This window comes from Bacillus marasmi (assembly GCF_902168435.1).
In the GTDB taxonomy this organism is placed as follows: domain Bacteria; phylum Bacillota; class Bacilli; order Bacillales; family Cytobacillaceae; genus Bacillus_BU; species Bacillus_BU marasmi.
The window spans coordinates 115,343-173,013 of record NZ_LR656172.1 but is presented as its reverse complement, the minus strand read 5'-3'; the positions used below and the strand labels follow the sequence as shown (position 1 = coordinate 173,013).

58 protein-coding genes and 1 pseudogene (2 of these 59 running past the window's edge) are annotated in these 57,671 nt (G+C 38.4%); 31 read left to right on the top strand and 28 right to left on the bottom strand.

Translation table 11 applies throughout. The features are described 5' to 3' along the window. The 3 genes from FXW34_RS13650 to FXW34_RS13640 all read left to right on the top strand — a co-directional run. Positions 1 to 73 carry the final stretch of a hypothetical protein gene (locus FXW34_RS13650; RefSeq protein ID WP_147534562.1) on the top strand. The gene continues 515 nt to the left of window position 1, outside the view, so the window shows 73 of its 588 coding nt (coding positions 516-588); its start codon lies off the left edge, out of view; the stop codon is at positions 71 to 73. Between the two features lie 245 nt (positions 74 to 318). After that, a complete protein-coding gene (locus tag FXW34_RS13645; RefSeq protein ID WP_147534561.1) occupies positions 319 to 708 on the top strand; it encodes a hypothetical protein in 390 nt (129 codons plus the stop codon). A gap of 316 nt (positions 709 to 1,024) precedes the next feature. Beyond that, complete coding sequence (locus FXW34_RS13640) at positions 1,025 to 1,489, top strand: staygreen family protein (protein ID WP_147534560.1); 465 nt, start codon at positions 1,025 to 1,027, stop codon at positions 1,487 to 1,489. 136 nt (positions 1,490 to 1,625) lie between these two features. On the opposite strand, the gene FXW34_RS13635 is transcribed toward FXW34_RS13640, so the two are convergent. The 14 genes and pseudogenes from FXW34_RS13635 to FXW34_RS13575 form a co-directional block, all read right to left on the bottom strand. After that, positions 1,626 to 2,312 carry a GGDEF domain-containing protein gene (locus tag FXW34_RS13635; RefSeq protein WP_147534559.1) on the bottom strand — a complete coding sequence of 229 codons (687 nt, stop codon included), beginning with the start codon at positions 2,310 to 2,312 and terminating at the stop codon, positions 1,626 to 1,628. Between the two features lie 148 nt (positions 2,313 to 2,460). Beyond that, positions 2,461 to 3,153, bottom strand: a complete 693-nt coding sequence (locus FXW34_RS13630; protein WP_147534558.1) for a hypothetical protein — start codon at positions 3,151 to 3,153, stop codon at positions 2,461 to 2,463. Then, entirely contained in the window at positions 3,150 to 3,899 is a 750-nt protein-coding gene (locus FXW34_RS13625) for a hypothetical protein (RefSeq protein ID WP_147534557.1), read from the bottom strand. The genes FXW34_RS13630 and FXW34_RS13625 overlap by 4 nt, the downstream gene beginning before the upstream one ends. After that, the gene (locus tag FXW34_RS13620) at positions 3,880 to 4,782 is read right to left on the bottom strand and encodes an ATP-binding cassette domain-containing protein (RefSeq protein ID WP_147534556.1); all 903 of its coding nucleotides are present in this window, start codon (positions 4,780 to 4,782) and stop codon (positions 3,880 to 3,882) included. Before FXW34_RS13620 ends, FXW34_RS13625 begins: the two co-directional genes overlap by 20 nt. Then, on the bottom strand, positions 4,779 to 5,159 hold the full coding sequence (locus FXW34_RS13615; protein WP_147534555.1) for a GntR family transcriptional regulator: 381 nt from the start codon (positions 5,157 to 5,159) through the stop codon (positions 4,779 to 4,781). Before FXW34_RS13615 ends, FXW34_RS13620 begins: the two co-directional genes overlap by 4 nt. A 1,713-nt stretch (positions 5,160 to 6,872) precedes the next feature. Then, positions 6,873 to 7,898, bottom strand: a pseudogene (locus FXW34_RS13610) (collagen-like domain-containing protein); the annotation flags it as partial. Between the two features lie 491 nt (positions 7,899 to 8,389). Next, positions 8,390 to 8,845 carry a flavodoxin gene (locus tag FXW34_RS13605; RefSeq protein WP_147534554.1) on the bottom strand — a complete coding sequence of 152 codons (456 nt, stop codon included), beginning with the start codon at positions 8,843 to 8,845 and terminating at the stop codon, positions 8,390 to 8,392. Between the two features lie 116 nt (positions 8,846 to 8,961). Beyond that, entirely contained in the window at positions 8,962 to 10,110 is a 1,149-nt protein-coding gene (locus FXW34_RS13600; protein ID WP_147534553.1) for a phosphomevalonate kinase, read from the bottom strand. Next, on the bottom strand, positions 10,107 to 11,123 hold the full coding sequence (gene mvaD / locus FXW34_RS13595) for a diphosphomevalonate decarboxylase (RefSeq protein ID WP_147534552.1): 1,017 nt from the start codon (positions 11,121 to 11,123) through the stop codon (positions 10,107 to 10,109). Before mvaD ends, FXW34_RS13600 begins: the two co-directional genes overlap by 4 nt. Next, on the bottom strand, positions 11,080 to 12,087 hold the full coding sequence (gene mvk, locus FXW34_RS13590) for a mevalonate kinase (protein ID WP_147534551.1): 1,008 nt from the start codon (positions 12,085 to 12,087) through the stop codon (positions 11,080 to 11,082). The genes mvaD and mvk overlap by 44 nt, the downstream gene beginning before the upstream one ends. A gap of 41 nt (positions 12,088 to 12,128) precedes the next feature. After that, the gene (locus tag FXW34_RS13585) at positions 12,129 to 13,484 is read right to left on the bottom strand and encodes a tripartite tricarboxylate transporter permease (protein ID WP_147534550.1); all 1,356 of its coding nucleotides are present in this window, start codon (positions 13,482 to 13,484) and stop codon (positions 12,129 to 12,131) included. A gap of 2 nt (positions 13,485 to 13,486) precedes the next feature. Next, positions 13,487 to 13,780, bottom strand: coding sequence for a hypothetical protein (locus FXW34_RS13580; RefSeq protein WP_342780724.1), 294 nt, complete (start codon positions 13,778 to 13,780; stop codon positions 13,487 to 13,489). A 218-nt stretch (positions 13,781 to 13,998) separates the two neighbouring features. Beyond that, positions 13,999 to 14,136: a hypothetical protein gene (locus FXW34_RS22955; RefSeq protein WP_187118954.1), complete on the bottom strand. Its 138-nt coding sequence runs from the start codon at positions 14,134 to 14,136 to the stop codon at positions 13,999 to 14,001. Positions 14,137 to 14,344: 208 nt separating this feature from the next. Next, positions 14,345 to 15,064 carry a Crp/Fnr family transcriptional regulator gene (locus tag FXW34_RS13575; protein ID WP_147534549.1) on the bottom strand — a complete coding sequence of 240 codons (720 nt, stop codon included), beginning with the start codon at positions 15,062 to 15,064 and terminating at the stop codon, positions 14,345 to 14,347. Positions 15,065 to 15,409: 345 nt separating this feature from the next. Here FXW34_RS13575 and FXW34_RS13570 point away from each other — a divergent pair, with 345 nt between their 5' ends. Further along, positions 15,410 to 15,901, top strand: coding sequence for a DUF2062 domain-containing protein (locus FXW34_RS13570; RefSeq protein ID WP_147534548.1), 492 nt, complete (start codon positions 15,410 to 15,412; stop codon positions 15,899 to 15,901). A 210-nt stretch (positions 15,902 to 16,111) separates the two neighbouring features. Here FXW34_RS13570 and FXW34_RS13565 read toward each other — a convergent pair whose 3' ends face one another. Beyond that, on the bottom strand, positions 16,112 to 16,651 hold the full coding sequence (locus FXW34_RS13565; protein ID WP_147534547.1) for a GNAT family N-acetyltransferase: 540 nt from the start codon (positions 16,649 to 16,651) through the stop codon (positions 16,112 to 16,114). A gap of 182 nt (positions 16,652 to 16,833) precedes the next feature. Between FXW34_RS13565 and FXW34_RS13560 the strand changes: the two genes are divergently transcribed. Beyond that, positions 16,834 to 17,661: a DUF3298 and DUF4163 domain-containing protein gene (locus tag FXW34_RS13560; RefSeq protein ID WP_147534601.1), complete on the top strand. Its 828-nt coding sequence runs from the start codon at positions 16,834 to 16,836 to the stop codon at positions 17,659 to 17,661. A gap of 692 nt (positions 17,662 to 18,353) precedes the next feature. On the opposite strand, the gene FXW34_RS13555 is transcribed toward FXW34_RS13560, so the two are convergent. The 3 genes from FXW34_RS13555 to FXW34_RS13545 form a co-directional block, all read right to left on the bottom strand. Continuing rightward, positions 18,354 to 20,093, bottom strand: coding sequence for a carboxypeptidase regulatory-like domain-containing protein (locus tag FXW34_RS13555; protein ID WP_147534546.1), 1,740 nt, complete (start codon positions 20,091 to 20,093; stop codon positions 18,354 to 18,356). A gap of 4 nt (positions 20,094 to 20,097) precedes the next feature. Next, positions 20,098 to 20,832, bottom strand: a complete 735-nt coding sequence (gene srtB, locus FXW34_RS13550) for a class B sortase (protein WP_187118953.1) — start codon at positions 20,830 to 20,832, stop codon at positions 20,098 to 20,100. A gap of 377 nt (positions 20,833 to 21,209) precedes the next feature. Beyond that, positions 21,210 to 21,986: a metal-binding protein ZinT gene (locus FXW34_RS13545; protein ID WP_147534544.1), complete on the bottom strand. Its 777-nt coding sequence runs from the start codon at positions 21,984 to 21,986 to the stop codon at positions 21,210 to 21,212. Between the two features lie 309 nt (positions 21,987 to 22,295). Between FXW34_RS13545 and FXW34_RS13540 the strand changes: the two genes are divergently transcribed. The 5 genes from FXW34_RS13540 to FXW34_RS13520 are packed head-to-tail and all read left to right on the top strand — an operon-like array spanning position 22,296 to position 25,860. Continuing rightward, entirely contained in the window at positions 22,296 to 22,934 is a 639-nt protein-coding gene (locus tag FXW34_RS13540) for a DUF134 domain-containing protein (RefSeq protein WP_147534543.1), read from the top strand. Between the two features lie 34 nt (positions 22,935 to 22,968). Then, a complete protein-coding gene (locus FXW34_RS13535) occupies positions 22,969 to 23,334 on the top strand; it encodes a NifB/NifX family molybdenum-iron cluster-binding protein (protein WP_147534542.1) in 366 nt (121 codons plus the stop codon). A 1-nt stretch (position 23,335) separates the two neighbouring features. Then, positions 23,336 to 24,199, top strand: a complete 864-nt coding sequence (locus tag FXW34_RS13530; RefSeq protein ID WP_147534541.1) for a nucleotide-binding protein — start codon at positions 23,336 to 23,338, stop codon at positions 24,197 to 24,199. Next, positions 24,177 to 25,097: an ATP-binding protein gene (locus FXW34_RS13525; protein WP_147534540.1), complete on the top strand. Its 921-nt coding sequence runs from the start codon at positions 24,177 to 24,179 to the stop codon at positions 25,095 to 25,097. Before FXW34_RS13530 ends, FXW34_RS13525 begins: the two co-directional genes overlap by 23 nt. Then, positions 25,054 to 25,860, top strand: coding sequence for an MBL fold metallo-hydrolase (locus FXW34_RS13520; RefSeq protein WP_147534539.1), 807 nt, complete (start codon positions 25,054 to 25,056; stop codon positions 25,858 to 25,860). The genes FXW34_RS13525 and FXW34_RS13520 overlap by 44 nt, the downstream gene beginning before the upstream one ends. A 247-nt stretch (positions 25,861 to 26,107) precedes the next feature. Here FXW34_RS13520 and FXW34_RS13515 read toward each other — a convergent pair whose 3' ends face one another. Next, positions 26,108 to 27,094 carry an ABC transporter substrate-binding protein gene (locus tag FXW34_RS13515; protein ID WP_147534538.1) on the bottom strand — a complete coding sequence of 329 codons (987 nt, stop codon included), beginning with the start codon at positions 27,092 to 27,094 and terminating at the stop codon, positions 26,108 to 26,110. A gap of 280 nt (positions 27,095 to 27,374) precedes the next feature. Here FXW34_RS13515 and FXW34_RS13510 point away from each other — a divergent pair, with 280 nt between their 5' ends. The 5 genes from FXW34_RS13510 (at position 27,375) to FXW34_RS13490 (ending at position 31,761) form a co-directional block, all read left to right on the top strand. Then, on the top strand, positions 27,375 to 27,794 hold the full coding sequence (locus FXW34_RS13510; protein ID WP_147534537.1) for a hypothetical protein: 420 nt from the start codon (positions 27,375 to 27,377) through the stop codon (positions 27,792 to 27,794). Between the two features lie 284 nt (positions 27,795 to 28,078). Further along, entirely contained in the window at positions 28,079 to 29,083 is a 1,005-nt protein-coding gene (locus tag FXW34_RS13505; protein ID WP_147534536.1) for a FecCD family ABC transporter permease, read from the top strand. Beyond that, entirely contained in the window at positions 29,080 to 30,135 is a 1,056-nt protein-coding gene (locus FXW34_RS13500) for a FecCD family ABC transporter permease (protein WP_147534535.1), read from the top strand. The genes FXW34_RS13505 and FXW34_RS13500 overlap by 4 nt, the downstream gene beginning before the upstream one ends. Before the next feature lie 68 nt (positions 30,136 to 30,203). Next, positions 30,204 to 31,025 carry an ABC transporter ATP-binding protein gene (locus FXW34_RS13495; RefSeq protein ID WP_147534534.1) on the top strand — a complete coding sequence of 274 codons (822 nt, stop codon included), beginning with the start codon at positions 30,204 to 30,206 and terminating at the stop codon, positions 31,023 to 31,025. After that, a complete protein-coding gene (locus tag FXW34_RS13490; protein ID WP_147534600.1) occupies positions 31,018 to 31,761 on the top strand; it encodes an IucA/IucC family C-terminal-domain containing protein in 744 nt (247 codons plus the stop codon). The genes FXW34_RS13495 and FXW34_RS13490 overlap by 8 nt, the downstream gene beginning before the upstream one ends. Before the next feature lie 191 nt (positions 31,762 to 31,952). On the opposite strand, the gene FXW34_RS13485 is transcribed toward FXW34_RS13490, so the two are convergent. Next, complete coding sequence (locus FXW34_RS13485) at positions 31,953 to 32,471, bottom strand: hypothetical protein (RefSeq protein WP_147534533.1); 519 nt, start codon at positions 32,469 to 32,471, stop codon at positions 31,953 to 31,955. Between the two features lie 357 nt (positions 32,472 to 32,828). On the opposite strand from FXW34_RS13485, the gene FXW34_RS13480 reads away from it, so the two are divergent. The 5 genes from FXW34_RS13480 (at position 32,829) to FXW34_RS13460 (ending at position 36,150) form a co-directional block, all read left to right on the top strand. Further along, on the top strand, positions 32,829 to 33,203 hold the full coding sequence (locus FXW34_RS13480; protein ID WP_147534532.1) for a GntR family transcriptional regulator: 375 nt from the start codon (positions 32,829 to 32,831) through the stop codon (positions 33,201 to 33,203). Between the two features lie 21 nt (positions 33,204 to 33,224). Beyond that, positions 33,225 to 34,082, top strand: a complete 858-nt coding sequence (locus tag FXW34_RS13475) for an ABC transporter ATP-binding protein (protein WP_222705329.1) — start codon at positions 33,225 to 33,227, stop codon at positions 34,080 to 34,082. Continuing rightward, positions 34,075 to 34,743, top strand: a complete 669-nt coding sequence (locus FXW34_RS13470) for an ABC-2 transporter permease (protein WP_147534530.1) — start codon at positions 34,075 to 34,077, stop codon at positions 34,741 to 34,743. The genes FXW34_RS13475 and FXW34_RS13470 overlap by 8 nt, the downstream gene beginning before the upstream one ends. Before the next feature lie 324 nt (positions 34,744 to 35,067). Continuing rightward, positions 35,068 to 35,694: a restriction endonuclease gene (locus tag FXW34_RS13465; RefSeq protein ID WP_147534529.1), complete on the top strand. Its 627-nt coding sequence runs from the start codon at positions 35,068 to 35,070 to the stop codon at positions 35,692 to 35,694. 114 nt (positions 35,695 to 35,808) lie between these two features. Next, positions 35,809 to 36,150: a hypothetical protein gene (locus FXW34_RS13460; RefSeq protein WP_147534528.1), complete on the top strand. Its 342-nt coding sequence runs from the start codon at positions 35,809 to 35,811 to the stop codon at positions 36,148 to 36,150. 84 nt (positions 36,151 to 36,234) lie between these two features. Here FXW34_RS13460 and FXW34_RS13455 read toward each other — a convergent pair whose 3' ends face one another. Next, positions 36,235 to 36,477, bottom strand: a complete 243-nt coding sequence (locus FXW34_RS13455; RefSeq protein ID WP_147534527.1) for a hypothetical protein — start codon at positions 36,475 to 36,477, stop codon at positions 36,235 to 36,237. A gap of 372 nt (positions 36,478 to 36,849) precedes the next feature. Here FXW34_RS13455 and FXW34_RS13450 point away from each other — a divergent pair, with 372 nt between their 5' ends. From FXW34_RS13450 to def, 4 genes are all read left to right on the top strand, one after another. Next, entirely contained in the window at positions 36,850 to 37,491 is a 642-nt protein-coding gene (locus FXW34_RS13450) for a CPBP family intramembrane glutamic endopeptidase (RefSeq protein WP_187118952.1), read from the top strand. A 151-nt stretch (positions 37,492 to 37,642) separates the two neighbouring features. After that, positions 37,643 to 40,180 carry a tetratricopeptide repeat protein gene (locus FXW34_RS13445; RefSeq protein WP_147534525.1) on the top strand — a complete coding sequence of 846 codons (2,538 nt, stop codon included), beginning with the start codon at positions 37,643 to 37,645 and terminating at the stop codon, positions 40,178 to 40,180. A gap of 840 nt (positions 40,181 to 41,020) precedes the next feature. Next, positions 41,021 to 41,212, top strand: coding sequence for a helix-turn-helix transcriptional regulator (locus FXW34_RS13440; RefSeq protein WP_147534524.1), 192 nt, complete (start codon positions 41,021 to 41,023; stop codon positions 41,210 to 41,212). Further along, positions 41,205 to 41,783 (top strand): peptide deformylase, encoded by a 579-nt coding sequence (def, locus tag FXW34_RS13435; protein ID WP_147534523.1) that lies wholly within the window; start codon positions 41,205 to 41,207, stop codon positions 41,781 to 41,783. The genes FXW34_RS13440 and def overlap by 8 nt, the downstream gene beginning before the upstream one ends. 133 nt (positions 41,784 to 41,916) lie before the next feature. Here def and FXW34_RS13430 read toward each other — a convergent pair whose 3' ends face one another. Next, positions 41,917 to 42,048 carry an anti-repressor SinI family protein gene (locus tag FXW34_RS13430; protein WP_147534522.1) on the bottom strand — a complete coding sequence of 44 codons (132 nt, stop codon included), beginning with the start codon at positions 42,046 to 42,048 and terminating at the stop codon, positions 41,917 to 41,919. A gap of 292 nt (positions 42,049 to 42,340) precedes the next feature. On the opposite strand from FXW34_RS13430, the gene FXW34_RS13425 reads away from it, so the two are divergent. The 3 genes from FXW34_RS13425 (at position 42,341) to FXW34_RS13415 (ending at position 49,062) form a co-directional block, all read left to right on the top strand. Continuing rightward, complete coding sequence (locus FXW34_RS13425) at positions 42,341 to 44,404, top strand: LPXTG cell wall anchor domain-containing protein (RefSeq protein WP_147534521.1); 2,064 nt, start codon at positions 42,341 to 42,343, stop codon at positions 44,402 to 44,404. 428 nt (positions 44,405 to 44,832) lie between these two features. Further along, positions 44,833 to 45,660, top strand: a complete 828-nt coding sequence (locus tag FXW34_RS13420; protein WP_147534520.1) for a hypothetical protein — start codon at positions 44,833 to 44,835, stop codon at positions 45,658 to 45,660. A 333-nt stretch (positions 45,661 to 45,993) separates the two neighbouring features. Continuing rightward, positions 45,994 to 49,062: an FAD-binding and (Fe-S)-binding domain-containing protein gene (locus FXW34_RS13415; RefSeq protein ID WP_147534519.1), complete on the top strand. Its 3,069-nt coding sequence runs from the start codon at positions 45,994 to 45,996 to the stop codon at positions 49,060 to 49,062. A gap of 40 nt (positions 49,063 to 49,102) precedes the next feature. Here FXW34_RS13415 and FXW34_RS13410 read toward each other — a convergent pair whose 3' ends face one another. Continuing rightward, entirely contained in the window at positions 49,103 to 49,699 is a 597-nt protein-coding gene (locus FXW34_RS13410; protein WP_187118951.1) for a Crp/Fnr family transcriptional regulator, read from the bottom strand. A gap of 526 nt (positions 49,700 to 50,225) precedes the next feature. Further along, positions 50,226 to 51,467 carry a Fic family protein gene (locus tag FXW34_RS13405; protein ID WP_147534517.1) on the bottom strand — a complete coding sequence of 414 codons (1,242 nt, stop codon included), beginning with the start codon at positions 51,465 to 51,467 and terminating at the stop codon, positions 50,226 to 50,228. 676 nt (positions 51,468 to 52,143) lie between these two features. Here FXW34_RS13405 and FXW34_RS13400 point away from each other — a divergent pair. Both FXW34_RS13400 and FXW34_RS13395 read left to right on the top strand, forming a co-directional pair. Further along, entirely contained in the window at positions 52,144 to 52,638 is a 495-nt protein-coding gene (locus FXW34_RS13400) for a sigma-70 family RNA polymerase sigma factor (protein ID WP_147534516.1), read from the top strand. Positions 52,639 to 52,724: 86 nt separating this feature from the next. Continuing rightward, positions 52,725 to 53,171: a hypothetical protein gene (locus FXW34_RS13395; protein WP_147534515.1), complete on the top strand. Its 447-nt coding sequence runs from the start codon at positions 52,725 to 52,727 to the stop codon at positions 53,169 to 53,171. A 257-nt stretch (positions 53,172 to 53,428) separates the two neighbouring features. On the opposite strand, the gene FXW34_RS13390 is transcribed toward FXW34_RS13395, so the two are convergent. Further along, complete coding sequence (locus tag FXW34_RS13390; RefSeq protein WP_147534514.1) at positions 53,429 to 53,971, bottom strand: restriction endonuclease; 543 nt, start codon at positions 53,969 to 53,971, stop codon at positions 53,429 to 53,431. 659 nt (positions 53,972 to 54,630) lie between these two features. Then, on the bottom strand, positions 54,631 to 55,170 hold the full coding sequence (locus tag FXW34_RS13385; protein WP_147534513.1) for a GNAT family N-acetyltransferase: 540 nt from the start codon (positions 55,168 to 55,170) through the stop codon (positions 54,631 to 54,633). 450 nt (positions 55,171 to 55,620) lie between these two features. Between FXW34_RS13385 and FXW34_RS13380 the strand changes: the two genes are divergently transcribed. Both FXW34_RS13380 and FXW34_RS13375 read left to right on the top strand, forming a co-directional pair. Next, positions 55,621 to 56,382 (top strand): hypothetical protein, encoded by a 762-nt coding sequence (locus FXW34_RS13380; RefSeq protein WP_147534512.1) that lies wholly within the window; start codon positions 55,621 to 55,623, stop codon positions 56,380 to 56,382. A 28-nt stretch (positions 56,383 to 56,410) separates the two neighbouring features. Then, a complete protein-coding gene (locus FXW34_RS13375) occupies positions 56,411 to 56,824 on the top strand; it encodes a toxin-antitoxin system TumE family protein (protein WP_147534511.1) in 414 nt (137 codons plus the stop codon). Between the two features lie 30 nt (positions 56,825 to 56,854). On the opposite strand, the gene FXW34_RS13370 is transcribed toward FXW34_RS13375, so the two are convergent. After that, positions 56,855 to 57,082: a nucleotidyl transferase AbiEii/AbiGii toxin family protein gene (locus tag FXW34_RS13370; protein WP_147534510.1), complete on the bottom strand. Its 228-nt coding sequence runs from the start codon at positions 57,080 to 57,082 to the stop codon at positions 56,855 to 56,857. Further along, positions 57,082 to 57,671 carry the 3' portion of a type IV toxin-antitoxin system AbiEi family antitoxin domain-containing protein gene (locus tag FXW34_RS13365; RefSeq protein ID WP_147534509.1) on the bottom strand. The gene runs 7 nt beyond the window's last position, so 590 of the gene's 597 nt are visible here — the last part of the coding sequence; the start codon falls outside the window, past its right edge; it ends in the stop codon at positions 57,082 to 57,084. Before FXW34_RS13365 ends, FXW34_RS13370 begins: the two co-directional genes overlap by 1 nt.

Below are 57,671 nucleotides of genomic sequence, written 5' to 3'. Positions count from 1 at the left end.
AGGGATATTTCTCGAAGTAAAAGATGTCTTGGCCGGTTTATATGAATTACCTTTCATAAAAAATCAGCATTGAACCGTTCGGAAAGTAAGGGGGAGAACTTTTGCTTTGTCTGTCTGTCTGTCTGGAGCATTTACTTGGGCTTTGAATGACACACAAAACACGCCTGTGAAACATCCGTGAAACAAGATTTTTCGGGCGGTGACAGGCACCCCGTCACACAAACGACTATTTCACCCTGTCCTTTTTGCTCTTTGCTCCCTATATAGAGGGTGAAAGCAAGCGAGTTTGATACACATTGAAAGGACGGTCGAAAATTTATGATTACAGAGCAACTTATTAATCAATTCTCGAAGAATGAAATTTTGGAGGATTTATCCCAGTTTGGGACAAAGGATGAGTTTCATCGGCATATCGCAATGTGGATTGATGAATATGAAGCTGATTTTACAAGATGTGAATTGCTGTCGTTGCAGTGGATTATTGTCTTAGCTGAAAAGGAAGATCATCTCGGAGTTTGCAATGAAACAACAACTAACATTCTTGAGACCGTATGTAATGCTAGTTTTGGTTGCTGCTTTTCCGGACATGCCTTCCCAAGCGCAATCCGCAAGGCCCTCGGCATGGAATTGATTTCAATTTACCGAAATGGTATTGATGAAAACGGGTTACAGAGCTTTATTTATGTGTTTAACAGATTTGAAGCTTAACTGGAAAAATAAAGATAACTAAGACTCACCCGCAAATCATCGACTGGCTCATGCAAATTTGAAGTACCTCCATCTCCATTTTCACATAAGATAAAATAAATGCCCAATTAGCCTCCACCAGCTAATTGGGCATTTATTATTATTCGATAAGCAAGCAACCTTCTCCTCACCGCTCGCTGGGAGTAAAAAGATTTTTTAATAAATATGGAACTGCGCCATTAGGGTATAATTACCATTTTTTCTAATTCGTTGGTTTTTACGAATTAACATTTAATAATCAGCATAATGATAAAAAAAACGTCAAGGGGATGATGACTTGAGCAAATTCAATCCATATAAACTATCCGTGGAATACATGGATGGTGTTACTGCAACAGGACCTGTTATCCCAAGACGACACACATTAACTCATTCCGATTTAACGGGAAATCTATTTTTAACAATTGGAACTCATTATGCCTGGAATAAAATAAACCCTAATAGAGATGAAGTTTTAGGTGAATGGAACCTAAGCGGCAATTCCTTTTCCTATCATGTTTATTTATATATTGATCAAGGCGAGTATACCGCGGGTGAATCTTCAAAACGTAATGAAATATTTAAGTGCGAATTACCACTTGCATTAACAGCTATCCGGTACGGTGATCGGTTTTTATTCGACGCCTACCCTAATCTAGATCAAGCTCCAATTATAGTGAACTTTATGTCTACTTACCCTCAGATTGCTAGGAGAGAAGTTTGGGGTACATTCCAAAACTTTTCCGAATCAAAACTATATTGAACCTTTCCACGAAATAATGATTTGTGAAACACTCCGTGAAACAAGATTTTTCGGGCGGTGACAGGCACCTTTATGCCCAATTTCTACAACAAAAGAGCATTACCCCAAAAGGGCAATGCTCAATTATTACATATGATTAATATTTAGCTACATTGGGGAATTTTCGGGAAAACTTGGATCCATCCTCATGTTTCTCTTTTTTTGCTGCTTTATATAAATACATATTTCTGTCAGCCTTTTTGACTAATTCACTAAAACTGATACCATCATCGGGAAAAATCGCTGTGCCAATCGATACGGAAACGTTTATTCTGTTGCGCTGCGAAACTTCGGTTAATTTTTCCTGAATACGTTGATTCAAATCTTTGGGCTTTTTAGCTGTTAACAAAGGTGAAATGATTAGAATTTCATCGCCTCCCCAACGGGCAACAATATCATTCTCTCTTGTCACCTTTGTAATGACTGAGGCAATATCATGGAGTATTTTATCCCCAACTTCATGACCGTAATTGTCATTAATTGGTTTGAAATTATCAACGTCTACAAACGAGATGCATAATTTTTTACTTTTTCGAAGAGCTAATGCCAATAACTTAGGAGCAATGATCTGGACGAATCTTCGATTGTATAAATTAGTTAGTTGGTCTTTTTCGGAGTGGAATTTTACCTTGTCATACTGGTTCCCCATCCACCAACCGATTAAGCAAAAGAAAATCAAGGTTATTAAATGAAAATAATTGAATGTCAGACTACCACTAGACCACATCACTACATAAATCATCATTACAAATATGGTGGAAAACGCCCTGCCCCTGTACTCCATATAGCATCCATCCCAACCCTCATTATACCGTTAAGTGTATCATACAAATTATGCCGAAATAACGAAATATTGTTAACATTTGTAAACGTTTTTCTAAACTAATGACAATTGAGTTTTTTCGACAAAATTCGGGCGGTGACAGGCACCGCTATTTGTATTGGATGTAGAGTTGGGTTAGGTTGGTGATTTTTGTGCTTTTTGGTATTTTTAGGTAGAGCAAGTCTTGGTTGGAGAAGAAGTTGCCTCCTTGCATAATCGAGCGCTCTTTAGTAAATTGCGCTACTGGAAATGCATTTCTAAAGTCTGAGAATTCTAGTTGAACATGTTCAGGATTTCCTAGCATCAATGTGTTACCGTCTAATATTAATCGAGCCGGTTTTGTAGCCGCTGTTACGTCCCAATTATTCATGTATGTTTTTCCCTTATAGAAAATAGCGTTTATTTTCCCATCAGCCGCATCTGTTTTTTCCACAACAATGCTAGTAAAAAATTGCCCCTCGACTTCCGCTTTAAGTTCGAGCGCATCGCCCTTGAAATCGAAGCTCCATTCCTTCTGTTTCAACGCATATTTCTCGTCGTCAAGCTTTCCTTGCAACGCCACTTCATATAAATCTACATATTCCATTTCAGGGCGCTCAGACTGAACAATTTTTCCAGAAATATTAGACTCCATCGGCAAAGTAAACACTAGGACTGTTCCTACTAGTAAAATTGCTAAGTATCCCGCTAACATGATTCGAAACCACTGTTTAAAAAAGGAATTTCGAGAAAACAGCTTCATAATCGCCATCGGAACGCCAACAAGGAATAAAATAATCAAAATCGGTAAGATAAAGGTCATGGTCTTACCTCCATTCGATTTGACAAGGCAAACGAGCCGGCCAATAGAATAAATACTGTAACAACCACTTTAATAATAAATAATAGGAGCGAAGTCTCTCTCGTAAAAAAGAAAAATATAGAAATGATCACACCATTCTCACCAAGTCCGGCGCCGACAATAAACGTTGCGAAGGCCACCGCTGGCAGGAGCAAAATAAAAATCCGAGAAATCCCGATGATCGTCCCGCAAATATACCCCAACACACCAATTAAAAACACGTACAAACTGGCTGCAGTCATCCCGGTCAGCAGCTCCAACGGATGATTCATCACATTAAAGCTATGCAGAAGAACCTTATTTGAAAAATAATATACAAAAACCATTAACAAATTTGAGGCTAATAATGCTGTGATGCCGCCAATGACGCTTGCCGCAAATAAGAATGCCGCATTGGACAAATTGCTGCTGAATCGATTTGTCACAAAGGTAAAGTCATCGTTGCGGTTCGCTTTTGTCGTTAAATTAAAGCCAATCACGAATGCCCAAAGCATTGTAAACGTCACGACAAAGTCCCCAGAATAAAAGTGGACGGTCATATCGAGGGTGTCACTGCCGGACCCTGACATCCCTGTTCCATTAAAGGAAAGTGCGATGGCGATAACCTGTAATACCACCATCGTCAGAAACGCCGGCAAATAGGCCTTCATTTTATAAAGAAACTGTTTTCTTACGATTTCGGTCAAGCTAGGCTTGATTAAAGACATCGTCAATTCCCCCCTTTGTGCTACCGGTCAAGTAAATACATAAATCATTCAATGGTACGGGTGATATGCTGAGGCCTTCAGTCGCCAAGCGTTCGAATTGTGCCTCGGTAAAATCGTTTTTAACCACGGTATAGGCAGAGTCGAATCCAAGCGTTTTCGTGTATAAGACCTCTTTCGCTTCTGTCCACTTCCCGACAAGTGCCGCCGGTCCTTGCAAACCAATCGCATATTCCTTTAATTCCGCCGCTGGCATGTGAAGTAGCTCGCGGCCATTGTTGATTAGGAGAATATCCTCCAGCAAATCTTCCATCTCATTTAAATGATGGGTCGAAACGATGATGGTACGCGGAAAGGCAAGATAGTCTTTTAGGAGCGCTCTGTAAAAATCTTGACGGGCTGTCGCATCCATCCCTGTTGTTGGCTCATCAAAAATCGTGAGCTGGCAATGCGCGGCTAAGCCTAAAATAGCGTTAAATGTGCTTTTTCGCCCTTTCGATAATGAGGTATATGAGTCATTCGGTTTAAACGAGAAATATTGAAACAAGCCTTGGGCAAGCTTTGCGTCCCAGTTTTGGTAAAATCCACCAGCAACCTGCAGGATTTCCGTTAGTGACAGTGAAGCTGGGAGGCTCATTTGGTCATGAATAAAAATCGTGTTTGCCGACACGAATAGATTATTGAACGGAGTCTCTGAAAATACTTTTACATCACCAGCTGAGGGCGTTAATAACCCGGCGATGATGCTTAGGAGTGTTGTTTTCCCTGCACCATTTCGCCCGATGAGACCCGTGATTTTATTATCTTCAATGGTAAAAGAAATCCCATTTAGCGCCCGATTGTTTTGATAGACTTTGATCAGTCCGTTGCATTCTATCACGCTCATTTTCCACCCTCCCCTGGTTCGGTATTGTTAATCATTTTGATTAGTTCTTCCTTCGTCACGTTTAACCGTTGTGCTTCTTGAACGACTTCTATGATTAACTGCTTTAGCGTTTGGTTTTTGCGCTTATTTGTGATCATTTCTTTGGCGTTTGCTGTTACGTACATCCCCAATCCCCGCCTTTTATATAAGATTTGTTCGTCGGCTAATAAATTTAAACCCTTTGCTGCCGTTGCCGGGTTAATGTTAAACATTTCCGCAAGCTGATATTGTGAGTAGATTTTTTCGTCACTTTGAAAATGGTCGTTTAAAATTTCCGTCTCTAACCATTCTGAGATTTGTAGATAGATGGGCTTCGCTCCATTAAAATTTGGAATCAACCGCTTTACCTCCTCTCTAAGTTAGTGCATTACTGATGTAATGTACTATACACCACTTCCCCCAAAACCTCAATCCTCCTGGGGAAATCAACATAGTAATCTTTTCGACAAAATTCGGGTGGTGACAGGCACCTTATGCGTTCGACAAATTTCGGGTGGTGACAGGCACCTTATGCGTTCGACAAATTTCGGGTGGTGACAGGCACCTTTGCTAATAGGAAAAGCAGCATCACAATAACGGATGCTGCTTTTCTAGATGATGAGTTGGTTTCCTTGTAAGTCGAATGCGCTTAGGGTCATCCCCAATCCACCAGCCGTGTTGTTATATCCTACCGGGAAATTTGGGTCTGCTGTATCGCCAGGACGCTGACCATACCCATTTGGAAAAAACGCATCATTAGAATACACCTGAATTTGATTGTTCGATGGTATACTGGTGCCTCCTCCTCCACTAGCAAAATAAACGGCTAGGCGTTCATTGTCGTTATTTTCAAAATAGTTATTTTGGATTAAGAGGTCATTCATTAAACTATAGTCTATACGTGTGGTTAAAATGATACTACTTCCAGAATTGCTTCCATGGTTAATGTTGTTGCCCTCAATATATAAACTAGTTGGACCTTCAAGGATTCCGAAGAAATTTACGAATTGATTAAAGCTACTCATCGTATTTCCATTTATATGAATGGTTCCAGACATCGTATACGATACAAGGTTAGGTTCGAATATAACAGCTCCAACACTGGTGCTATTACCATTAAATGTATTATTTAATATATTAGTAGTGCCTCTAACCATTTGAAACCGTAGGCTTTGTGAATTTGTCGCATTATGATTAAAGATATTATCCTCAATTGTTAAATCTTCCGCCCAGAAGTACCCGCTACGAACTGTGCCTTCAATGATATTCGAACTGATATTGATATTATGATAAAGGTTTGCGAGTGTTCTTAATTCCACTTTAACAACTGCGTTTGAACCTGTCAGAGTTCTGTTGCTTATTAGGTGTAAATTGCTAATTGTCACATCGTCAGACTCAATGACTAAACCATCTAAATTCACTATCGGATCAAATATGAGTTGTGGCATCGATATTGCTTGCGAACCATCAAGTATCATCGATTTTGTAATGTTAAGCTGTGAAGCGATGTTGTAAATTCCTTCTAAAATATGAACAGTACCACCATCCGCAACTGCGTTCATCCCCTCTTCAATTGTTCCAAACGGATGATTCAGTGTGCCATTTCCTCCTACTGCCCCAGACTGAACGAAAATGTTGAATGGATCAGAACTGATCTGAGCGACTGAATTTAATGAACGATTAATAATATCTAAGGTTAGTATATTTATGGCTGTTAATGCAGTAATTTCTATTTTATAAAAATGAGTCCCTGATGGAGGCTTATCTATCCAGGTAAGTGACGGGGTATAGGTATCACTCGTTATAGTAGATGTGCTAAATTGTCTGCTACGATTAATTTGTGCTGAGGTTAGCGTTGTCGGTGCGTCACCCAATCTTTGTAATACAATAGATATTTCCAAGGAGTGATTAGTAGAATCTGTGGTTTCGAAAAAGATTCTTGCAAAGGCATCAAGTTTAATGCTTTCTCCGTCAAGTGTTGATATTGGTGGAAGTTCAAGTGTTATTGTTGTATTAGCCGGAAGCAGCGATTCGCTATCATTTGATTGGTCTGAAAATAAGCTTACCCCTCCTCCTTGGGGACCTTGCTCGCCTGTTGCTCCTGTTGGGCCTGTTGGACCTTGTATTCCTTGGGGACCTTGCTCGCCTGTCGCTCCTGTTGGGCCTTGTATTCCTTGGGGACCTTGTTCGCCTGTCGCTCCTGTTGGGCCTGTTGGACCTTGTATTCCTTGGGGACCTTGTTCGCCTGTTGCTCCTGTTGGACCTTGTATTCCTTGGGGACCTTGCTCGCCTGTCGCTCCTGTTGGGCCTTGTATTCCTTGGGGACCTTGTTCGCCTGTCGCTCCTGTTGGGCCTTGTATTCCTTGGGGACCTTGTTCGCCTGTTGCTCCTGTTGGGCCTTGTATTCCTTGGGGACCTTGCTCGCCTGTCGCTCCTGTTGGGCCTTGTATTCCTTGGGGACCTTGTTCGCCTGTCGCTCCTGTTGGGCCTTGTATTCCTTGGGGACCTTGCTCGCCTGTCGCTCCTGTTGGGCCTTGTATTCCTTGGGGACCTTGTTCGCCTGTCGCTCCTGTTGGGCCTTGTATTCCTTGGGGACCTTGTTCGCCTGTTGGGCCTGTTGGACCTTGTATTCCTTGGGGACCTTGCTCGCCTGTTGCTCCTGTTGGGCCTTGTATTCCTTGGGGACCTTGTTCGCCTGTCGCTCCTGTTGGGCCTTGTATTCCTTGGGGACCTTGTTCGCCTGTTGCTCCTGTTGGACCTTGTATTCCTTGGGGACCTTGTTCGCCTGTCGCTCCTGTTGGGCCTTGTATTCCTTGGGGACCTTGCTCGCCTGTTACTCCTGTTGGGCCTTGTATTCCTTGGGGACCTTGCTCGCCTGTTGCTCCTGTTGGGCCTGTTGGACCTTGTATTCCTTGGGGACCTTGCTCGCCTGTCGCTCCTGTTGGGCCTGTTGGACCTTGTATTCCTTGGGGACCTTGCTCGCCTGTCGCTCCTGTTGGGCCTTGTATTCCTTGGGGACCTTGTTCGCCTGTTGCTCCTGTTGGGCCTTGTATTCCTTGGGGACCTTGCTCGCCTGTTGCTCCTGTTATGCAAGCTGGTTTAATTAGTTTTTTTTTGAGTTTCTTTGCTTTAGAATCCTGTTGATCCTTTCCTTTAAGGTTATGATTTTCCCTGTTCATAAACTCACCCCAAAACATATTTGACCTTACATAATATGGAATATCAAGATAAATGATTGGACAATTTTTGCCTTCGAAGTTGGGTAAGCATTCTAGATTCCTTAGCATGGGGAAACAAGAAGGGAGATTCTCTCGACACCTCAATAATTCCATCCACACATACTCCTGGCTTTCGATAAACCTTGTACAACTTGAAAGCAGCACCTTCATATTGAGGATGCTGCTCTCCCTTTATATAAATTATTCTTAATAAACTTTCAATGATTATAGTAATAAACCAAATTCACAATATACAATGGATAATATTGGACAGGCAGTGATACCGCTCCTCTCTTTCTGCACAATTTTCAATTCACTTAACCCATAAAATTTGGTAACATTTTGGAAAAATCACGAATCATCCAGCGTTTTCAATGTATCCACGCAAGCTCCAGCGCCTCGATTAGTTTTTTACTATACAGGCGACAACTGCTTGTGAGAATGTCTTCTGATTCCCGATCCGTTTTTAAACCGTCGATGAGGATTCGACCGCCTTGTCCTTTTGCCGTTTCCTCCAGAATATCAACTGCCGTGGCAAAGTGAGGATAGGTTGAGTCGCCAGCACCAAATATCGCAACAATTTTTCCAGTTAAATCTGTACTACGCAATTCATCATAAAAATCGACCAACTCGTCAGGTAACTCTCCATCTCCCCACGTATAACTGCCGATTAGGATCATGTCGTAAGAAATCAATTCCGCCGCTTGGGCTTCGATTGAATCTTTTATAACCACGTTCTTGCCAGCCTTCATGAATTCCGCGGCAATGGTATTGGCCATTTGTTCCGTAGTACCGGTCATACTGGTATAAATAATGATGATATTCATTCATTTTCTCACTCCCTACAAATCTTTTATTTTCGACAAAATTCGGGCGGTGACAGGCACCGAGTTTGATTCGACAAAATTCGGGTGGTGACAGGCACCGTTTTGGTGGCGCCGTTTTAGGAGCTTAGGTATTGTTTGAGTGAGGCTTCGCAGTTGTATTCGGTTGCTGTTGCTCCTTCTGGTGATACTGTTATTTTCAAGGGTACGATTCCGGCAGTTTTCCATAAGCGGTGGAGCTCGTCAACTTGGTCTTCTTCACCCAGCACAAATGCTATGCCGCAATCACCAGCGCCAGCACCAGACGATTTCCCGCTGCCAGTCACCTCAGCCATCTGGCATAAAGCTTTTAGTTTTGGCGTTTCAATTGATATTCCGGCTTCCTCGCTAACAATCGACAACGCTTTACGATTTTGCGTTAAGCTTGAAATTGCTCCAAGACCATCTCCTTCTTTGAAACTATGAATCAAGCGGGTCACGGCCTGCGTGCTTTCTGCTAGAAAGCGAGCATATGCAGCTTTATTCCAAACTTGAAACTTTTTAAACTCGTTTATTAACGGAGCAGTAGACGCCGCTTCTGCTGTCCAACCAACGCATAGGCTTAATTGGGCTGGTGGCTGTAACGGGTTAATTGATAAACCAGGCCAAGTTTTATTAATTAAATCACTTAGTTTATCGACTTCTAGCGCTTGTGCTAAAACCCATTTAGGTTGATAAGCGGTGTAACAAATCCAACCGCCGTATGTTGAGGCAGCAATATCTACTCCCGAGCCATTTTTTTGCGTCCGTAAATGGGCAAGAGCTGCTAGCTTAAAGATTTGTTCGAGTGTCGGTTGTGAGTTTCTAGGACAATATAAAACGAGCATCGCTGAAATAACTGCTACTGTCACCGCCGCGCTCGAGCCTAATCCGTATTTCTTCCCGGTAGTTGGGTCATTCAGGTCACTTTTAATCGTTAAATGAAACGGCCGAACTGAAATTCCAAGTTCCTTTAAGTATTGATGAGCCACCTCGATGGCGTTTTGAATATATTTCAAACGGGCGTCCCCTCGGTTAAACTGAACAACCCGATTCTTGATTTTCCAAGAAACAGAATGAAGTCCCAACTGCGGCAGCGAAACCTGATTCTGCTTACTTGGCTCGATATAAGCGGAGAGATAGCGATTGACAGCAGCGACAATTGCCTGTTGCTTAGGTTCAAGGACAGAGTATTCACCAGCAATTAATAGTTTACCTGGAACTTTTACCCGATAACTTGAATATGTCATTGCGTTTCACCCCTACAAGTTTTTGAATGTTTTACATTAGATAAGTACTCGACCCCTTGGCCAGGATGGCATATATGAACCTCATGAACAATTGGTACTTTGATCAGGGCGTCAAACACAGCCTGCTCATCCTTTGGCTGGCAAAGAATCTTCACATTCGGTCCAGCATCAATCGTAAAGTAGGCTTGAATCCCCATAGACCGCAGCGTATACACTTCTTGAATGACTTCAAATGTCGCGCTAGTCCAATATGAAAACGGCGGGTTGGCAGCTAGTGTCGTCGCATGCATTTTCAGGGCGTTGGCCTCGGCGACCGTGCCAAGCTTTTCGAAATCTCGGTCCTTAATCGCTTCCTTGGCTGTTTGAAAATCTTGTTCAACGGTCGTCAGCCACCCCGAATAAAACGAGGAGGTCATGACGGTCCGCTTCATTCCGTCTCGACTGGTGATCGCTTTTGGTTTGGATGTAAGTTGCACGGATAGAATGCTCAAATCCCAATCCTTTTCACTAATAATCGGCTTCGCAAATGAATCTGTTCCATCTGGCTTTTCGCCTTTTTGCCATTCTACGAATCCACCATGGATGGAGCGACAAGCAGAACCAGAACCTTGGCGGGCCAATTTTGACAAGTTTTCACCTTCTAAGTTAAGTCCAAGCGCCTTTGAAGCCGCCGCTGTTAACGCCGCAAAGCCAGATGCCGAAGAAGCAAAGCCGGCCGCTGTTGGCACATTGTTGGTCGAATTCACGACGGCACGATATCCTTTTCCTGACAGTTGTCTAATTCGGTCCAGAAACCGGGTAATTTTAGCTAAATCATGTTCGCTTGCAAGTTGATTATTTAAGACAAACACGTCCACGGAGAGACATGAACAGAATTCAACAGTCGTCGTTGTATAGAACTTATCAAGCGTAATCGAAAGGCTGCTGTTCATTGGTAAAAATAAAGATTCATCCCGCTTCCCCCAATACTTAATGAGTGCAATATTTGTATAAGCTCGTGCGGTTGCCTTCATCAATGATCTCACCTTCATTTCCTGCATCTAATTTAAAATACCAAGTATTACTCGCCCCGGCAGTCAGCAACCTATTTGCCAGCGCCTTTGCGTGCGTTGAGCTCTCGGCAAGCGCCAGCACACAACCACCGAGACCTCCTCCAGTAAGCTTTGCGCCAAGTGCACCAGCATTTCGAGCCGCGTCAATCAGATGATTAATGCCAGCATCACTTACACCGATTGCCGTCAGCTCCGCTTGAGCAAAATCTAATAATCTTCCTAAGCGCTTTCGCTCACCCTGTGCCAAGGCAAACCTCACCTCATGCGTAAGCATTTCCAACTGCGCCAAGGATTCTTTTGTTTTTTTCGGATGGTTTATTAAAGCCTTCTTAACATTTGATACGGCCAAATGGGTATCTCCAAACCTTCCAGTGTCGGCAACTACTATATAGAGTGGACGAGCTATATGCAGCGCCTCCATCGGCTTTCCTTTTTGAAACCAAAGAGGTTTAGCACTTGAAGCTGTATACATATCGATGCCACTAGGGTTCCCATGCGCGTATGTTTCAGCGATATGGACAAGCGACATGAGCGTATGATGATCAAGATTTATTTTATAAAAAGCAAATAAGCTTTTGACAATCGCCAGCGCAATCGCAGCACTTGAACCCAGGCCTCGCCCAATTGGAATTGAGGAATGAATCGTAATCAATAAACCAGATTGTTGTTGGTTAAGCATGGTTAACGCTTCAGTGATGCAAGTTGCGATGCCACGCATTTTCATCGAGACATCGGCTAGCGGTCCCTGAAAATAATCACAACTAAACGTTAATGGGCCTCGTATCACCTCTACCGTTGCCCACACTTTAAGCGATGTGAACGGAATAGCAATCGCCGGCATACCATAGACAACTGAATGCTCCCCCAACAAAATCAACTTCCCGTGCGCGCTGCCCATTGAGCATGTTTGAGCTAACTGGATCATTACCTTACATCTCCTACTTAAACGGAATGATTTGTCCCACATTAACCGACTAATTTTTCAATAATCCAAGGTGCAGAATAAAGAACCATGAATTGAACGCCGTAATTTACCCCCAAACGATGAAGCACGCCAGCGACAAGTCCAATTAACAGAACCCCGCCAACATTAATCCAGCCGGCATCCATATAAGAAAGCAATAGCACTAAACTAAAGAACAAGCCTAGGATTGCCTCATGGGGAATTCGTCTAAATACAAATGCACATATTTGCTGGGAGTACTTGATTGTTACAAAATACGTCATTGTTAAGGCAATCACGGCGCCGATGAGCGTAGCCCAAACAAAGCCTGCGTTTGTGAGAATATGATGCATATTATGCTCCAAAGTAAAGACCGGCGGAGCATTAAAGAGGGCATTCGCTGGACCTATCGCCATTGGTGACAGCGGGATTCCTAAAGCAATTAACGGGATTAACGTTCCAGCGATATACGTCGCATTCGCTAATGCCTCCATACAAGCGATGGACAAGCTTGCTTTCTTGACCGGATCTTTGACTTTGCTCGAAAAAACCTCCCCTAAGAAAATCGTCATCCCCACCGGACTCATAATAAAGGTCACAGAGCCAATGAGTGAAGCAAGTGCACTCATCCCCAGCTCCTGTTTGGTTAAAATATTGAACGGATTCGGGATTCCATTTGTGTGTGTTGTTTTATTTAGATGAATCGTTTTCACATCAAATCGTTCTAACTGATCTCTTTTTTCCTTATTTAAAAGTTCAAATAATTTCAAAATGACTGGACCGATGGTAATCCATAAGAAAAACGATACAAACACATTCGTCCCTTCGGCGACAGCTCCAACTCCCCAGTACAAATGACGCAGGCCTTGTATTAAGAGCGCAAACGGTATGATCGTCGTCAGGGCCAGCCATCTATTTTTTGACATAAGTGCTAGAAAAATTGCCCCAAATAGAAACAATGGATTAGCGTATTCTTTGATCACATCAGCGACGGGAATTAAGGCGCTCGCCAATAACAAGCTCACTGGTACAGCAACGATTGTTCCAATCGCCGAGCCGGACGCCATCTTGCGAATGCTTACATCGGACATCCCATGCTTCTTTAAAATCATCGCGTGCTCGACCATCGGCGTTGCCATAACGCCTCCCGGTATCCCCGCTAAAGCAACGGGAATCGAATCGGTTAATTTGCTGGCGACAATCGCTGCGATAAAGAAGGACAAAATCACAGCAGGGTGCAATCCTGATAGCACAAGCGCCAATGTGACTGGGGCGATGGTTGCCGTTTCATCGGTACCAGGTGCGATTCCAATCACAGTGTAAGCTGCTGCAGCAATCAGCGCCGCCGCAATCATTTGAAAAATAACGATTGTATCCACTCTTATGAATCCTCCCTTGTGACTTCATGAATCAATCGTTTTGGTTTGATGATCATACTGCAAAAAATAAAACCGATTAGGGCACCGATTAAGCCAAAAAACAACGGCTTTGGCGCTTGATTTGGCGCAATAAAATATCCCGCTAATGAAGTCGTGCTGCAGATGAATAGCGATAGAATTAAGCTTTTTATTTTCACAAGATCTTCCCAAACCTCAATATGAACTGGTTTGCTTTGATCCGGTTTGGATTCTTGGATTTGCGAAATCGGAACACTCTTTATCTTGGAACCTACCAACAGCATCAACTCCTTTTAAGCGTTTGAGGAAAATCACATTTATTGGGGCTGTGGTTTTGCTATAGGTTAATTATAATGATAATGATTCTCATTATTAATTGACCGTGGTCAAGTTTTTCTATTTTTATAAAATAAGCTGTGTAAAATTTGGATGTTGATTTCCGCTCCAGGCACGTGCGGTTCATGGGGCTAACTGGGAGCCTGTCTAGCTCCAGCGGCTAGGAGCTCGGGGTCATAAGCCAAATCCCGCCAGAGACTAACGTCTCTTGCGCGATTCGTCTTATGCCTGTCGCTCCTGAGCAAGCCGCTTCCGCTTTTCGAACTCCTCGGCGCTTTGCGCCTGTGGTGTCTCCCATGCCAGCTACTCCCATAGGAGTCTACATGCCTGCAACGAAGATCAACGTGCCCAAAAACAACAACATGCATTAACACAGCCATAAAATAAAAAAGCATCTGCTGCTTTTACACAACAGATGCTTCAATGGATTTTTTGTCGTTGGGGTTACGGAAAACGATATTGGTGGTGCTGCTTTCTAAAAATAACCCGAAATATCATGATTATTTTTATAAAGATAATAAGCCTTCTAAGTCTAATATCTCTATTTTTTTATGTTTCTTTTGTTTGATATACCCGATTTCCTCGAATTCATAGAGCTTTCGACTCAACGTCTCCGGTGAGGTTCCTAAATACGATGCTAGATGCTTTCTACTCATCGGTAACATAAACTCTTTTGTTTGGCTGTCTGAATCGATGCATTCAGCTAAAAATTGGGCAATCCGTGTTTCCACTTTCTCCGTCGCAAACCGGGTTGCCTGTTTTTCTGCAATTTCGAGGCGATTCGAAAACTCCGCCAAAAATTTTAAGGATATCGATGGATATTTTAACAGAAATTCATGTAAGTCCGTCCTTTCAATCCGACAAACCTCTGTCTCCTCGATTGCTTCCGCATAGGATTCATGGATGGTTTCATTAAATAAAGCTAGTTCTCCTGTGAAATCGCCAGGGTTTAAAATGCGCACAATCTGTTCTTTTCCAGCCTCGGACAATCTGTAAATCTTAATTTTCCCCTTGTTCACAATATATAATGAGGCAGATTGATTTCCAGCATGGTATACACTTTCGCCTCTACTATAGGAAATAGATTTTGCCGTCGCCATAACTTCTTTCATTTGCTCCTCTTCCAAGTGATTAAATATCGGGACTAGAGATACACACAATTTGGAAGAAGAATCATCACCATGATGAAGACATCGAAAATGATGATGTGTTCCATTACAATCCATTGCTACTACACCTCCTAAGGGGGAAAGGCGGGAAACAGGGGGACGGTTCTTGCGTTTCCCTAATTTTTTACATTTTTATACATGCATACACTTATCATAAAGAAAACCACCATAAATGAAATTGATATAAATCAAAAACAAGGGGGAGCTCTCTTGGCCTCCTGAATTTTTCCATCACCCACTCGAAACAATAGGAAGTTTTGCTCACAAAAAGGCTCCACTAGCGGATGTTAACGCAATTGGAGCCTTTATGTCATTCGACAAAATTCGGGCGGTGACAGGCACCTTGGTGTTGTGGTAATATGAGGCAAATAATTTATTTTAGGATTTTTGTTGGGTGATGAGATGAAACTGAAGAGTCGTGTTAAATATTATCTTCTCCGTTTGTTTCGCTTGAGGGCCGGCACGCATACGATTGCGATGGGATTAACGTTAGGCTTTATCCCGCACTGGTACCCCACTTTCGGTATTGGTGCCATCCTGTCACTTGGCTTAGCTAAATTAGGGAGGGGCAATTTAGTTGCCGCATTTTTGGGAGGAGCACTCGGAACAGCGATATGGCCTTTTTTGTTTTTCCTAAACTACAAAATTGGAAGCCTTTTATTTCACCATTCAACTTCAGTCACAGAATTTAATAATACTGCGGATGTTGCGCATCTTGATTTTTCTCACCTAACCATTCACAACATCGGTTCTGGTGGATTATTGTTTTTTGGAGGAGCACTCGTAAATACACTTCTCTCTTTCCTATTCATCTACCTCACTGTTTATACTCTTTTTAAAAAATATCGATTAAACATTTTAGATAAGCTGAAAGGAAAAAAAGAGACTATCTGAATGAACATGGAACGAGGGGCTTGTTCTCTTTTTACTTAATTTTTCCTAAACATAAAATTGCCTATAAAAGTCAAAACACTTGCCAAACTCAATCATAAGTTTAAATAACAATAAAAGGTCAGGACATAGAAATGTGTTTCTAAAGTGTCCTAACCTTTTTAATGAGTAAGAATAAATTTGACAAAATTCGGGCGGTGACAGGCACCTTATTTAAAATAGCTTGTACCAATACAGTGTCGTATCGATGTTTGGATTATATGTTTGCTTCAATGTGTCCACTCCACCTAGTTTGAAGCCTTGTTTTATGTAATATCTGCACGCTCCAAGATTATCGTCCTGCGCTTCGAGAGAAAATCCGATCAAGTTTCGGTGCTTCGCCCATGTCTCTGCTTGATTCAAAAGCTGCCCGGCAATTCCATTTCTCCGAAACTCTTTTTTCACAGCAATATTTTCGATGTAGCAGAAACGGCTCCAGTCTTTCATAATCCTAATTTGCCCAACACAATGATTGTTTTTATAGGCTAAAAATAATGCCCGCTCCTCGCTGTCGATGTAACGACTCCAATCAAGCTGATCATCAGGAAAACGCACTTCTTTCGTTTCTTCAAAAAGATACTCCTCATAAGACCACACACCATTTTGAAGACTAGGAACCAACCTTCCAAAAACAACAAAGGCATCGTTTGTCTCATAAATATCTTGAATTAACTCCCGCTTTAGCGAAAAAATGCTAAGCCCGTCATTCGCCATGCTTCACCGCTCCCATCCTCTTACCTCTAAGCTGAGCATAACATACTTTTTTACACCTCCGCACAACTACATTCGACAAAATTCGGGTGGTGACAGGCACCTTTTTACAGCTTACTAGTTGAGTGTTATGATAAGGTAAAAATGTCATAATATTCTAATATTCTAGAAACAGAGGTGACAAGATGATTAAAGTGATAGGAGCTATTGTCTTAACTGTTATTATTGCTATTGGGGGTTATTGGGGCTACCAAACATATATCGAAAACAAAGCCGTAGAAACCACGAAGGTACAGGATGAATCAAAACCCAAAGATGACTATCCATCAGAAATCGAGGAAAAGGAACAACAGCCCGTTGACTCTCAAGAGGGTAACACACCCACTGGGGAAGACACATCATCTGCAGATATGAAAATTTCTGAAAAGCATTATAAAGATATGGATTTTTTGCAGTATCCTGAGGTTTCAGGTATGAAAAGTAAATCAGCTGAAAAAAGCATTAATGAGGCCTTAACTAAAGCTGCCGAAAAATCCTACCAAGATTACTTAAATCTCATGAAGGATCAAGAGGCAATCCAAGACGAAGACTATTGTAAAGAAGTGCCAAGTTCATGTCAGTATTCCTATAGCTTGAGTTTTGAAGTGAAATATAACTCTAAAGGCAAACTGAGCATCTTATATTATGATTATCAATACACTGGCGGGGCTCATGGGAACGGATATGTGACCCTTTATAATTTCGATACCAAAACAGGAAAGCTGTATCAATTGGATGATATTCTAACGAGCCCATCCCGTTATTCGGCGGTTAAGGAATATGCGTTTAATTATTTAAGCACCAATGAGGAATATTCTATGTTTGTTAAAAATAGAGATGATTTCACGGTTGATCAAGATACCCAATTTTCATTTGCAGATGATGGAATATATCTAATATTCCAAGAATACGAAGTCGCGTCCTATGCACAAGGTCATCCAGAAATACTGATACCAAGTTCGGTTTATCAATAATTGGAAACAGGGGACGGTTCTTCTGTTTTCCTAAAAATTTCCATCAACTCGAAACACTCAGAAGTTTTACTCACAAAAAGAGGCTGGGACATAAGTATTTCAGCTAAACAAAAAACCGAACTATCATGCGAAATTCCAACTTAGAATTTCCTAATAGTTCGATTTTTTAATTCCTTTTTACTATAGAGCTACCCTGAAATAAATGTGGATTGTATCACACATTAAGTGCAGATTTTTTTGCTTGAGGGTTTGTTAACCCGAATGTTGATTTCCTTCTGTTTGAAAATAAGCGGAAGAATTACGCTTATTTTGGAAAAGACCCATATTTCCCTTATAATAACGGGAGTTTTTCCGCTTATTTCACAAAATTCAATTGATTTTGTCTTTTATGGAGTAGTTAAGCGGAAAATCTACTCTTATTTCAGCTCATTTAGCCCCCTTTACATACAATAAGGGGAAATTCTACTCTTATTTAGATTCTCATACCTACATGGAAACAGGGGACGGTTCTTCTGTTTTCCTAAAAATTTCCATAAAATCGAAACACTCAGAAGTTTTACTCACAAAAAGGCTCCACTAGCGGATGTTTACGCTAGTGGAGCCTTTGCTTTCATTTCAGTCTTTCGACAAAATTCGGGCGGTGACAGGCACCCAATTCGCCATTCGACAAAATTCGGGTGGTGACAGGCACCTTACTCTTCTGGGAGGAAGTTGTCGTCGTTGTGCCAGTCGTCGATAGTGTCTATGCGGTTGATTGGTACGATGTCTCCGTTGCGGATTTCGAATACGCGCCAAACATTTCCTTCTTGATCCAATGGTACATTGTATGTTGCTACTAGAGAATTTCCTTTATATATGCGTACTGTTGCTTCTGAGTTTGAAAGAGCCAAGTTCTCATCATAACGATTTGTATAGTCATGGATAGCATAAGTATAGGTTCCTTCATTTATACGGTTAATAACTGTGACCGTTTCAGGACCATATGAAGTTGTATCATCAATGTCCAGGTTCACTTCATTTTCTTCATCAGAATAAGATTTTTTACTGAAATATACATGGAAACGGCCACCATCGGCAGTAGGTCCAGTGAAATGGGAGTCTAAATCTTCTGGACTTTCACCCCAGGTTAAGACTGCTCGGATTTCTTCTCCAAGTAAACCGTCAGGAGAAATTGTGGCATCTTGGTTACCCTTTGTCTGGCCACCTATAGAAATAATATAGGCAGAAGTTGAAATATATCCCGCACCGCTTATATGCATTGTGTAGTTACCACCTGGCAGATCAACGCTATAGACGCCTGATTCATTTGTCGTTACGGTCTCAACTATTTCACCAAACACGTTATTTTTGCCTTTACGGATATCGATTTTAAGTCTGCTTACAGGATCTCCTGTCAATGCATTAACAACTTTCCCTGTCGCAGTACCAATTCCGCTGTATTCATTACCAACCATTTGTAACTTTGCATTAAACGTCGTTGTATTAGCTTCATCGATACTTACATAAGAGGAATCAGTGATATAGTTCGGATGAGACACGACAACATTATAAATACCTGGTTTTAAACGAACCTCATAAGAGCCATCCTCTTTTGTAACACTCTCTTTAACTAGGACTGACTCATTATAAATCTTCACAGAGGCATCATTAAGTGCTGTGTTACTTACAGCATCGACAACATTTCCGATAAGCGTTCCATGTTCACTTTCAATAACGCCTTCTACAGTTGTTTTTAAAACATATTTTTTATCATTAATTGTTAATTCGTGGCTATTTTGAGCCGTTGCTACCATACGATCCTCTGCATTTGCAATCGCTGAAAAAGAAGAAAGTAGCAGCCCTCCAATAAGAATATAGCTTAGTTCTTTTGGTACGCGCTTTTGACGAATCGCTCTAATCGCTACGACTAGGACAACCATGGACACAAGCAGCAATAAGAAGTAGCCAAGGAAGTTTGTATCATCACCTGTTTGAGGGGCTGCATTGCTTCCTGCTTTTACCTCTTGTTTACCTTTATCACTGCCAGCACCTGGTGTAGCGTCACCTTTAACTTCTGTATTAACCGGCGGTGTTACCTCACCTGCATCAGCAGTTTTTATTTTTGCAGTAAACTCTAGATTTGTCTCACTTTCAGGAGCAATTTCATCTAGGTTCCATGTAATAGTATTATTTTCAACATTTAAATCTTGAGTTACGAGTTCTAATCCTTCAGGAAGAGTACTTTTAACGACAACATCTACTACAGAATCCTCTGATGTATTGGAAATAGCAAGTTTATACTTAATTTCATCTGTTTCAGTGTATTCTTGTTTATCAGTTGTAGTTTCAACTTTTAATGTTGGAAGCTCTTCAGCGTGGGCAACATAATTCTGCTGAAGGAAAAATCCAAATATAAAAGTCAATACAAATAGCATTTTATTAAACTTCTTCATTTTCTTATTCCCCTTCCTTTTCTATTAACTTTGCATGAATAATGATGCGTTCGTCCTCATCGACATTTGTACATGTAGATAACGTTAAAAGCGTATCTTCATAATCCACTTCTGTAGGAACTTTGATGAGAGATTGAGCACTCACAATTTTTATATACTTAGCAAACTCTTCTGCTGTCGAAAAGCTAGTTTTCAGCCACTTTGTATCAGTATCTGTATAAACCGAGAAAATTTCCCATGTATATGTATTGTTAAACAACTCAAAACTTATGTTTTTGTGAATTTCAAAGAATGATTGATTTGTGAACTTACTTAAACTACCAAACATGCTCTTGTCCTTCATATTGTGACCGTACAGAATCGTATTTTTATCCAACTGATCAACAGAATTCCGATAATCTATAAAAATCGAACCAGTTTTATCTCGTTCCTTATTAAAATTATGAGTCAGATAAAAATCATTATTATCTGTTTTCACAACCGGATAATCAATTCTAGTGTCAGCAATGGATATCCAACCTACATATTCATCATTCAATGCAATTAATTCTTTGTTGTTTAGGTTGCTAGTTTGTCGGGCAGGAGCTTTTTGCTTATAGTAAATCTCTCGGATAGCATCGTATTTTTTGTTAGATTCATAATATCCCTTCATTCCATTGAAAATGGAAACCACGGAATAACCAACCCCGCTTAAACCCAATAGTATAAGCAGCAATAAAAAACCTTTCTTAATCGACAAATCACCTCCCTTTACCATAGTGGTAATTCAAGATAGTAAACAAAATTACTAACTGTGTAACACACCACAAAGGTTCAAACGGACTAACGAACGCAAAACATTACACCAATTAACTAATATACCACTATTTTCCTTTTATTCAACAAGAATTTACAAATTTTTGGGAAACAAGGGGACGGTTCTCCCGTTTCCCTAAAAAATTCCATTTTTAAAATCTAACTTACAATAAACCAAATTCAACTAGAAAAAGCAGCACCTTCATACAGAGGATGCTGCTTTCCTTTTTATAAAATTAGACTATCTCCATAATTTACATTGGTTAATCTTGGGTAAAAATTGATACCGTCCCAGCGTTTCCATCAAACATTAAAATCATATTAATGTGCACTCATTTCTTCTGCAATTTCTGCTCCACTTAATTTTGATGAAAAATAAGTTGGCCAATTTTCCATTTCTTTTAGAAGCGTCTCTTGATTTTCATTTCCAAAATAAATGTGATAATGCTCCGCCTTAGTTGGGTAAATACTGTGATCACTGAACTGAATGTATTTTGGCAAACCTTCTACTTCCCCAACTAAATCAAATAAGTACCGAACCCCTCTATTACCAGATTCATAGGTCAAAATTTCATAGCCGTGATACTTATATTCACCCGTTTGACCTTCTCCACTTTTATAAAGGGTCATCTTGTTATCTTTAATTACAATCCGCTCAATGTCCGTCTCATAGCCCACTTTATAATATTGCTTATACTCTTCAAACGTTTTATCTTTCTTAGTTTCTGCCTTTTTCTTTAAGACATTGTCTAATGTCCCATCTAACAGATACGGATAAACTGATTGCCAATCACCTTCCCAATCCGATAATTCTCTATCTTTGACCTCGTCATCCTTAAATATCCCTGAATAAATTTCTTTCTGTTTTTCATCTAAGTGGTTATGGTCATGACTATGTTCAGCACTCTCCGCTGATGCTGATGTTGGTTCAGATTCAGATTCTGAATTTGATTTTTCCTTCGAACTCTTTTCCGAATCAGAACTTGAGCTTGACGATGCCTTTTCTGCTGGTTTGTCTACGCTATCTTGGCAGCCAGTTAATAACACAACACCTATTAAAAAGAACACAAGTATTGCTTGGATAAACCCCTTTTTCATGATAAAACCTCTCCTTTTTCCTTATGTACTGGATTGCAATCATTAAATCGTAATAATTACGATTTACACTTTAACCAATATACTAAAGTGAAAAAATTCTGTCAATGCAAATCGTAATGATTTCGATTTAAATTCCATCCCTAAAAAATTCGACAAAATCCGGGCGGTGACAGGCACCTCTAGGTGGTTTCCCCCAACTTGTTGTATTCTGCTCGAGTTTTATGGACATATGTTCAAAACGGATTATAATTCAAGTCAAAAGGACATATGTCCAAAACAAACTTAATACATCGATTGAGGTGACTGATTTTGCCAAGACCTAGGAAATGGAGACGGGTTTGCTGTTTACCCGAGAATGATCGATTCGGACCGCTTAATGGTAGTAATCAAGGTAATGATTTCGTGATTATGACCGTTGAAGAGTTTGAAACGATTCGTTTAATTGACCTTGAAGGCTTTACTCAGGAAGAATGCGCAGATCAAATGTATATTGCACGAACAACCGTCCAGCGTATTTATACAGATGCACGGAGAAAACTTGCAGAATCTTTGGTGAATGGCAAGCTTTTAACAATTAAAGGTGGCGATTTTAGGCTTTGTAAAGGATTTAATAAACCGTGTGGCTGTGACGAACGTAGGCGTAAGCAAATGTGCAAACCTCAATCTTTTGAGGACGGTCACATGGTTGAACACCATTGCAAACCTCATTCTTTTGAGGACGGTCAAGTGCTCGAAAAACATTGCAAACGCCATTCTTTTGAGAACGGTCAAGTGATTGAACAACATTGCAAACGCCATTCTACTGATGAGAGCCATGTAGTCGAGCACCAATGCAAACGCCATTCACCTGAGGACGTTCACATGCCCGAACACCAATGCAAACGCCATTCTTGCGAGAAAGAAACTGATGTCGAACAAAGCCCTTCACAAAATCAGGAAATGAAATAGAAACAACAACCTGTTAAATCGAGGAGGATTCCTAATGAAAATTGCAGTTCCAGCCGACGTTAATCATGTTGAGTCTGAAGTCGGAAGTTCGTTTGCACGCACACCACATTTTTTTATTTTTAACTCAGATCATAATGATGGCTTTTTTATTGATAACCCTTCAGTCAAAAGCCATGGTGGTGCAGGGATTAAAGCCGCACAATTTTTAATTGACCACCATATCGATGTGCTACTTGCCCCGCGCTGCGGAGAGAATGCGGCTAAAGTATTAAAAGCGGCACAAATGGAAATATACGAAACCAATACTGGTTCAATTAAGGAAAATATTGATGCTTTATTCAATGGAAGGTTAACGGTAATGGAGCAATTTCACAAAGGTTCCCATCATGGAGGCAAATAATATGAAGATTGCTGTTCTTAGTGGAAAAGGTGGCACAGGGAAAACCTTTGTTGCAGTAAATTTAGCAGCAGCATCAGCGGAACCACATTCTGTTTATATAGATTGCGATGTTGAGGAACCAAATGGCCATTTATTTTTTAAGCCCGCAAAAATTAACACGAAGCCCGTTCATATTAAAGTTCCAGTTGTAGATGAGAAACTGTGTAATGCCTGCCGAAAGTGTGTTGATTTTTGCAAATATAATGCGTTAGCTCTTGTCAACGATAAACCCTTTGTTTTTGATGAGATATGTCATTCTTGTGGGGGCTGCTCATTAATTTGTCCGCAAAATGCGATTTCTGAAAGGGATAAAAAGATTGGTGAAATCCAAACAGGAATTTCTGACAATGTAAATGTCATTACGGGAATGTTAGAGCCTGGCCAGGAATCTGGTGTGCCAATAATCAAAACAATGTTAAGTTCTCAAGAAGCAAATCTCGGTCTCACCGTCATCGATTGTCCGCCTGGCAGCGCTTGTACGGTGATGGAAAGTATTAGGGATGCTGATTATTGTATTTTAGTGGCTGAGCCCACATTGTTTGGCGTTCATAATCTAAATATCGTATATGATTTGGTAAAATTTTTCAAAAAGCCGCATGGTGTCGTCATGAATAAATGCTTAGATACAGATAATCCTGTTGAAGTATTTTGCCATAGAAATGATATGAAAATTTTAGCAAAAATTCAATTCAACAAGAAACTTGCTCTAATGAATTCTAAAGCACTAATCGCTGCTAGAGAAGACAACCTGTATCATGATTTATTTGTATCTCTCCTTTATAAAGTCAAGGAGGAGGTGCAAAATGAAGCAATTACTAATTCTTAGTGGCAAAGGCGGAACAGGAAAAACAACGATAGCCAGCGCCTTCATTAAGCTTGCCAAACCTGAGGCATACGCTGATTGTGATGTCGATGCTCCAAATTTACACTTAGTACAAAGTCAAGAAAATATTGCCAATCAGACAAACTTCTATGGAATGCCAAAAGCAGAAATTGATCCGAATCAATGTGTGTATTGTGGTTTTTGTAAAAAATACTGCCGATTTGATGCTATAAAAGCAGATGAATTTTATGAGGTTGATCGTTTATCATGTGAAGGCTGTGGTGTTTGTGAACTAATTTGTCCAGTAGGCGCGATTTCCCTAAAACCTGCTAAAGCAGGAGATTTAATGCTTTACAAGGATGATGATGTCTTTTCAACAGCCCAGTTAACAATGGGCAGCGGGAACTCGGGATTATTGGTATCTGAGGTTAAAAAACAGATGGAAGCTCATGCTCCAAAAGCTAAATTGGCAATTATCGATGGCTCACCAGGGATTGGATGTCCAGTCATCTCTTCCATAAGCGGTGTGGACATGGTATTGATTGTTGCGGAGCCTTCGTTATCTGGCATTAGTGATATGGAACGAATCATCAAAACCGCTTCTAGCTTCCAACCAGAAGTAGCTGTATGTGTAAATAAATATGACATAAACGTTATCAATACTAAAGAAATCGAATTGATTTGCGAAACTAAAAATATACGATTTGTCGGAGCAATCCCCTTTGATATTACGGCAAATCGAGCGGTCAATGCTGGTCAAAGTATTGTTGATATAGATTGTGACGCTGGTCAGGCGACAAAACAAGTTTTCAATAAAGTAATGAAAATGCTTATGAAAGAAGGATTAGAGCAGGACTATGATCATAAAAACTCTGATAGAAAACACTTCCATCTCAGATGATTTCAAAAGTGAACACGGATTAAGCCTTTATATAGAGACGAGCAAGCACAAGCTTCTGTTTGACTTAGGAGCTAGTCCGTTATTTATTGAGAATGCTGCGAAACTAGGAATTGACCTCACCGAAGTCGATACCGTTATTATTTCACACGGTCACTCTGATCATGGTGGCGGGCTTAAGGCGTTTTTAGAAATCAATCATAAGGCAAATATTTATGTAAACCATAAAGCATTTGGCGCCCATTTTTCATTACGCGAGCATGGTAAGAAGGTTTATATCGGCTTAGAAAAAGAATTAATGTCCAACCCTAGCATTATTTTTACAAGTGATTCTTTCTGTATCGATGACGAACTTGAATTATTTTCAAATATTAAAAGAAATAAAGTAACATCGATTAGCAATCGCAATCTATTACGAAAATCTGGTATTTTCTTTGGGTATGACCATTTTGAACATGAACAGAATCTATTAATTAAGGAAAATAACAAAATCACAATTGTAACAGGCTGCGCCCATAATGGCATCGTGAGTATTATCGATCATGTAATTGAAACGGAGAAAAAACATCCAAGCTATGTCGTTGGCGGATTCCATCTATATAATCTACCCGTTTCATTGGTTGAAAAAATCGGTGAGTACCTTTGCAAAACAAAGTCGAACTACTATACCGGTCATTGCACCGGCGTAGATTCGTACAACGCCTTAAAAAACATGTTGGGCGGAAAACTAAACTATATAGCAACTGGCTCAACAGTAACACTTTAGGGGGGACGGAAGGAACAGGTAGGAACAGGGAACAAGGGGACGATTATCCCGTTTACCTAAAAAATTCCATTTTTGAAATCTAACTTGCAATAAACCAAATTCAACTAGAAAAAGCAGCACCTTCAAATGGAGGATGCTGCTTTCCTTTTTATAAAATTATTATTTTTTAAATTTAACTAAATCCATAATACTCCTACCACAAACAAATTCGACAAAATTCGGGCGGTGACAGGCACCTCTAGGTTCTTTACTTAATTAATATTTCTTCAAGGTCATCTAACATTAGGTTAGCAGCTAGAACGCCACCGGCAGTGTTCCAAATAGCATCGCTTACCTCAAAGGCGTTTCTAGTTTTGACTGCATTTAAGTTTTTCCAAAGTGGATCATTTGTCCACTCTTCTGCCGTATTCAATGCTTGTTGGTCACCGTTTGGAGCATATGTGAAGTAGAAGAGATAGTCAGCATCCATTTTAGGAATGACTTCCTTACCAACCTCTATTGCAAGATTACCTAATTTATTATCTGGAGTGAATAGTTCAGCTTGCTGCGCAGCACGTTTAAAACCAATTTCATTGAAAATGACACCGGAAAATGAATCTGTGTAGTAAATACGAGATTTACCAGCCATGAAACGAACAACTGAAACCTCTTTATTTGCTTTATCACCAAGTTTTTCTTTCAAGTCTTCCACTTTCTTATCGTAAGCGGCGAGGACTTCGATACCTTTTTCCTCAAGATTTAATGCTTTTGCATATAACGAAAAATTGTCTTTCCAATCTCCTCTTAATGTTTCAGAAAAAACGGTAGGTGCAATCGCGCTAAGTTGGTCATAAACTGCTTCTTGACGCAACTTGTTCCCAATAATGAGGTCAGGTTTTAAAGTAGCGATTTTCTCTACATTTACTTCACTTTCGACGCCAACTACTTCAACGCCCTTCATGTCGTCTTTAATGTGGTCATACCATGGATCACCTAACCACGATTGAACTGCACCAACAGGTTTTACCCCTAATGCTAACAATGCCTCAGTACCCTCATTTGATAAAATAACAACCTTTTTCGGAGTACCTTTGATAGTGGTTGTACCCATTGCGTGTTCAACTGTATAGGATTTTTCCTCGGTCTTTTTTGTATCTTGTGTTTCTGAGGTTTTATCTTCTGCTCCTCCACATGCTGCTAAAAAGAATAGTGCTAAAACAGAGAAAAGAGTCATGAACATTTTTACTGGTTTCATTGTTAATGTAAAGCCTCCTCGACTAATTGTAATTGATAATCATTTTCATTTGCGAGTTAATCATAAAATGAAAACGAATAAACTGTCAACAGTTAATTGAAAATGATTTTCAATATCATAAAAATTGTGATTAATTTGTGATATAATTGAAAATGATTCTCATATTCATTATATTTATGTTTATAGTATTAACGTTTTTTACGAAAGTCTGCCAATCTTGTATGGTGATTTTCACGAGATTGCTTCAATCATTGTGGGAAGTTGTAGGAAGCCAGTCAAGATGAGGCAACACGGAGACTCGAGCCGCATTGATGCCCATATTTTCATGACAGAGCAAAAATGGGAATCAAAATGCCGCTTTGATGCCCATATTTTCATGACAGAGCAAAAATGGGAATCAAAATGCCGCTTTGATGCCCATATTTTCATGACAGAGCAAAAATGGGAATCAAAATGCCGCTTTGATGCCCATATTTTCATGACTGAGCAAAAATGGGAATCAAAATGCCGCTTTGATGCCCATATTTTCATGACCGAGCAAAAATGGGAATCAAAATGCCGCATTGATGCCCATATTTTCATGACAGAGCAAAAATGGGAATCAAAATGCCGCTTTGATGCCCATATTTTCATGACCGAGCAAAAATGGGAATCAAAATGCCGTATTGATGCCCATATTTTCATGACAGAGCAAAAATAGGAATCAAAGTGCCGCATTGATGCCCATATTTTCATGACAGAGCAAAAATGGGAATCAAAGTGCCGCATTGATGCCCATATTTTCATGACAGAGCAAAAATGGGAATCAAAATGCCGTATTGATGCCCATATTTTCATGACAGAGTAAAAATGGGAATCAAAAGGGTTCTTGGCTCCTCAGTTCCAATCAATAATGCAAAAATCAACAACAAATTTTTACGAAAATAAAGATTCCTAACTACGCTGTTTAAAAAGGATCGCATTATGTCAGAAAGGTAACTTACTATGATGTTAAAAAGTACTTCATTAAAATGGATTGGACTGTTGGTTGCGGTACTCGTGATGATCTTTTTCATGTGTGCCAGTGTCATATTTGGCTATACAGAAACCAACTGGAAAATGGCCCTTGATGCTATCAATCAAAATGATGGTTCGAATGAACATATTATTATTCAAACTGTTAGAATTCCGAGAGCATTAATTGCTTCAGTCGTTGGTGCCAGCTTAGCCATAGCCGGGACCCTCATGCAAACTTTAACGAAAAATCCATTAGCAGAACCTGGATTATTCGGAATTAATGCCGGTGCTGGATTTACTGTTGTTGTGGCAATGACTGTCTTTTCCGTCAATAGTATGCAAGGATTTAGTGCTCTTGCATTTTTGGGCGCTGCGATTGCAGCTGTCGGTGTATATACAATTGGGTCATTCGGTCGAGACGGGTTAACGCCGATGAAGCTAACATTGGCAGGTGCAGCGATGGCAGCTATGTTTTCCTCGTTTACTCAAGGATTATTAGTCTTGGATGAGGCTCTGCTTGATCAAGTTTTATTTTGGTTAGCCGGATCTGTCCAAGGGCGGAAATTAGATACCCTGATATCCGTTCTTCCTTATATTGGAATGGGATTAATTGGTTCTGTGCTTATTGCTGGAAAAATGAACGTCTTGGCAATGGGAGAAGATGTTGCGAAAGGGCTAGGATTAAATACTGTTTTCATAAAAATAACGATAGGAATACTGGTTATTTTATTAGCTGGAGGTTCGGTTGCTGTGGCAGGACCAATCGGCTTCGTTGGAATTGTCATTCCCCACATCGCGCGCTCCATGATGGGCGTTGATCATCGCTGGGTGATTCCATTTTCCGGCATATTAGGGGCGATTTTATTATTAATGGCCGATATCACCGCAAGATATCTATTGATGCCGTCCGAAGTCCCAGTTGGGGTCATGACTGCTATCATTGGAACTCCATTTTTTATCTTCATTGCAAGAAGGGGGTTCAATGGAAAATGAACAAGTATAAAAATTTCCGGCCAATTAACGGCAAATTTTCCGTTTTAATTGATAGGAAAGCCGCATTTATCATATTCTTTCTCACTATTATTGTCTTTGCTGTATTTGTTGTAAGTACTGGCTCAGGAGAAATGAAAGTTAACCCACTTACTGTAATGAAGGTTTTATTCGGTGCAGGCCCAGAAATGGAAACGCTGGTCATTACATCCTTCCGTCTACCGAGAATTATTGTTGCCCTAGCTGTTGGAATTTCTTTAGCGGTAGCTGGTGGCATTTTACAAGGGATGGTCAGAAATCCGCTTGCATCCCCGGATGTTTTAGGGATTACCGGCGGTGCAGCAGTTTCAGTTGTTGGGTTTTTAGTTCTATTTAGTGATAAAAACCATTCGCTTACGGTCAGTATTGCTTGGCTTCCACTGGCTGCTTTTATTGGCGCCGGGATTGTTGCTTTCTTAATTTATTTTCTGGCATGGAAAAATGGTGTCTCCCCCATCAGACTTGTGTTAATTGGGATTGGAATCTCAGCTTTGATGCAGGCTTTTACAACACTTTTAATGGTGATGGGTCCTATTTATCAAGCAAGCCAGGCCAATATTTGGATTACTGGGACTGTATATGGTTCGAATTGGAAAAATGTTTCTATTCTTGTTCCTTGGACTGTCATTTTCCTCATCATCGCCTTTATTGCTGCTAGAATCATCAATATTCAAGAACTGGGAGATGACGTTGCCACCGGTCTAGGTGGAAAAGTTCAAAAACAGCGATTTTTCCTGTTGATGATTAGTACGGCCCTAATTGGAGGAGCTGTGGCATTTGCCGGCGGCATAGGTTTTGTAAGTTTAATGGCACCTCACATGGCCAGACGGTTAGTGGGCTCTTCGTTTGGAGCACTGCTGCCTACATCTGCACTACTAGGTGGAGCACTGGTGATGCTGGCTGATTTAATTGGCCGGACCATGTTTTCGCCATTAGAGGTCCCGGCAGGTGTGTTCACTGCTGGAATCGGTGCCCCCTACTTTATCTATTTACTTTTTAAATCTAAAAATACTTAAATCATAGAGCCCTAAATCTTGGATGCATAGGTGCTTGCGACCATCAATATGTTAAGGAGCTGACAATGATGCTGAATGCGATTGAGACAAAAAATCTATCGATTTCATACGGGGATACACTAATCATTAATGAGCTGGATTTAATGATACCAAAAGGTGAGATTACAGTATTTATCGGGGCAAATGGTTGTGGAAAATCGACTCTACTTAGAACAATTGCTCGTTTGCTTAAACCAAAATCCGGTTCAATTTTATTAGATGGAGAAGCAATTGCCAAGTTGTCAACGAAAGATGTAGCTAAAAGAATGGCGATACTACCGCAATCTCCATCTGCTCCGGAAGGATTAACAGTCTTACAACTTGTAAAACAAGGCCGTTACCCTCATCAAACCTGGCTAAAGCAGTGGACAGAAGAAGATGAAAAAAAGGTAAATGAGGCTTTGGCTGCAACACATTTAGAAGCTTTAAAAGAAAGAGCAGTCGATTCACTTTCAGGCGGACAACGGCAACGCGCTTGGATTGCAATGACCTTGGCGCAGGATACGGACATTATTCTGTTAGATGAGCCAACCACTTATTTGGATATGACCCATCAAATCGAAATTCTCGATTTACTTTTTGAATTAAATGAACAGAAAAACAGAACTGTGGTCATGGTACTACATGATCTTAACCTGGCATGTCGTTACGCCCATAATATTGTAGCGATTAAGGACCAAAAGGTTTTTGCAAAAGGAAAACCTGAGTATATCATCAATTGCAGCCTAGTGAAAAATGTATTCGGCATGGACTGTGAAGTAACAATCGATCCGTTATTTGGCACACCATTGTGCATTCCATACGGTAGAGGAAGATGTGTTTTGAAACAGGCGGTATCATTAAATGGTTAATGAAATAACCGTACCTGAAATTATCCAGCAGCTGCGGAAATATCGGTTTCAAGCTGAATTGAATGATTCTTTTGAGGTTGCTGCCTTACTTGAAGAAGAATTCCTTAAGGATTTTATCGAAAACTTAACGATGATGATTAAAGCTCCGTCGGTCAAAGTCACTGCTTCTATTTTTATGAAAAGATATGCTTTTGTAGCTGTCATGTCTTTGTATGCCATGACTGTATGGAATAAAAAGATAAATGTATCAATCGATGATATATTTATGCAAAACCCCGAGCATGGGCAAGATTGGCTCCCGTCGTTTTCTATCAAAAATGGGGCCGATTCCGGTGAAGAATGGAGTGGGCACAACCGTAAAGAATGGCGAGAAAAGGTTTTGCATGAGCTTTTTGCTGAAAACATTTCTTTACTAATTGATCAATTTGAAAAGACATTCAAAATTTCAAAACTTATCTTGTGGGAAAATATTGCTGTTTATCTTTTTTGGTTATATGAAGCAGAATTAAAAGATGTCGTAAATCCAAACAAAATCGAGGATTTCCGCTTTTTGATTTTTGAAGCGGAAGGAAAGTTATTTGGTCATTACAAGGTCAATCCACTGCAAAAATACTATAGTAAAAAGAAAAACATTGCTGCTTCAGATGAAGAAATTAGGATAAGAAAAACGTGTTGTTTCAATTACACTCTACAAGGGGCTTCCAAGAATTGCAAAACATGTCCATGTAGAAAATAAGAAGGAAACAAGGGGGTGCTCTTGTTTCCCTAATGTAAATGCTTTTGCTTTTACAACCAATATCATATACCTACGCACCTTCACCGAAAGAATTACAGCTCTTTAGTGATGCATCAGTCTATTTCTATAATGACATGACCTCAAAAAAAGGAGCACCCCATTCGACAAAATTCGGGCGGTGACAGGCACCTTTATATGTTTTCGATTTCTTTGAAGTATTGTTTGAATGTAGTTTTATAGATTTTTATATAGTTTTTTACATATGTATGGCCTGATACTCCTTCAGGTAGGATGGCAGAAACGCTGTAACTTTCATGAATTAATGTGTTTCTAGCATGAACTAACTTTCTCACTTGTTCATACTCATTCTGAGGAATGGAGATGTTCATTTGTCTATTAAGACGTACGATGATGGTCGCAATGATATTTCTATCTATATTGACCTCACTGTTAAAGATTTCTGCATACACCTGTTTCAACGCCTGCTCCGTTGTGGCAATGAGTTTGATCAAATAACCAGCGTATATTTCATCCTGCCTTGCCTGAAACCATTCTTTGAACTCTTCCTTCGTCATATTGACCAACCCAGTTTCTTTATACCAATCTGCATTCACTATTTCTTTTACTTTCTTCGCGTCTTCCTTTATGCCGTTTAATTTGCTCACATACTCTTTTCGAATGCGTTTAATATTCTTCGCTTGAACCGTCATAAGATAAGCGCTCCCCCTTACACATGTATTTAACTCTATTCTACTACCATTATTTCAAAAATCCCCAAACTATTAAAAATTTAACATTCCCTCTCATGCAATGCACATATTTGATTCATGCAAGGACCTGCATGAACAGGTTACATTCCTCCATCTTCCCTTCTCGCTGCCACAAAACCACAACCCATTCGACAAAATTCGGGGCGTGACAGGCACCTCATTGACTATTCGACAAAATTCGGGGCGTGACAGGCACCTCATTGACTATTTCGAACAATAGATATATACTGTTCATATACGATATATACAGGATGAACGCAAACTTCCAACCAAGACAAAATCCAAAGGAGGGGCGCCATGAACATTATTATCAGCAATTCATCAGGTGACCCAATTTATGAGCAAATAACAAACCAAATCAAAAGGGCCATTATAGTAGGTGAACTGGCTGAAGGGGAACAGCTTCCATCCATTAGGTTATTGGCGAAAGAACTACAAATCAGTGTGATTACGACAAAGCGTGCTTATGAGGAGCTGGAGCGAGCTGGCTTTATTGAGACAGTACCTGGAAAAGGCTCCTATGTTTCCATGCAAAATAAAGAGCTACTAAAAGAAAAACGCTTGGCAGAGCTGGAAAACAAACTAAATGAAGTGATTGTCGAAAGTAAATTAATCGGGTTGAGTATTGAGGAACTACAAGAAATGTTGCGCCTCTTGTATGAAGAAGCTTAAGGGGGGAGTAAGTTGAACAATATATTGGAAATTTCCAATCTAAGTAAACACTACAATCAATTTTCTTTACAAGATGTCAGTTTTTCACTAAAACCAGGCTACATTATGGGGTTTATTGGACCAAATGGAGCCGGAAAAAGTACGACAATCAAGATCATTATGAATTTAATAAAAAAGTCTAGTGGTGACATCAAAGTTTTTGGATTAGACCATCTCCAACATGAAAAGGAAATAAAATCCAGAATCGGCTTTGTTTATGATGAGAATCATTACTATGAAAATTTAACTATTCCACAAATAGAAAAAATAATTGCACCATTTTATAAAAAGTGGGATCATGGGCTTTTTAATAAGCTCATTCAAGATTTTCAGCTTCCGCATAAGAAAAAGCTGAAGGATTTTTCCAAAGGTATGAAGATGAAGTTTTCCTTGGCAATTGCCTTGTCCCATAAAGCGGAATTGATCATCATGGATGAACCTACCGCTGGGCTGGACCCTGTTTTTCGCAGTGAATTACTTACCCTTTTAAGTGATATCATTCAAGATGAAAATGTAAGTGTTTTTTTCTCCACACATATCACGACCGACCTTGAGAAAATAGCCGATTACATTACATTTATTAACGATGGCAAGATTGTTTTTTCTGAAACGAAAGATACGGTCATAGAGACCTATGCCATTGTTAAGGGAAATAAGGAATTATTGGACGATGAAACCCGGAAACTGTTCATTTCGATACGCGAAAGCAGTTTTGGATTCGAAGGTCTCACTAACAATCTAGGGCAGTTCAGCGCTAGTTTTAAGCAAAATGCAATAATTGAAAAGGCCAGTCTTGAGGATATTATGGTCTATACCGTAAGGAGGCGTGAACATGTATAATCTCATTCGCAAAGATTTCTTAGTGCAAAGAAACATCTTCCTGTTCGGGTTTCTTTATACGGTATTTGCGGCCTTCTTTTTCAAAGAAATGGTGCCAGGTGGCGGCGCCATATATATGGTTGCTCCTTATGCAACTGTTTATCTCCTAGTCATGTATGCCTGTGGTTTTGATGATAAAAATAAAGCAGAAATCATACTAAATAGTCTCCCGATTACAAGAGCAGAATTAGTTATCGCAAAGTATGTCTCTGCTATAGGTTTTATGGCAGTTGCCATTCTATTTTCAATGCTGATTGGGGCAATCGGAATCTTCACTGGTTTCCCTGAAATTGAGCGCTTTATTTCTTTGGATGACGTATTAATCGTATTGATTAGCGGCTTGTTTTTAGTAAGCGTCTTTTATCCATTATATTTCAAGTTCGGCATGGAGAAAATGCGGTTTGTGAATATGGCTTTGTTCATGGTGTTGTTTTTTGCGCCCAATTTAATCACGTCCTTTGCTGCTGAAAATCCAGAAAGTAAAGTGGTTAAGGTGGTTTTATCGATCCTAAACGAAACGAACGCATCTCTATTAAAAGCAGGCTCGCTTATAGCAGTTATAATCATCTATCTGCTTTCACTGTTTATATCTATTAAGATTTATAGAAATAAAGAATTATAGGAACATGAAACATGGGGACGGTTCTGGTGTTCCCCTAATTATTACCAATTTTCCATTCAGTATTAAATATACCATTTGAATCGCGTAAATAGCCACTAAAAGAGACCAGGACAAAGAGTAATACTCTTAGTCCTGGCCTTTTTCATTTAGGGGCAATAATCTAGACCCGTCCTCTTGTTTATTTTCACCCTAAATAAATTGAAGTAGTACAGCACTTCATGTTATACCATAAACAACTAAGTAGTCACTAGTAAGTCACTACTTTACAGCTTGATGAACTTATGGTAAAATTTGATTAAAATAAAACGTAAAGGGGCAATTTTCATGGTAAAAGCTTGGTTAATTAGACCGTTTCCACATGATATTGATCGCCTGGCTAACTTCAAATCTGACAACATCATCGCCATTGGTTGGCCTGAAATTTCTTCACTTAAAGGAAAAGACAAAAACGAGATTAAAGAATTATTAAGAAACCATCCTTTAAATTATTCTCCTAGCCAATTAGGTGCAGCATTGGCAACGGTGAATATCTTCGTAAACGAAATTGCTAAGGGTGATTTAGTCGTGATTCCTTATGAGGACGATATCTATTTTATAAAGGTTATTAGTGACTATTTCTTCGAGCCAACAAAAGTGAATGATGGGTATCCACATCAACGAAAAGTTGAATGGTTAAAAGGACCAATATCCCGGAACTCTCTGCCTGATGATCTAAGAAATTCTCTGAGAGCGCCAAGAACAGCAGCTAATCTTAGCCTTCATCTTAATGCGATAAAACATATAGCCGAAGATCATGATGGATCCGAACAACCACCTGTATCATCATTTATGGAGATTTCCTATCCCTTAAGAATGGACTTAAATTGCATGATAAAAATCCCTGCAGATATAACAAAGGAAGAAGCAGAACGACTGGGTAATTTTGTTAAAACTTTATATTTTAACAACTAGCAAAAGTGAAAAGTTCGATTCATAGGCATATACAAACTTAAGCTTGCATAGGGACTTCATAGAATATTAAGTTCTGCTAATATTTCAAGTTATTTTTCTTTAGGGGGAATAATTATGCTATTTTCAGTTGAAGGTATGCAAATAACGGAGGTGGCGCACAAGCAAGAATTTCACCAAAGAATGAAAAGCCTTCCTAATGTGGATTATCAAGCAATTGTAGATGAATTAAATCGGGTAATTAATTGTGGAGATGTACACACCTCAAGCTGGATTCCAGGACATGACTGGAGAGGTACTTTGTATGAGCCAATTTGGCTCGCTTGCAGGAAAAATGATGAAGTCGCTGCAAAGTTTTATGGTCAAATTCTCTACAAAGTAATGATTGACCATCCAGCTAAATGGTCCTTCGGAGATTACCCCCACGCAAAAGGGAAAACATACTTTAAAATCGATTAAATGAAGTTGAGAGTAAATGGAAACAAGGGGACAATTTTGTCCCCTTGTTTCACAATTCGACAAAGTTCGGGTGGTGACAGGCACCTAATTCTCTTTTTTCCATCTGATGAAGGTTATTATTAACAATAGTATGTGTAGTCCGATAACTCCCGCTACAGCTAATAGATGTGTGGTTGCTGGCTCGAAATCAGGTCGAGTTGCAAAAATACGTATACCCAAAAATATTGTTAAAGGTAAAAGTGCTAATACCCTTAAAAATATTTGCTTGCGGCTTAATTTCCATATCGGTTTCATCCAAGTGGAGGTTTCATTATTATTATTGCTCAAGTTTCGTACACTCCCTTCTGATCAAGAATTAATTCTCAAGAAAAACACATCAACATTCAAAAATTCCAAATAATTACCATATAAAAATAGACTAATAATAATGACTGAACAAGTATTATTTTAATTACATTAAAAAAACGGGACTTATTTACTATTAAATCTTGATATTAACTTCTCCCTCTATTCCCTATCCCCTCCTTTTCAGATGTTTACCACGTTTTACTTCAGTTTTCCCTTGTGATATGTTTGAGATAGGATGATAGTTCAGAAGATTTCGTTAGTGGTAGATAAGTTGATAAATTATGTGAATCATTGAGCATAACGATAATTATCTAAAGATGCAGTGCTAATTTAATAATGGGGGGCAAAGAAATGCAAACCATAAAATCATTACCTTTAATTGCGATGGTCATAATGGCCATATTATCTTTTTCCAATTTAATCGGGTTAAACATTGCAGGAATGTCGGTGGTAATCGGAGTTGTCTTTTTCTTTATCGTTAAAACTGTTGAAAAAAAGCCGTTTAAAGACAGCGGACTTGATTTTGCAGCGATTAAAACGAATCTCAAAGGCCGAAGTATTTGGTTCTGGCTATTACTGCCGCTAATAATGGATGCTGTCAGTATAACTCTATCAAAACTTTTTTTGCCTGAGTACATTGAGCATGTGCTGGCAAGGTCAGATGCATTTATTTCCTTTGATAAAATTGTACTAATGTTATTTCAGCTAGCATATCTAGCTTTAGGAGAAGAAATTGCGTGGCGCGCCTTCTTTCAAAAGCAATTAAACAAAGTCCTGCCGATTGTGCCAACACTATTAATCTCATCTCTATTTTTTGCCTTTGGTCATATCTCAGTGGGAAATAGTTTCATAGTAACGTTTGATATTTTCTTCGTATTCATCAATAGTATTTTGTACGGAATCATCTTTTATAAAACTAATAATGCCTGGGTCAGTGCCCTATCGCATTTTATTGCCAATCTATTCAGCATCATCATCTTCATGATCCTTTGATATTAAGTACAAGGAAACGAGGTTACAGTGTGACGGTTCAACCTTGTAACAATTACACAAACTTAACTCCTTTTTTTAAAAATTATTTCGCCAACATTACCATAACTTATTTACAAAGTAAAAATTTGTATTTGATTGGAGTAAATTGCCCATGAGCAGAAAAGTCAATTTTCGTATATTGGAAGAGAAATTTGGGAGAGAGATATCTCTAGAAGATTTCTCTAAAGAACTGGTTAAAGACTTTGGCCCCTTTATACTTAGTGGATTTAATTTTTTACCACAAACGGATGAATCTATTCATAAGGATAATGATAGTGATATTCGCGAGAGTATACTGTGCTACCTGTTAAACATAATCCATTGTTTTTCACAAGATTTATCCGTGGAGGATCTAAAAGAAGCCGTTAAGGTATATAGCAATAATTTGGAAGCCTCTTTACAACTAAATAAACAAGTTCATCAAAATAAGAACCGTATCAACACTACCGAGAATAAAGTATTAGATTCATATTTATTAAGTGCAAAACAGTTATTATCGTTGCTAGATTCTAATATGTCATCAGAAATGAAAATGGCAAAGGTAATGGAATTAAATTCTTGGACATCCCTCCTATACAACTTAATTCAACAAGGAATTTTACCTTCTGATGAGTCCGACCTGCTGATTGAGGTGTATATAAATGAAACAGGATTGGTTCATACAACAGTTGTTATTCCAGATTTATGTGACGGAGTCCAGGTTAAGTGGCACCTTGTAAAAGAGTGGGAATTGGATAGTTTAGCTGTTTATATAAGAGAAAGACAGATTATTTATAATAAGTATGGACAGGAATACAGAAGGTCCTTGGCACTTAAAAATCAAGCGAGATACGCTGAAGCTAAATCGATTATTTATAGACTCATTAAAAAGAATGAAATATTTCCTTTTACAAGTGGTTGTTATGTGAATTTGGCATTTATTTTAATAAATGAAAAATCCACTAAACCCTTGTCAGAAAAAAGGAACGAAATTGAAAGATTACTTAATAAAGCTTTAGAAATTAAACCATCCAATAAAGTAGCACCGGTTGGTTTTGTTTATCTCTATCTTCTATTAAAAGATTTTCAATCTGCTTATTACTGGATTAGTAAATGTCGCCATGAAACTAGTAAAGTGGAATTAAAACCAATAGTAGAAAAATTCTTAGAAACAGCACAAATGTTAGTCATAAGTGATCAGAATTTTCCTCAGCAAATTAATTCACAGGCAGGTAATTCATTATTGGAGCAAATCCTTATGACGTACTCAGAAAACTACTATATTCACTTGTCTATTGCAAAATTATTAGCAATGAGTGAAAGAGTTGGAGTACTGAGAGCCTATGAGTTATTAGAAAATCTAATTAATAAATGGCCAACTATCCCCTTAGCATATATTCAAATTAGTATGTTATGTGGGGAGGGTTACTTAGAACGACCATATGAACAACTAACATTTGCCCAAAAGGCACTTAAGCTACTGGATAATAAGAATACTGAAAACATAAAATACAAATGGGAAGCTGAAGGACACAAAATCAATGCATATATATCTTTGGGGAAATATGAAGAGGCTTTAGTTTTAACAAAGAAAAGAATTGCAAAACAACCGAATAACACTGATTTACATAATCATGCACTAGTACTGTATTATTTAAAGAGGTATGAAGAGTCTATTCGATACTGTCAAAGGGCATTATATATAGGTGAAGATGAATCATCGTACTTCCTATTAGGGGAAAATTATTATTATTTAAAAGAATATAAGCAAGCATTGGAACAATATAGAAAATCACTTTCCTTTATTGATGAAGATAAAAGATCTATTCATTACATTGATTTGAATAAGAAGTTGTTGGTTTCTTATTCAAAACAAGCGTGGTTTGAGAAAAAATTAGAAAATATTTATGTTCCGATAATTGACTGTTATTTCAATTTAGATGACCTAGTTAGTGCGAAAGTCATATGGGAAATAGCCAATAAACGATTCCCACAAAATAAAGCATTTAGTGTTTGGAAGAACATTATCGATAAGATTATAGATGCTAGGAACGAAAGAGAGCTTATCCAAAGAAGGAATAAGGAGTTACTAGAAGAATTTGAGAAGGAAAAAAGAAAAACAGAGAGTCAAACATCAGCATTAAGACAATGGGCAATAGAATTAATGAAAATTCAAGGTGATGAGGAAGAAATTGAGGATAGTCAATGGGAAGGATTCGCAACAAAAATTGAATTGGTTATTTCACAAATGCTATCTGAGACGAAAAGCAATCTCAAACCAGATGATTATTTAAATAAAATAAAGAGTACTTTTCCCAAGTTTGAACCACATTCCATTGAGTTTCTTGCAACTGCTGAATATTTATTCGAACTTAATAAAAATAGTTTTATAGACTTTGCCCCAATTATGGTAGAGTATTGCAAAGTAATTGAATTAGAATTATGCGTATTATTAGGAAATAAAAAGCTTACGTTAGGCCAAAGTATAAGAGTGATTGAGGATAAGAAAATTAAGCCATTGATATATCAAATTTCAAATCTAAAAGAAATTTACCTTTATCGTAATGGAAGTGCACATACCGGCAAATCCACACGACGAAAAATTGAGATTGTAAGGGAACTATTATTTGAAAAAAACATGTTATCTCTTATCAATACTATGAAAAAATGAAATGCCATTGAAATTACCCACTTGTTCCATTTTTTTGATCCACTAGTGACTACGTTGGACGAAGAAATGTTGATGATAGAAAGACATTGGATAAAACTCTAATGTTAAAAGGCAGTGCCATTACAGCTGCTAATTAGTGGCTCTGTTTCTGCCTCCACTATCCGGTTAAAAGGTGGCTAAAATTAGGAAATGAGTGAGAAATTTACTAGAGAGGGATTCTCTCATTTTCCTAATGATTCCTATTTTGGTTAATCCAGTCCTTTTCTTAAGCTTCAATTAAAGTGATGAACCTCTCATTCGAAAAATTAATCAAACGTTTGATTAATAAATAATAGTTTGGTAGAAGAAGAAACAGTTTATACTGTTTTCTACTGAAAGCAGCATCCTCTCACATGTCGGATGCTGCTTTTCGTTTTTTGGAAACACCGGGACGGTTCTCCTGTTTCCCTAATTATTACCATTTTACCATTCAGTATTAAATATACCGTTCAAATCGCGTAAATAGCCACTAAAAGAGGTCAGGACATAGAGTAAAAACTCTTAGTCCTGGCCTTTTTGATTAGAGGTATTAATTCAGATTCTTCTCTAATTAGATGATATCTTTCATAACGCTCAAAAGGATCTTAAGCTGAAATACTCTGTGAGAGTAATTATTTCCCCGTCCTCAATATATGAAAAATAAATAATATTAATCAACAATCTCTTGAAATGGTAGATTTTAGGGAAACGCCGGAACCGTCCCCTTGTTTAATCCTTTGTTTTTTGTCCAAAACATTAGACATTTCTAGAGTTATATAATAAGATTTATGTCTAAAGTATTGGACAAAATAGGTGATAAATTTGAAAAATTTAATTAAGGTATTGCGCAAAAAATTAGGGATGACTCAGGAAAAATTAGCAAAAGAATGTGGAGTTGTTAGGCAAACAATTAATTGTGTAGAAAATGATAAGTATGATCCTACGCTTGAATTAGCTTTTAAGATTGCAAAAGTATTAAATAGGAAAGTAGACGAGGTGTTTATTTTTGAATAAATTTCATCCAGATTACATAATTAAAATGAAAGATATTGTAAAGGAAGGTTCTGAAATACTGCGAAAGAAAACCGAAGAGGTGAAAGTTCCTGTTTCTAATGAAGATAAAAATGCATTGCTATGTATGCTTCAATATTTGAAAAACAGCCAAGACCCAGATTTATCAAAAAAATATAACCTCCGTCCTGGATCAGGATTATCTGCAAATCAAATTGGCCTATATAAACGTATGTTTGCAGCTCTATTTGAGGATGGACAAAAAGATAACGAATATATGTTAATTAACCCAAAAATTATAAGCCATTCTCTTAATATGATTTATTTGCCTCAAGGGGAAGGTTGCCTTTCTGTGGACAGGGAAGTAACCGGAATTGTTCCGAGATATGCGAGAATTAAGGTAAAAGCATTTGATATAACCGGTAAGGAAGTAATTCACAATTTCAGAGGATATGGTTCCATCGTTATGCAACATGAAATAGATCATTTAAATGGAATAATGTTTTATGACAGAATTAATACAGAAAATCCATACAAGTTGCCAGACAATGTTGATATTAGAAGTTTGTATTAATTAAATAACATAAAGTTTTAACTAGCTAAAAATTAGAAACTCCTTTGGTACTTCAATTCACCTGTTGGAAGAATTTAGGGAAACAGTAGAACCGTCCCCTTGTTTCCCCTTGTTTCCCCTTGTTTCCCTGTCCCTATGTCCCTTTTCTTTTCTCTTTTTCTTTTTCTAAAAAGATCTTAAATTCATCTTTAGTTATACCAGATTTCTTGGCCTCTTTTACTAGTTCAATCCATTCTTTAGGTAAATTAAGGTCGCTTTTTTTCATAATGTATCCCTCCATTTCTATATGTTTCGGAATACAAAGGATATTTTTGTGGTGTCATAACGGAACTAATAGAGATTTTTTTAAGAGCTTTCCGAGGTCCATATAGGCAGGTCCCTTCTTCATATCATCTACACGGTTTCTACATGCCATCTACATAGAGATTTCACCAATATTATATTAGTAAAAGTTACTATATTGCCTTTATAGTAATCTTAAGGAAAATAAGTTTTCCTAATATTTTTGGAGGTGGAAAAGGTCTCCACTCAATGTAATTGATAGGGAGATTATTTGAATGAAGAGAAAATTATCCTTCTTAAGTGGTTTAACAGTATTCGCCTATTTCTTTTTTATTTTTTCATCTGTGACCTTTGCATCGGAAGACACTCATTCTCATGATTCTGCAACTCTTGAAGGAGCAACATCGCAACTTCAAGAAGATGTGCCAGAGAATACTGACGAATACGTCCACGAAGAAGAGGTTTCTCAGCCTATTGACGAGGCTGTTGACACTGTACAGCCAGTTGAAACCGTTGAAGAGCACGTTCACGAAGAAGTTCCAGCTAACAACACAACTGACCCTGTTGTTGAGGAACAACCTGCTGACTCTACCGATGAGCACGTTCACGAAGAAGTTCCGGCTGACAACACTACTGAGCCTGTTGTTGAGGAGCAACCTGCTGACTCTACTGATGAGCATGTTCACGAAGAAGTTCCGGCTGATGACACAACTGACCCTGTTGTTGAGGAGCAACCTGCTGAATCAACTGATGAGCATGTTCACGAAGAAGTTCCGGCTGACAACTCAACTGAACCCGTAGTTGAGGAGCAACCTGCTGACACTACCGAAGAACATGTTCACGAAGAAATTCCGGCTGATGACACAACTGACCCTGTAGTTGAGGAGCAACCTGCTGACTCTACTGATGAGCACGTTCACGAAGAAGTTCCGGCTGATGACACAACTGACCCTGTTGTTGAGGAACAACCTGCTGACTCTACTGATGAGCACGTTCACGAAGAAGTTCCGGCTGATGACACAACTGAGCCTGTTGTTGAGGAACAACCTGCTGATTCAACTGATGAGCACACCGGTACTGATCAACCAACAGAAAAAGAATGTAAACATAATCACGACAAAGAAGTTTGCAAACTTGAATGTGCAAAAGATGCTTCAGACAAAGAATGTAAGCTTGAGCAAGCTGACGAAACTACTGACAAAGCTTGCAAACAAGTAGCCGAAGACGAAGGTACAGGAACTGTTGACGAGAACACTGATGAGGAAGTTCCGGCTGACACACCAGACGAACACGTTCATGAAGAGGTTCCAGCTGACAACACAACTGACCCTGTTGTTGAGGAGCCACCGGCTGACACTACTGATGAGCACGTTCATGAAGAAGTTCCAGCTGACAACACAACTGACCCTGTTGTTGAGGAGCCACCGGCTGACACTACTGATGAGCACGTTCACGAAGAAGTTCCAGCTGACAACACAACTGATCCTGTTGTTGATGAGCATCCGACTGATTCGACTGACGAGCACACTGAAGACAACAGTGGAACACCAGAAGAAGATACTACTCATGAAAACGATCAAGATATCGATTTTTCTAAAATCGTACCAAATAATGATAGTATTTTTATCGTTGATAATACCCAAAGTGCAATTGAAACTAACAATAGTATTTATTTTAATAAAGACAATCTTAATCAAACTAAACTGTTATCCCCGAACATGAAAGTATTGGTGAAATATACTGATTTAGAAGTAATGATTCCTGGAAGCATTCTGCCGGAGAATCTAAATTCAGGCTTATCCGTTCAAATCGACGGAAACCAATATGAAGGTGCATTAAGCAAAATTTATAATTTTTCAATCCAAACAGAAGATGAAAATCTTATTGACACGTTTGCAACACCAATTATCATTACTTTTAAAATTGACCCTACAAAAGTAAGTAATTGGGATAATATCAAAGTAATCTATATCGATGAAAATGGAACAAAAACTTTAGAAGAAATTAAGATTGTAAGTATTGATAAAACAAATGGTTTAATCAGCGCTGAAGTCACTCACTTCAGTAAATATGGTGTGTTTGAAGTTGCGGGCGAACCTGCTCAGCAAAGTCCAAATAATGAGGTTACAATTATCCCGACTAACACCACTTCTAGCACAACTAGCGTAGTACCAGCTACAACTGCGCCGACGGCAACTAATGCAACTGCCCTTGAAAACCAATTACCAAATACAGCATCAGCTGTGTATAACATTTTTTTACTAGGGTTAACCATGATCGCTCTAGGTGGAGCATTAATGTTAATCAGAAGAAACAAGAGAAACAGAATAACTGCGTAACAGATCTAAGATAACCCCCAAAAGTTAGAGTTCTAGTATAAACAGATAAATGGCTGGTATGGTTACGGTGATGAACCTAACTCATGCTAGCCATTTTTGGTTTATACGCTGTTATTATAGTAATTAATAGAAGCAAGGTACTAAAACCTTATTTTTGTTAACACTCCATTTAATATCCACGAAAAAACTACCTCTAATAATTTTCAGTCCCGAACCTCATAACATACTTGCACCGCCTAAGAATGAACCTGCCGACACACCAACAAAGTCCATTACGCTCAACAGCAAATTAGCTTTTTTTGTAAATATTTAGGTAAATAACGGAACCGTCCCCGTGTTTCTTTGTAGAATTTCCTACAATTAATATGATAAGTGAAATTGTTTAGAATTTTTATTTAATATATTAATTGAAGGGAGGTTAGAAAAATATGAAATATACATCAAAAATTTTTTTACAAATTGGAACTGCTGTTATGCTACTAAGTGCAACGCTAAGTTTAATAGGTTTATTGGTAGAAGACCTCTATCAAGACACTAACTTTTTTATTTTATCAGGTTGGAGAATTAATGATTGGGTAACACTTTTGGTGGCAACCCCCATATTCATCATCGCCATTTCCCTCGGAAAAAGAGGTAACAAAAGTGGATTTGCATTGCTTACAGGATTAATGATGTATACCGTCTATAATTACTCGTATTATTTATTTGGCGCTGCATTTAATGCAGCATTTTTGGGTTATGTCATTGTGTTTGTATTGGGGATCTTTGGTCTAATTACTGGAGTTATCACCTTGCTACACTTAGTGAGTCAAGAGGATTTACCATCCATTCTTGTTACAAAAAGTATAAGCGTCTATATGATTATGACAGCAACTTTTTTAAGCATTGGTTGGGTTGGACAATGGCTAAACTTCATCATTAAAGGAATCAAACCACCTTTGTTAGAGCAGCTAGGGTCGACCAATCATCTTGTAGCGGCACTAGATATGACATTTGTCGTACCAGGGTTCCTTTTTGGAGCAATTCTATTATGGAAAGAACATATTTTAGGATTAATCGTTTCGTTAATGGTCAACGTAAAATCCGTTATCTATAATGTTATTTTAATATGGGGGTCATTCTTTCAACACCGTGAAGGAGTTGAAGGTGCTGCTACATTAATTCCTTTATGGGGATTCTTTCTAATTGGTTCGGTTTTATCCATGGTAGGATTACTCCGTTTCTTAAAAAGAAATATTGTTATCGGCTATAATTAACAAAATTTAACAAAACCAAATATGTCCCCTGTAAAAAAGACCATAAAAAACTACAAAACAGGGTACACCCCATACATTAAATGCTGTAGTATTCTTTTTGAATTTCAGCTGGCTTTTTATCAAATCACCAAAAAAACGGTGGGACAGTGAACCTGTCCCCTTGTCCCATTCCATTCGAACTAAAGTGTAATACAATCGTAACAAAAAACAGCTTTCTCGGTGACTATATCACGGAGTTGCCCCTCCGAAAACAGCGATACTTTTAATTAAGAAGGACAGACCACTGTACCTGTTTAATTTCAATTATTGAACATTATATCGGAGGGAATGTAAATGTTAACAATTGATAAGCGGGTTGAACAAAGACTGGTTGAAATTTTCCAAGATAGAGTCCGTACTGACATTGTCGAAAGAAAGATGTACTCATTTGATGTTGGTGCCTTGCCTGGTTTAGTTAAACCATTTCTACCTATCGGAATTCCTGGAGGCGTAGTCCGACCAGAAAACCAAGAACAACTAATACAATTGGTGGATCTTGCCAATGAGGAGAATTTAAAACTTGTTCCGCGGGGGATGTCAACATCCGGTTTTGGGGGTGTACTCCCTGAGGAAGGTGCAATTGTCGTTGACTTATCTGGTATGAACAAAGTCTTATCAATCGACCATCATCGTTTAGAGGTTACAGTGGAAGCAGGAATCATTTGGGAGCAACTGGAAAGAAAGTTGCATAAAGAAATGCTCGACTTAATTTTATACCCATCCTCACTCCCTTCCTCGACTGTTGGAGGACTTTTAGCACAAGGTGGGACAGGCTTTGGTGGTTATGAGTATGGTGTGTTTAAGGAGAATGTATTAGAGGCAAAAGTCATTTTACCAGACGGGAAGTTGCAGGTTTTTTCCGGACATGATCTGATGCAGTATATTGCCGACCTTGAGGGAATCACGGGTATCATTACGGAGATCACGATGAAGGTAAGAAGGCTCGAAGATGAGATTCATCGATTAATAGCTTTTCCAAGCAATGATGCAATTGGGAATGCTTTAATCGAAATTTCTCAAAAAAAGCTTCCAATTTGGTCGCTAACTTTTTTAAATCCAGAATCGTCAAAACTTAAGAAAAAACTGCCGCACCGTCATGGGCATCAATACGAAGAAAAGCTTCGGAAATCAGAACCTGAATTGCCGGAAGCGTTCATTCTTTTAGTCGCCTATCCAGTTTCTCGCCATGACCTTATTGATGCTGACTTAAAGGACATTACGATAAAATACAACGGTTTTGAGTTACCTGCCCAAACAGCTGAGCACGAATGGGCAGAGCGGTTTAGACCCATGCGCTTCAAGCGAATTGGACCATCAATGATTCCAACTGAAGTGGTGGTACCATTAAAGAATTTAGCAATCGTTCTAAGTGAAATCGAGACAAAAATAAAACATCCATTTGTCCTTGAAGGAATGGTTGCCAAAGGCGATAAGGTCATCTTGCTAGGTTTCATCCCACACGATGAGCGGACTTTTGCATTCAATATGGCTTTCGCTTTGTCATTGTCAGTCATTGAAATCGCCAAAAGGCATGGTGGCTCTGCGTATGCAACTGGTCTTTATTTCCGGCGAGAAGCAAAAACAGTGCTTGGAACTGATCGCTATGAAAAGGTTCAAACATATAAAGCGAACATCGATCCAAAAGGATTATTTAATCCTAATAAAGTACTTGGCAGTGGGATGATTGATAAAATAATGGGAACTGCGTCCTCATTAGAACCTCTTATTCGTCCATTTGCTAATGCTGCCACTGCGCCATTTGGTGAGTCAGTCCGTGAAGGCAAAAAGAAAGGCATTCCAGGAGATATTGCTTATTATGCAACTGCATGTTCGCGCTGCGGCTATTGCGTTTCATCTTGCGAGCAATTCGCTGGTAGAGGTTGGGAATCACAATCTCCACGCGGTAAGTACCATTATTTACGTGAGGTAATTGCAGGCAGAGAAAAATTCAACCCTGATACTGTGTCGAATTTCTTATTATGTACAACATGTGAGGTATGCAATACGCGTTGTCAGCTTGATATACCTGTAGAACACAACTGGATGGACTTACGCGGGACCTTAATCCACGAGGAAAAACGGATGACCTTCCCTCCATTTGAAATGATGGCAGCTTCTCTTCGAGGAGAACGGAATATTTGGGCTGGCAAAAAAGAGAACCGTGCTAATTGGGTTCCAGAGGATATTAAAGCAAAAATCAAAGATAAAGCTGATATTTTATATTTTGCTGGTTGTACCGCCTCCTTCGTTAATACTGATGTTGCTGAAAGCTCAGTAAGATTGTTAACGGAAGCGGGGATTGATTTTTCCTATATGGGTGGCGATGAAGCCTGCTGTGGAATCCCAATGAAAGTTTCTGGTAAATGGGATGTATTTGAGGAAATTTTCGAGCACAATGTTGCTGAAGCAAAAAAACGAGGGGCAAAAACCATTGTCACATCCTGTCCTGCTTGTGGTTTAGTTTGGAAGGAATTATATGCAGAACTTGCTGCCAAAAAAGGAATTGAATATGATTTTGAAGTAAAACACTATTCGGAAATAGCAGCAGAAGCCTTTAGAGAAGGAAAACTCAAGTTTACCCATGAGGTCAATAAACGCGTTACTTTCCACGACTCCTGTCATGCTGGCAGAGCACAAGGGATATATGAGCCTCCTAGAGATTTATTGAAAGCCATACCGGGAGTTGATTATGTTGATATGGAGCATAATCGTGAGGAGGGCTATTGCTGTGGTTCAGTACTAACCTTAATCGGCGAAACGCCTGTGGCTCCTAAACTAGGTGGGATGCGACTTCAAGAAGCTGTTGATGTAAAAGCCAATACTGTGGTAGCCTTATGTCCCTGCTGTCAGGTTCAGCTTAGAGACTCAAATGTTAAAAATGAGCTTGGATTAGAGATAACAGATTTAGCTCGCTTCGTTATGGAAGGTCTTGGATATCATATCAAGGATCAATCGGAATACTCAATCGAAATGTGGGGATATTTTGAAAAATTTATATTGTTAATGAAACCTGAGGTATTAGCCGATATTATGGCTTCTCTTTTCAAACCCATGTTCGAATCAATGCCATCTGCCATGGTTTCGATGATGAAGGCCATGAAACATACCCCTGGTGGATTAAATATGATGGCAAAAATGATGCCACCCCTTATGCCAAAGCTTGTACCTGATATTATGCCGAAAGTAATGCCAGATATGCTAGCTGAGGTGTCAAGACGAGTGGGACCATTACCTGAAGATATGGAGGAATTAATGCCAGATTTACTTCCAAAGACAATGGACTCGTTAATGCCTAACATGTTACCGTTAATTATTCCACATATTACACCGAGAATGATTGAATATATTAAAACTGAACTATAAAAAAAAGGAAAAAGATGATGGTCAAGTGGCCATCATCTTTTTACTGTGCTAACTCTCTTAATTTGTTTAAATCCTCAACAACAAGCGTTCCTCTTGAAGTTTGAACAATTTTATCGTTTTCCATATGCTTCAGCATTCTACTTACTACTTCACGAGCGGAACCGATATTTTTAGCGATTGTTTCATGAGTAATGGTTAATACCTTGCTATTTTCTAAAATGGTTTGCTCTAAAATAAATCCAGCAACCCGCTTGGATAGTCCTCCAAACACGATTTGTTCCATCACCCACATAGAATTTGAAAACCTGAGCACCATCTGATCTAGCATATACTCTTTCACATAAATATTATTCGTACTTAAGATTTCAAAATCAGGTGAAGGAATGAAAAATACAGCACTATCCTTTTCAACTTCAAAATTCACTTCGAAATTTAGGTTATGAAACAAGCAAGATGCAGTTAACAAGCAAATTTCTCCATCAGCAAGTCTAAACAAAGTGACTTCACGGCCATCTTCACTCATAATATAGGCACGTATCCGTCCGTGCTCTACGACTACAAGACCATTACAATCATTATGTTGTTTTTGAAGATTTTCTCCTTTTAAAAGAATTCTCCGTGCCATTGATCTTTTCAAAATGTCTTGCTCTTCGATATTTAAATGTGAGTAAAAGGGAAGGTAAGTTTTTATCAAATTGGTTTCATCATAAGATAACATTCTAGCCACGACCCTTTTCACTAAGAATATTATGAAAACTTTTAAGTATTATATCATAATAACATTTCTAGCATCCGTCGATATTATGTTTTCTTTTAGAACGGTCCACAGGGTCAGGTCCCTCGTCCCAGTATGGCTCCTTTCCCTTTAGTGGGAACAACAGAAACACCGGGACGGTTCTCCTGTTTCCCTAATAATTCCCATTTTGGTTAATCCAGTCCATTTCTAAAGCTTCAATTAAGGTGATGAACCTCTCATTCGAAAAATAAATCAAACGTTTGATTAATAAATAACAGTTTGGTAGAAGAAGAAACAGTTTTAAACTGTTTTCTACTGAAAAAGCAGCATCCGACATGTGAGAGGATGCTGCTTTTTCAACTTGAAATGTTCATAATATTAGCTAAGTGGTAGAAATTAGGGAAACACCGGAACCGTCCCCTTGTTTCTAAGCATTTTTGAATATGTTTTCGATAAATTGGTCATTGATTGCATATGTTTTGGGGCGGCTTTTTACTAAATAAACAACATTACGGGTTTCAAGTTCATTCATTACTTTGTTTATTTTATGGCTGCTTTCACCGGAAACCTTCACTAACTCTGCGTTTGATAAAATTCGATCTTCACCAGCGAAAACCGTAATGTCTAGCTGCACATGTAGAACAAATTTTAATAAATTGTCATTCACTGCCCAATTAATACTTTTAATATATTCCTTAATACGTTGAGCTTTCGCTAGTCCTAGTTGCAAATCCTCAATAATTGTATTCTGTCCTGAGCTTAAAATCTCTAACATATCCATCAAATAAAATGTTAGTTCCCCCTTGTTAAGGGGATCTGAGACATTCTCCAAGGCCTTATAATATTTTAATTTATCATTATTAATCGCGTAAGATAATGTAATGGCTGAATAACGTTCTAGCTTTCTAGAAACATAACTACAGACCAAAAGTCTTCCAGTTCTGCCATTGCCATCATAAAACGGATGGATATATTCATAGAAATAATGTGCAATAAAATATTTATATAAATCCGGAATCTCAGATACATTTAAGAAATTGATTAAATCAGTTAACTTCTCATTTATCTTTGCTTCAGGTTCGACACCTCTATGTGTTATTTTAAACCCGTCAGTAATCGTGGCACCTTTAGCTCTAAAATAATTCCCATCAGGTTGTTTCCTTTTAGGAATCTCATCCGCTACCAATTCATCATATAGCTTTCTGAAATCTTCTACTGTCTGAATCGGCTCTAACTTATCGATATAATTATAAGTTTTCATCATCCCTAAAAAGCGTTTCTTAGCTGAAGATTTAGAGTCATGAATAGAATCTAATACGTTTGATAATTCTTCTTTCGTACTTCTAACTCCCTCGATTTCATTATTACTCTGTGCCTCGTTCACAATAAGTTTATGAAAGTAAGGCTCTACTGCAAATGGAGGCAGCTCTTTAACCGCTAATTGAATTTTACAACTGTTCATCAAAACTTCTTCATAAAGCTTTGCTAATTTATCAACATGGACAAAAAATAATGATTCAGAATGACTTTCCGTTCTTCCTTTTCTGAAGGGATTAACATGGAGATTTGTATGATAGGCACCATAACTATTGAGCCTTTTTTCATACTCATCACGATGCTTCTTACTATCATACTTATAAAAAACCTTCGAAAGTTTATCATAATCCATAAATAATCCCCTCCTTAATTAAAAAAATACGCTATTTTTAAAATTATGATACACATTATTGTGAATTATACCATAAAACCCTTCATTTTTCCCAATAAAACAGGAAACATGGGAAACATGGGGACGGTTCTCCCGTTTCCCTAAACATTACCAATTTACCCTTCAACTTAGAAAAGCCGCTCAACTGCACATGTTTGTGTACCCACAAAAAAGAGGCAAGGACTAGAGTAATAACTCTTGGCCCTGGCCTTTATTAATTAGGATCATTAAAAAAGATTTAAACCAAAAGGACAATACCACCATTAGCGCAATCATCACGTTCCTAAACTAAAATACTTCGTAAATATTAGCATATCCACGACTTCAAATCTGAAAAAGTTCAATAACAATTACTAACGCACAAAGAAATGGAAGTATTTAGGGAAACGCAGGAACCGTCCCCTTGTTTCTCAAATTCGGGCGGTGACAGGCACCGCCCACCGCGAAATTGTGTTTGTTTTTCATTTTTGTTGATAAAAAGTGGCCTTTTCGGTTGGTTTTGGCGTGATTTTTTATTGAAAACGTTATTTTTTTGCATAAAAAGTGAAAAATCGGTTTTCGAAAATTTCCCCCAAAATCGCTATGGTTAAGTTACCCGGGAATACATTGGTAGCGCGCTTTCCTGAAGGGATTAATCATGGAAAGTTTTGATGAACTGGTCGATAACTATACACCGATGATTTATAAAATCATGAAATCTTTGCATATTTATAAAAATAAAGAAGAATTCTTTCAGATTGGTTTAATCGGTCTGTGGGAGGCACATTCGCGGTTTAACAGCGAGAAAGGTAGTTTCTTAAATTATGCTTACACTTACATTAAAGGTTTATTTTTAACAGAATTGATCAAGCAGAACAAAGCCTCAGAGTGCTTAGACTTTCCGGATGACATTTTTTGGGGCAACCTTGCTTCTCCTAAAAAAGAAGAAGTAACAGTCTCTAGTTATCTCGCTGATCTATGCTTGCCTTTAACCGCCCAGGAGCGCATATGGGTACATTACACCTGCAGAGAGGGCTTATCAATAAAAGAAATTGCCAAAAAGGAAAAGGTTTCAATGTCTGCAGTTAAAAACTGGAGAAAACAAGCAAGAGAAAAATTGAGGGATCGCATTTCAATGGTGGATTTTGAATAGTGAACAGAAATCAAAGCGAACAGCTGACTTTTTAGAGCTTGAGCAATACTTCTTTTATAAAAAATATGAAAGGAATGAGACTCCAAATGGAAGATGTGATAGAATTAGACAGTTTTTTATCCGACTTTGATTCGTATGATGAGTTCATGAAATACACGGAATGGTGGATTAGCGAAAACAAGGACGAGTTTACACCACATGAACTAGCCGCTCTCCAATGGCTAATAGAAGTTTCCAATGTAATTCCTGGAGTGTGCATCTCAACAGCTGAAACAATACTTTACGTTATTTACCATCACCGACATGGTTACATCGAAAAATCAACTTTCAATAGTATGATAAAAACGGCTGTGAAACTAGGTATTATCAGTGTTTATGAAACACATAGACTTAACGAACCGAATGCCTTCAAGCTCTACGGATTTAATAACATCATCGAACTAAACCATAGAACAAGGGGACGGTTCTCCCGTTTCCCTAAAAATTCCCATTTAGAGGGTAATCCAGTTCATTTGTTAACCTTCAATAAATAATGAACCTTTCATTTCAAAAAATTAATCAATCGTTTGATTAATAAATAATATATACTGGTAAAAAAACAGATAATAAACTGTTTTCAACTGAAAACGCAGCATCCGCCATTTGAGAGGATGCTGCGTTTCATTTTTCATACGGTGGGACAGTGAACCGAACCTATGTCCCTTTGAAACTTGAAATAATCATAAAATCAGCTAAGTGGTAGATATTAGGAAAACAACGGAACCGTCCCCTGTTTCAGTCCCATGTTTCATTAGAAAAACGGTGGAGCCGCCCCCTTGTTTCCAGAAACCTCTTGTGTATAGTCCTTTGAACTTAGAACTAAGTCTGCTAATCCATTACGATCAATCAGCTTTACACCATTCGATTCTGCTAGTTCCTTAGCTGGTGCTGTAAAGTAGTTATTCGTTATTACCCAAGCCTCATGTGCTTGATAGTAAGTTTTCGCTGAATTGATTTCTTGAACAGCTTTAATGCCTACTTTCTTTTTATATCTCTTGGCTTGAACTACAATCCGTTCCTTTCCTTCAAGTATTAGGTCTGCACCAAAGTCATTGGATGCTTGGGTTCTATGTACTTTAATACCAAGTTTTTTAAAAAGTATTGATAAAAATTGTTCAAACTCGATACCGTTCATCACATCAATATCTGACATGCCTGCTTGACTTAACCTTGCTTCTAATATTTCTAATTTTTTTCGTTTATAAAATTCATTATTAATCCCCCATGCAAAAGTAAAAAGCACAATAAGAATTGATACAAAAAATATAAAATCTAAAGTGGCATTATTAAACACAGTAGTTCATTCTCCTTTTTCCAATAATTAACTATTTCTATTGTCCATCAAAAATTACTTATGGTCTATATATTCAATAAAATCTTTAAAATAGTTTTGCACCATTAAATGTATAAAAGGTTTAATATCTGCAAACTTTCACGTAAATTTCAGATTACTTGCCAGAGTTCAACGATATGCATTTCAATAGCGATTAAAAGAGATTAGGACATAGAGTTAAAACTCTTAGTCTAGCCTATTTAATAAGGGTCATTAATTAATATTCGCTGAATTTAGATGATTTCATTCGTATCCCCCACTTACCAAGTTTCTATACTAGGAACAATGGGACGGTTCTCCCGTTTCCCTAATAATTCCCATTTAGAGGGTAATCAAGTCCCTTTCTTAAGCTTCAATTAAATAATGAACCTTTCATTTGAAAAAATTAATCAATCGTTTGATTAATAAATAATATACTGGTAAAAAAACAGATAATAAACTGTTTTCAACTGAAAACGCAGCATCCGCCATGTGAGAGGATGCTGCGTTTCTTTTTTCATATGGTGGGACAGTGAACCTGTCCCTATGTCCCCGTTTGAAACTTGAAATGATCATGAAATCAGCAAATTGGTAGATATTAGGGAAACAAAGGAACCGTCCCCTTGTTTCCTCTTGTTTCACTATAGCGACAAAAACATTATTGGCTCTCCCTCACCTGGAGAAAATAATTCAAAATCCAATTTTTCATAGAAATGTATCAATCTTTCAACTTTTTCTTGCCGTTGCTCGTTAAACGTTTCACCTTCAATAGGCGCTGGTATTAAAATAATATAATCAATACCTAAAACACGACTGAACCTGATTAAATCTTTTATCGCGGTGATACCATAACCTTTTGACCGATATTTGTCATCAACTTTTATTGCATCCAAACACAGAACTTTTTCTTGTCCTAAAATGATATTTCCGGTTTCTAAAAAGGTCTCAATGAGATATAATTCATCACCTGAGATAGAATCAGCAGTATCTATGATTTCATCTAAGTCATCAAAACAAAACATATTGAAGACATGAAACCGAATGTACCCTATCTTTTTCCTACTAAGATCATTTCCATCATCACTATCTAATGAGATGGTTGAGGACCCCACAATATATTCAAATTCATCATCAACAGATAAATGGTGATTTACTGAAATCCATGATAATTCTTCATCCATACTTAACTCCCTCATTTCTACCTGTTTTTCTTATATTTATAAGCACTAAATTTATTTATATACAATACCGAACTGAACGAATAAATTCTATTTTCGAATAAACATAAATGCTTCTATTGCACATTATTTGCTAATTTATTATGCATATCTCATAACGGCTTTTCGAAAACACCATGATTGTTTGCCTGTTTCGAAAAAGTTACCTTAATCACTCCACGAAAGGGTAGATTTTAAGGAAACGACTGAATGATGTGACCCCTCGTTTCATTCTTCATGAAATGGAATTATTTAGGGAAACACTGGAACCGTCCCCTTGTTTCTCCTTGTTTCACTTGTTTCATGGTATATAATCCTAATTAATGAATAATACTTGTAGTATAGCGAGTAAGTTTCAGTTACTTGTAGTTGCTTGTAGTATTTGGTATATTGGAGGTGTGAGGTGAATTGAATATGGCTATTACAGAAATTGAACAAAGAATTTTTGAAGATAAAATTCAAAAGTTAAATAATATGAATTTGGAAGAATGGGCCTCAGATAGTTTTGCTGACAAGCAATTTAGACTCATTTTTATCAAAGCTATTCATAACTTAGTACAAGATGAATTTAAATCTAATGACAAATTATCTGAAGCTTCATTATTGGACAACATTGACATTGCAAAGAGTACATTAGAAGAATTGTTGCTCAGTATGGTAAAAGTTGCATCCGCTCCTCGAAAAAACAAAATATATAAGTATAAGTTACCAAAACAAGAACTAGTGAAAGGCTATACCACTGGTCAGTTAGCAACATATTTCGGTGTAAGCACTACATCAATTAACAATTGGATTCATGAGGGGAGATTCTTAATTGAGTTACCAGATGGTACAATGGAAAAAATAGTTCGAAAAAACTCACATGAAAAGGTAAAGATTCACCCTGAAACCTGGTACGATGCACCGTCTGGTACTCGTTACCAAGTAAAAGAAGTGATTCAAGCCTACGAATATGACGTTGCAGAATGGGAAAAATCCAGAAGTGTAAACACTGTTACTGAGGAGGAGCAAATTCGGTTATATTTAAAACACTTTAAAGAGAAATATAACGGCGAAGATTTCCAGGCTGTTTTTGGGGATAGAGACTGGGATCAACTCTCTGCACAAGAAGAAGCAGATGCTGCTATGTGGTCTTTCTTCTTACAAAGGATTCGTAGTGAAGACTCTCGGGATTAAAAGGACAAATTTTCGAAAACTTGAGGCATTGGACTACAAAGATATTATTGACGAGGTCACACCTATCCCCAGTAAGAGAGCACTAATACATCATGGGCCCAATGTATCAGTACAAGCGAAACGCATTAAATTTAAACTGCACTTAGAAATCCCCCCTCTTTATTGCGTTGAATATATCGATAATGCTTCCGGTGAGATAATAGAATACCATTACGATTGGGAAGATAGTTCAAGTATATTAATGAAATTTCATGCTCATTATCATCCTGAGGAAGCTCCAGCAGCTGTAAAACAGTTTGATCCCTTTCATCTACATGTAAAAATTGATGGAAATGACAAAGAAGCCCGCAAGCGTGAACCAGACACACAGTATAAATGCTTATACAATGTTTTGTACTTTATTAAAAGCCATGCGTATGTAAAAGCCTATACGGGAAAGTAAGAACTGTCATACCAGACCAAGTAGACGTGTTTAAAGTAAATAATAATCGGCATCTACAGTTGGTCTCGTAGTAAACTGACTAATAGTATATAAGAGGAATCCACCTTTTAAAATCAGCTGTTCTTTATAATTGGAGCGGGCCAGTCTTCTTATAAACTCTTCCTGACAGAATAAATTTAATAACTGTTGTAATGGAACACCCTGCTCTTTCGATTTATTTTTTAGTTTAGCTATTACAGATGCTGAACGGTCTGCCATTACAGCCACACTCCGATATAAGTTTGAATTTTTTTCTCAATATTCATTATTTTCCCGTATTCATATAGCTTTCTTATGTTTTTTCGATCATCTTGCACATACCTTTGTATCGCTTTGTTAAATACTTCCTTTTCAAGTTTTTTCTCGTAACGCAACACATCACAAATCGTTCTGTCCCGGTTATAAATATTCACACGAACATTATCCACAACCAAATAATCAATCCCAATATTTACATATTCACTCTTGATGTAAAACGGCTGAATAAATGGATAATCAATATTAAATTTGGATTTTGATGTATGTTTATCTACTGCTATTTGCCACATTTGAGGGATACGGTCCGTATAATCATATTGCATCAGGGCACTTTCTAAGAAAATTACTGACTCTGGAAACAATCGAGCAATCACAACTTCCTCCCTGACCATATAATCCGTAAGTTCATAAAAACCACGTTTAATTTTGGTAATCAACCCTTCAGCAAGTAGATCATTAATTTGTCTGCTCGTTAATCCACATTGGTTGAGTTCAGAGGTCTTCAAAATACCACCATACTTTTCAAATTTCTTTTTAACAGCAGAAAATT

Coding starts and splice junctions, on each gene's coding strand:
- FXW34_RS13645 (WP_147534561.1), top strand. CDS start 319: ATGATTACAGAGCAACTTATTAATCAATTCTCGAAGAATGAAATTTTG.
- FXW34_RS13635 (WP_147534559.1), bottom strand. CDS start 2,312: ATGGAGTACAGGGGCAGGGCGTTTTCCACCATATTTGTAATGATGATT.
- FXW34_RS13630 (WP_147534558.1), bottom strand. CDS start 3,153: ATGACCTTTATCTTACCGATTTTGATTATTTTATTCCTTGTTGGCGTT.
- FXW34_RS13625 (WP_147534557.1), bottom strand. CDS start 3,899: ATGTCTTTAATCAAGCCTAGCTTGACCGAAATCGTAAGAAAACAGTTT.
- FXW34_RS13620 (WP_147534556.1), bottom strand. CDS start 4,782: ATGAGCGTGATAGAATGCAACGGACTGATCAAAGTCTATCAAAACAAT.
- FXW34_RS13605 (WP_147534554.1), bottom strand. CDS start 8,845: ATGAATATCATCATTATTTATACCAGTATGACCGGTACTACGGAACAA.
- FXW34_RS13600 (WP_147534553.1), bottom strand. CDS start 10,110: ATGACATATTCAAGTTATCGGGTAAAAGTTCCAGGTAAACTATTAATT.
- mvaD (WP_147534552.1), bottom strand. CDS start 11,123: ATGAAGGCAACCGCACGAGCTTATACAAATATTGCACTCATTAAGTAT.
- mvk (WP_147534551.1), bottom strand. CDS start 12,087: ATGATCCAGTTAGCTCAAACATGCTCAATGGGCAGCGCGCACGGGAAG.
- FXW34_RS22955 (WP_187118954.1), bottom strand. CDS start 14,136: ATGGGAGACACCACAGGCGCAAAGCGCCGAGGAGTTCGAAAAGCGGAA.
- FXW34_RS13575 (WP_147534549.1), bottom strand. CDS start 15,064: ATGGATTGTAATGGAACACATCATCATTTTCGATGTCTTCATCATGGT.
- FXW34_RS13570 (WP_147534548.1), top strand. CDS start 15,410: ATGAAACTGAAGAGTCGTGTTAAATATTATCTTCTCCGTTTGTTTCGC.
- FXW34_RS13565 (WP_147534547.1), bottom strand. CDS start 16,651: ATGGCGAATGACGGGCTTAGCATTTTTTCGCTAAAGCGGGAGTTAATT.
- FXW34_RS13560 (WP_147534601.1), top strand. CDS start 16,834: ATGATTAAAGTGATAGGAGCTATTGTCTTAACTGTTATTATTGCTATT.
- FXW34_RS13555 (WP_147534546.1), bottom strand. CDS start 20,093: ATGAAGAAGTTTAATAAAATGCTATTTGTATTGACTTTTATATTTGGA.
- FXW34_RS13545 (WP_147534544.1), bottom strand. CDS start 21,986: ATGAAAAAGGGGTTTATCCAAGCAATACTTGTGTTCTTTTTAATAGGT.
- FXW34_RS13535 (WP_147534542.1), top strand. CDS start 22,969: ATGAAAATTGCAGTTCCAGCCGACGTTAATCATGTTGAGTCTGAAGTC.
- FXW34_RS13530 (WP_147534541.1), top strand. CDS start 23,336: ATGAAGATTGCTGTTCTTAGTGGAAAAGGTGGCACAGGGAAAACCTTT.
- FXW34_RS13525 (WP_147534540.1), top strand. CDS start 24,177: ATGAAGCAATTACTAATTCTTAGTGGCAAAGGCGGAACAGGAAAAACA.
- FXW34_RS13520 (WP_147534539.1), top strand. CDS start 25,054: ATGATCATAAAAACTCTGATAGAAAACACTTCCATCTCAGATGATTTC.
- FXW34_RS13515 (WP_147534538.1), bottom strand. CDS start 27,094: ATGAAACCAGTAAAAATGTTCATGACTCTTTTCTCTGTTTTAGCACTA.
- FXW34_RS13510 (WP_147534537.1), top strand. CDS start 27,375: ATGAGGCAACACGGAGACTCGAGCCGCATTGATGCCCATATTTTCATG.
- FXW34_RS13505 (WP_147534536.1), top strand. CDS start 28,079: ATGATGTTAAAAAGTACTTCATTAAAATGGATTGGACTGTTGGTTGCG.
- FXW34_RS13500 (WP_147534535.1), top strand. CDS start 29,080: ATGAACAAGTATAAAAATTTCCGGCCAATTAACGGCAAATTTTCCGTT.
- FXW34_RS13495 (WP_147534534.1), top strand. CDS start 30,204: ATGCTGAATGCGATTGAGACAAAAAATCTATCGATTTCATACGGGGAT.
- FXW34_RS13490 (WP_147534600.1), top strand. CDS start 31,018: ATGGTTAATGAAATAACCGTACCTGAAATTATCCAGCAGCTGCGGAAA.
- FXW34_RS13485 (WP_147534533.1), bottom strand. CDS start 32,471: ATGACGGTTCAAGCGAAGAATATTAAACGCATTCGAAAAGAGTATGTG.
- FXW34_RS13480 (WP_147534532.1), top strand. CDS start 32,829: ATGAACATTATTATCAGCAATTCATCAGGTGACCCAATTTATGAGCAA.
- FXW34_RS13470 (WP_147534530.1), top strand. CDS start 34,075: ATGTATAATCTCATTCGCAAAGATTTCTTAGTGCAAAGAAACATCTTC.
- FXW34_RS13465 (WP_147534529.1), top strand. CDS start 35,068: ATGGTAAAAGCTTGGTTAATTAGACCGTTTCCACATGATATTGATCGC.
- FXW34_RS13460 (WP_147534528.1), top strand. CDS start 35,809: ATGCTATTTTCAGTTGAAGGTATGCAAATAACGGAGGTGGCGCACAAG.
- FXW34_RS13450 (WP_187118952.1), top strand. CDS start 36,850: ATGCAAACCATAAAATCATTACCTTTAATTGCGATGGTCATAATGGCC.
- FXW34_RS13445 (WP_147534525.1), top strand. CDS start 37,643: ATGAGCAGAAAAGTCAATTTTCGTATATTGGAAGAGAAATTTGGGAGA.
- FXW34_RS13430 (WP_147534522.1), bottom strand. CDS start 42,048: ATGAAAAAAAGCGACCTTAATTTACCTAAAGAATGGATTGAACTAGTA.
- FXW34_RS13425 (WP_147534521.1), top strand. CDS start 42,341: ATGAAGAGAAAATTATCCTTCTTAAGTGGTTTAACAGTATTCGCCTAT.
- FXW34_RS13420 (WP_147534520.1), top strand. CDS start 44,833: ATGAAATATACATCAAAAATTTTTTTACAAATTGGAACTGCTGTTATG.
- FXW34_RS13415 (WP_147534519.1), top strand. CDS start 45,994: ATGTTAACAATTGATAAGCGGGTTGAACAAAGACTGGTTGAAATTTTC.
- FXW34_RS13405 (WP_147534517.1), bottom strand. CDS start 51,467: ATGGATTATGATAAACTTTCGAAGGTTTTTTATAAGTATGATAGTAAG.
- FXW34_RS13400 (WP_147534516.1), top strand. CDS start 52,144: ATGGAAAGTTTTGATGAACTGGTCGATAACTATACACCGATGATTTAT.
- FXW34_RS13395 (WP_147534515.1), top strand. CDS start 52,725: ATGGAAGATGTGATAGAATTAGACAGTTTTTTATCCGACTTTGATTCG.
- FXW34_RS13385 (WP_147534513.1), bottom strand. CDS start 55,170: ATGGATGAAGAATTATCATGGATTTCAGTAAATCACCATTTATCTGTT.
- FXW34_RS13380 (WP_147534512.1), top strand. CDS start 55,621: ATGGCTATTACAGAAATTGAACAAAGAATTTTTGAAGATAAAATTCAA.
- FXW34_RS13370 (WP_147534510.1), bottom strand. CDS start 57,082: ATGGCAGACCGTTCAGCATCTGTAATAGCTAAACTAAAAAATAAATCG.